The organism is Streptomyces sp. CS113, from assembly GCF_002188365.1.
GTDB classification, from domain to species: Bacteria; Actinomycetota; Actinomycetes; order Streptomycetales; family Streptomycetaceae; genus Streptomyces; species Streptomyces tendae.
In genome coordinates this window covers 7,925,009-7,981,015 of sequence record NZ_KZ195574.1, presented here as the reverse complement: position 1 = coordinate 7,981,015, position 56,007 = coordinate 7,925,009, and the positions used below count along the sequence as shown (strand labels likewise).

Genomic DNA, 56,007 nt, shown 5'->3' with positions numbered 1-56,007 from the left:
GCGGTGATCGGGAGCCCGTTCGTCGATCTCCTGCCCCGGGGGGACGTTCCGACGGTCACCCGCCGGCTGCGGCAGGTCCTCGAGACCGGCGAGGCGCACGTGGCCCGGGTCCAGCGCCTGCGGCGCCGCGACGGCTCGGAGCTGGTCGTCTCGATGAGCATCCTGCCCGCGGCGGCGCCCCAGGAGGGCCTGACCGTCTCCGTCATCGCCATGGCCAGGAGGCTGCACCTGTACGCCGCCGAGACCGCGATCGGCACGTCGCTGGACATCGGCGAGACGGCGCAGTCGCTGGCGGAGTCGCTGCTGGCGTGGGGGGACGTGGCCGCCGTCGATCTCGACTTCGCCGTGTGGACGGGCGAGGGGGTCACCGAGCGGGCGCAGGGCCGCATCCGGCTGCGGCGGGCGGCGCTGGTGCCGGACCGGGCGTGGCCCGAGGGCTATGTGGCTCTGGGTGAGGATCTGCCCAGCGACGCCAGTCGTCTGCTGTCGCAGGCGATACGCCGCGCCGACGCCCCCCAGTCCATCGTCCTGCCCGACCGCGAGGCGATCGAGCGGGTCCTCGGCAGCCCGCGGCTGGTGCGTGCCCTGGTGCCCGGGGACCGGTCGGCGGGGGTGGCGTGCGTCCCGCTGGTCCTGGAGGGCGATCCCCCCGTCGTCCTGGGCGTGGCGGAGGTCTGGCGGCGGGCGGACCGTCCCTTCGCCGACAGCGAGCTGCTCGACCTCCAGGAACTGGTGGCCAGAACCTCCCACCACGTGGACCTGGCGCGCCAGCACCAGCGCGAGCACACCCAGGTGCTGGCCCTCCAGCGCCGGCTGCTGCCGCGCTCCGGCGGGTCAACCGTGCAGACCGCCAGCGTCTACCAGCCCGCCACTCCCGACAGCGCGGGCGTCGGCGGTGACTGGGTGAACAGCTTTCCGCTGCCGGACGGCCGTACCGCGCTGGTCGTCGGCGATGTCGTCGGGCACGGGCTGGGGGCGGCGGCGACCATGGGCCAGCTGAGCATGGAGGCCCGCGCGCTGCTGTCCGCGGGCCTGGCGCCCGACGAGGTGCTGGAGCACCTGGACGAGACGGTGACGCTGCTGGACGACGCGGAGTCCGGACTGGCGGCCGGCTACAGCGCCCTCGGCTCGACCTGCTGCGTCGCCGTCTACGACCCCGTCAGCCACCGAGTGGTGCTGTCCAGCGCGGGCCACCTGCCGCCGATCCTGGTGTCGCCCGACGGACACGCCGGCCCCCTTCCGGTCCGCCCGCACCCCGGTCTGGGCGCCGAGTTCGCGCTGCGGGAGCCGTTCGGCGTGCACACCTTCGTCGCACCCCCGGGGTCCCTGCTCGCCCTCTACACCGACGGCCTGGTCGAGGACCCGGCCGTGCCGATCGACGAGGGCATCGGCAGGCTGGCGGACGCCGTGTCCGCGGTGCACCCCTGGGACACGCTGCAACAGGCCGCGCGGCGGGTGGTCTCCGAGGTGATGCCGACGCGCCAGCGCGACGACGTGACCCTGCTGCTGGCCCGCATGATCGGCTACCGCAAGGGGGACACCGCTACCTGGCGGCTGCCCGCCCGCGACGACGCGGCCGCGCGGGCCCGCGCGCTGGTCGCCGCGCTGCTGCGGCAGTGGCGCACCAGGGACAGCACCCGGGACAGCGTGCTGCTCCTGGTCAGCGAGCTGGTCACCAACGCGGTCCGGTTCGCCGGCGGCCCCATCACGGTCCGGCTGATCAGGGCCGGTCCGGGCCTGCTGTGCGAGGTCGGCGACACCGGCAACGGCAGACCGCGGCTGGGCCGGGGCGGGCCGCTCGACGACGGGGGCCGCGGCCTGCACGTGGTGCACCGGCTCACCAGCCGGTGGGGAGTGCGGTGGACGGACACCGGCAAGGTGGTCTGGGCCGAGGTCGTGCGCTGACGCGACCGCGGGACGGCAGTCGTGCGGCTCGCGCGACGTGCGGGGAACCGGGGCGCGGGGTCGGGCGTCCTTCCCCGACACGAGATCCCCAGCGCGCCCCGAGGAGTTGCCGGATGACCGGCACGGCCACCCGTTACCTCTATCTCGCGCGGCACGGCGAGGCCGCACCGGACGAGAGCGGGCTGACGGACGCCGGTCGACGGCAGGCGACCCTGCTCGGCCGGCGCCTGAGCGACGTACCGCTGACCGCCGTGCACCACGGCCCCCTGCCGCGGGCGGCCGAGACCGCGCGCCTGGTCGCGGACGAACTGGACGGCGTCACCGTGTGCGGGTCGGAGATCGCCGGTGACTACGTGCCGCACCTACCGGAACGGGACGAGCTCCCGGCCGAGTCGGCGGACTTCTACCTGGACTTCCTGGCCGACGCCTCGGACGAGGAGCGCGAACACGGCCCCGCGCTCGCCCGTGAGGCGCTGCGCCGTTTCGCCGGGGTGGTGACGGACGGCGACCGGGACCGGCACGAGCTGGTCGTCACCCACAACTTCCTCATCGCCTGGCTCGTCCGCGACGCCCTGCACGCACCGAAGTGGCGGTGGCTGGGCCTCAACCACGCCAACGCGGCGCTCACCGTCATCCGCTACGCGCCCGGCCGAGCCGCCTCCGTCCTCCTGTCCAACGACATGCGGCACCTGCCCGCCGAGCTGCGCTGGACGGGCTTTCCCCCCGAACTGCACGTCTGAGGGCCGGGGCCGACGAGGAGCTGCCTCCAGGAACCCGAAGGCTCCTGGAGGCAGCTTGGTGAGCGGGCATCGGATTCGCGCCGGGCGGGGGATGACCGGCACGAGTCCCCTGCTTCAGCCGCTCACCGCACCGTGAGGACGGAGTCCTCCGCGGCGGACCGGGTGGGTGCGGCGGGTTTGCGCGGCAGACCCATCGTGATCAGAAGCCCGATCACCATGCCCGCCGCGGTGAGCAGGACGACGACGAACTCCCCGTCGGCGGTGGCATGCCTGAGGGCATCGCCCACCTTGCCGTCGGTGCCCGCGTCGGCGATGGCGGTCAGGACCGCCAGGCCGATGGCGTTGCCGATGTTGAGGGTCGTGGAGGCCATGCCGTTGGCGATGCCCTGCTCGTTGGGGGCGACGCCGGTGGAGGCGGCGATCCACATGGCCGTCCAGACGATGCCCTGGCCGACGCCGGACAGGATCAGACCCGGCAGCGCGGTCGCGTAGGTGGCGTCGGCGTCGAAGCCCAGGGCGAGGACGGCGGTGCCGACGGCGCCGAGGGCGAAGCCCGCGATCAGGGTGGTACGGGTCCCCAGCCGGGTGGTCAGTCGTTCACCGAGCTGTGTTCCGGTGGCGATGGCCACGGAGGGGACGAGGAAGGCCAGCCCGGTCTCCAGGGCGCTGTAGCCGTGGACGTTCTGCATCAGGACGGTCAGGAAGTACGGCAGGGTGCCGAAGGTGGCCATGTAGAGGAAGGTCACCGTGATGCCGACGCTCAGGCTGCGGTTGCGGAAGAGCCGGAACGGCATCAGCGGATCCTTGCTGCGCCCTTCGACCGCGGCGAAGGCGACGAGCAGGATGACGGACACGATGAACGCGGCGATCACGAGCGCGTCGGTCCATCCCCGCTCGGGTCCCTGGACCAGGGCGAAGACCAGGAGGGTGGAGCCGCCGGTGGCGGTCAGTGCGCCGGGCAGGTCGAACCTGCGCTTCTCGGTGCGCTGCGCGTCCCGGGGGATGACGGCGAGCGCGGCCAGGGCCACGGCGCCGGCCAGCGGCACGTTGACGTAGAAGACGGCCGGCCAGCCGAAGGCTTCGGTGAGGACGCCGCCGAGGAGCGCACCGACGGTCAGCCCGCTGGCACCCGCCCCACCCCACACGGCGAGGGCCTTGTTGCGCTTGGGGCCCTCCTCGAACAGCGTGTTGATCAGGGAGAGCGTCGAGGGCAGCAGCAGTGCGCCGCCGATTCCCTGCACGGCGCGTGCGGCGATGATGACGGCCGGGCTCTCGGCCAGCCCGCCGGCCAGCGACGAGACGGCGTAGATGGTCAGGGCCAGGACGAACATCCGGCGTCGGCCGAGGAGGTCGGCCGCGCGGCCGCCCAGCAGCAGGAATCCGCCCGCGAAGACGACGTAGGCACTGACGACCAGTTGCTGGGTCTGCCCGGGGAAGCCGAGGTCGGATCCGATGTCGGGCAGTGCCACGAAGACGATGTTCAGGTCGAGGGAGAAGATCAGCTGCGCCAGGGCCAGCAGCGCCAGACTCCAGCCCAGTCGTTGCGGCCGCGAGGCAGGTGCGCCTGTCGGCAGCGTGGGTGAAGTGGACATGAGTGGTCAGCCCCTCTTCGGTCATGGGCGGGCAGCCCTGCGATTACGACTGTTCGTATCCTTACGTACAGTCGTAGGGTCCGCAATGCGGCCCGCATCCCTCACTGCGACTTTGGCAAGTCGGGGAACTCCCGCTTCCGCCTGCGACCCGGCCACCGTGCCCGGGCCACCGCAGTCGCCCGCATCCGTCCGGAAGGTCATATTCGACGACTGTCGCGGTACAGTTGAACAATGATCTCCCGTCACCCCGATCGCGATCAGATCCGGATCGAGGCCGTCCTCACCGCGCTGGGCCACCCCATGCGTCTGACCGTCGTTCGCGTGCTGAACGACGGGGAGGAGCACAACTGCGGCAGCATCCTGGACGGCGTGTCCAAGTCGACCATGACGCATCACTGGCGCGTCCTGCGTGACAGCGGCGTCATCTGGCAGCGGCCCTCCGGCCGGGAGAACCTGCTGTCCCTGCGCCGCGAGGACCTCGACACCCGCTACCCGGGACTGCTCGACGCCGTCATCGAGGGCGCCCGGCTCGATGACGAGTCGGACAGGGCCTCCGTGACGTCCTAGCCGTGCTCCGGGAGACTGGCCGGCCCATGTCACCAGGCGCGTTCGAGCCCGGCCGGCAGGCCGTCGTGGCGCTGCACGGCCGCCTCGAAGCGGCGGTGCGCACGGCCCTGCGCGAGCGGTGCGCCCTGAGCGTGCACGAGTTCACCGTGCTCCTCGCGCTGCTGCGCCACGAGCACGGCGGCGCCCCACGAATGCAGCAGCTCGTCGATGCCGTGGCCCTCAGCCCCAGCGCTGTCGCACGGCTCGTGGGCCGGCTCGAGGAACGGGAACTGGTGACGCGCACCCACTGCGCGGTGGACCGCCGGGCTGTTTGCCCGGCGCTCACACCGGCCGGGCGTGCCCTGGCCGGGCAACTGCGGGTTCCCGTGTCCGAGGCGATACGCCAGGGCCTGAGCGAAGCGGGATGCCGCCCTGATCTCGTCCCGTTGGCGCGGGCCGTGCGCCGCGTGGGTGTCTCCGTCCCGGCCCTCTGACAGCAGGCAGGCGGGGACCCGTGCGGCGTGCTGTTCACCGGACGGTTCTCTCAGCGGGGTGCGACAGCGGCCCTGTGAACGGCGTCGAGGAGTACTGCCGTGTTCTCGATGTCCGCCGGCGTGGGCGCATCCCATCGGCTCCGGGCCCTGAGGCTGTCGAGGAAGGCCTCGAGTGCCGCGCCCGCACGGATGGGCGGGTGCCGCTCGTGGTGTCCGCGTACGGCACGGCCCGTCACCACCGACAACTCGGTTCCCTGTGCGCCGACCTCCACCGTGGCCTGTTCGCCCTCGACCCGCAGCAGGAAACCGCCCGGACGGGAGGTCCACCCCGCGTGGAGCGAGACCGGCGCGCCTCCCCAGGTCAGGAGTGCCAGGCCGCCGACGTCGAGTCGGCAGCCGTGACGGCGTGTGAGTTCGGCTCCGCGCACCTGGAGGCGCTGGCGGGGAGCGAGCCAGCTCAGCAGGTCGATGAGGTGGATGCCCAGGTCGGCGAAGCCGCCCGTGCCACCGTGCTCAGGAGTGAGCATCCACGCGGCGTCGCCGGCGAAGACGCCGTCGAGGAGTCCCGGATGGGTGAAGCGGGCGTGCACGTGCGCCACCGGCCCCAGTGCGCCCTGCGTCAGGAGGGTACGCACGCGACGCAGGGCCGGAGCGCAGCGCAGGAACATGGCCGTGGTGGACGGGACGGTGGTCGTCGCCAGCAAGGGCGTCAGACGGGCCGCGGCCCGCGCGGTGGTGCCGAGCGGCTTTTCCACGAGCGCGGGCACCCCGGCCGCCGTGGTCAGCTCCAGCAGTCGCCGGTGCTCCGCGGTGGTGGAGGCGATGACCGCCGCGTCGGCGAACTCCAGCGCCTGCTCGGCGGAGGGCGACGGCCGCGCCGCCGAGGGGCGGCTCGCACCGGTGACCGGCGCGCCGTCGTGGACCGCCACGAGCTCGGCTTCCGGATCCCGCTCGATGACGGCGAGGTGGTCGCGCAGGTGGACGTGGCCCGTGCCGAGGATCGCGATGCGGGTCTTCTTCATCAGCCGGCCGGCCGGTGCCGTCCGTCCCGGTGCGGACGGCTGACGGCTGGGGTCAGCGGGCACCGGCCAAGTGGTCGGTGACCGGTCGGGCGAAGGCGCGATCACTGTAGACCAGTGGAACGCGCTCCTCGCCCACGTACGTCGCTTCGGCACGGCCGACGAGGATGCTGTGGTCTCCGCCGTCCAGGACGTCGTGCATGGAGCACGCGACGCGTGCCGCCGCGTCCTCGAGCCCGGGAAGTCCGAACTCGCAGGGCACCATGTCACCGGCTTCGAACCGGTCGACACCGGATCGGGCGAACCGGAGGGCGACGTCGGCCTGTTCCTGGGCGAGCACGTTGATGAGGAAGCGGTCGGCTCGGCTGAAGGCCTCGTGGGTGCTGGCCGTCTTGTCGAGGCATATCAGTACGAGGGGCGGGTCCAGGGAGAGCGAACTGAAGGAGCTTCCGGTGAAGCCCCATCGTCTTCCGGCCGGGTCCGCGGTGGTGGCGATGGTCACGGGTCCGGGCACCCGTGCCATGGCCCGGACGAAGTTGCTGGAGTCGACGGACATGACTGTCCCTTCCCGTCCTGAGGTACTCGTGGATCGGCGGTTCGGTGGGCGGGCCTGTCGGTCGGCCGCGTCAGGCCAGGGCCGACAGGCCCGTCTCGGCGGCATAGCGGCCGAGCCACGCACGGAATTGCGGTCCGAGGTCCTCGCGCTCGCAGGCGAGTTGCACGATGGCGCGGAGGTAGTCGCCGCGGTCGCCGGTGTCGTAGCGACGGCCCTTGAAGACGACGCCGTGCACCGGGCCGCCGAGCGCCTCGCCGGTGGCCAGCCGCTCCAGGGCGTCGGTGAGCTGGATTTCCCCGCCGCGGCCCGGCCGGGTCTCCCGCAGGACGTCGAAGACGGCCGGGTCCAGGACGTAGCGGCCTATGACCGCGTAATTGCTCGGGGCGTCGGCCGGGTCCGGCTTTTCGACCAGGCCCGTCACCCGGACCACGTCGGGATGTGCGGTGCTCTGCACGGCGGCGCAGCCGTAGAGGTGGATCTGTGACGGCTCGACCTCCATCAGCGCCACGACGCTGCCGCCCTCCCGCTGCTGGATGTCCATCATCCGGGTCAGCAGCGGATCACGCGGGTCGATCAGGTCGTCGCCGAGCAGCACCGCGAACGGTTCGTCCCCCACGTGAGGTGCCGCGCACAGCACTGCGTGGCCCAGGCCTCGCGGATCGCCCTGCCGCACGTAGTACAGGGTCGCCAGACCGTTGGACTCCTGGACCTTGGCGAGCCGTTCGCGGTCGCCCTTGCCGACCAGTGCCTGTTCCAGCTCGAAGTTGCGGTCGAAGTGGTCTTCGAGAGGGCGCTTGTTGCGTCCGGTGATCACCAGCATGTCACCGAGTCCGGCCGCCGCGGCTTCCTCGACCACGTACTGGATGGCGGGCTTGTCGACGATGGGCAGCATTTCCTTGGGAGTGGCCTTGGTGGCGGGCAGGAACCGGGTGCCGAGGCCCGCCGCGGGGAGGACCGCCTTGGTCACCGGACGGTGGAAGGGGGACGTTCGAGTCATGTCAGGACCCAATCGGTGTGCCGGGCCGGCTCCTGAGGGGCCGGCGGGCGGCCGGAGGGGTGGCGGGAGGAGGGTGCACTGCTCAGTGCGGTGAGGAAGCTGCGGGCCCAGTGGTCGACGTCGTGTGTGAGGACCTGTTCGCGCAGCGCGCCCATGCGTTGTCTGCCCTCCTGTGCGGGGACGTTCAGCGCACGGAGCAGGGTCGCCTTCACCTCGTCCAGGTGGTGGGGATTGACGAGGAAGGCCCGGGTCAGTTCGGCTGCCGCGCCGGCGAACTCGCTCAGCACGAGCGCACCGCTCAAGTCGGCCCGGCAGGCCACGTACTCCTTGCAGACCAGGTTCATGCCGTCGCGCAACGGTGTGACCAGCATGACGTCGGCGGCGCTGTAGAAAGCGGCGAGCTCCTCGCGTCCCACCGAGGTGTGCAGGTAGTGCACGACGGGAGCGCCGACCCGGCCGAACTCACCGTTGATGCGGCCGACGGTGCGTTCGATGTCCTCACGCATCCGCGTGTAGTGCTCGACCCGCTCACGGCTGGGCGTGGCGATCTGCACCATGGTGACCTCGTGCGGTTCCGTGCGCCGCTCCGTCAGCAGTTCGTGCAGGGCCCGGAGCCGGACGTCGATGCCCTTGGTGTAGTCGAGCCGGTCGACACCCAGGATGATCTTCTTCGGATGTCCGAGGTCCGCCCGGATCTGCTCGGCCCGCCGCCGGACGTCGGGGCGGCGCGCCAGCCGGTCCAGTTCCCCGGCGTCGATCGAGATCGGGAAGGCGCCGACCTTCACGGTCCGGTCACCGACACGGATCTCGCCCCGGTGGAATTCTGCCTGCTGCGGCGGGCGGTCGCTGTGCGCTCCGGCGAGACGGCCCGCGAGCCACTGGAAGTTCTGCGCGCCGCCGGGCCGGTGGAACCCGATGAGGTCGGCGCCCAGCAGCCCCTCCACTATTTCGGTGCGCCAGGGCAGCTGCATGAACAACTCGACCGGCGGAAACGGGATGTGCAGGAAGAAGCCGATCCGCAGATCGGGGCGCAGCTCGCGCAGCATCGCCGGGACGAGCTGGAGTTGGTAGTCCTGGATCCACACCGTGGCCTGCGGGGCACTGACGTCCGCGGCGGCCCGCGCGAACTTCTGGTTGACCTCGACGTAGGTGTCCCACCAGCCGCGGTGGTACTCGGGCGGCATCACGACGTCGTGGTAGAGCGGCCAGAGGGTGCCGTTGGAGAAGCCCTCGTAGAATCCGCCGACCTCGTCGGCGGACAGGGTGACGGGGTACAGGTGCAGATCCCCGTCTTCCAGCGGGGGGACCTCCTGCCCGGTGGTTCCGGGCCAGCCCACCCAGGCGCCCCGCCGGGAGCGCAGGAAGGGCTCCAGTGCGTTGACCAGGCCGCCGGGGCTGTGACGCCAGCGCTGGGTTCCGTCGGAGCGGTTCTCCAGGCTCACGGGCAGCCGGTTGGCGACCACAACGAGCCCGGCCCTGCTCGCCGGCGAGGGACTTGCGTCGTTCTCTTCCATCCGAATGCCTCTTTCCAGGGAGTGCTGCGGCCGGCGCGGGGCCGTGGTCCGCCGGGCGACGGTGGTGCCGGCCGGCGGACCGGCGGCCCCGCGGCACGTCGGCGCTACTTCGCGAGGGTGTCCGGGCCGCGGAAGTCGACGATCGTCTTGAGGTCGGTGGTGAACCGGTAGTTCTCGAAGATGTCGACGAGACCGTCGTAGTCGGCGAACTTGTGGACCGTGGAGAGCAGCGCCTTGCCGTCGACGATTCCGGTGAGCAGCATCTGCATCGCCGAAGCGATGACGTTCGCGCTCTTGTGCATCGGGAAGTGGGTTACGTCGAACGGCGCCGAGATGATGTTGATGCCCTTGGCCAGCATCAGCCAGGTGTCGAACTTCTGCATCTCCTGTGAGGCGCCGTACAGGACGTAGCGGCCGCCGGCCTTCAGCTTGCGCATGGCGACGCGGCGCGGGTCCTTGTTCTCGTCCGCGACCTGGACCGTGGGCAGGGCGTCGAAGACGTAGTCGAAGGTTCCTTCGTCGACGGTGTCGATCAGCTCGTCGGGCAGGTAGGCCTTGTGGGAGAACTGCTGCTCCGCGAAGTCGTTGCGCGCCGGGTTGGTGTCGACGGACACCACCATGTTCGGGGCGAGCAGGCGCCTGATGACGCTGCCGGCGATGACGCCGATCGGCCCGGTGCCGAGGACGAGGACCTTGTCACCGACCTTCGGGGGGTTGGAGAGGACCGAGCGCAGGGCGCCGGTGACGGGCTCGATGAAGGACGCCTCCAGGTCGCTGAGTTCGTCGGGTATCTTCACCGCGGCCGCGCGTTTGTCGTCGTGGAAGTTGCGGTCCGCCTCGAAGATGTCCTCCTTGACCTGGCCGGAGAAGATCGGGCGGACGGTGCGGTACTCCGCGAAGCCGCCGAAGTCGGTCTGGCCCCAGTAGACGATCCGGTCGCCGATCTCGATGTCCACGGCCGAGGCGTCGAACTCCGGGCCGATGTCGACGACCTCGCCGAGATATTCGTGGCCGAGGACGACCGGGTACTCGGAGGGGAAGAGGTGTCCTTCGTAGAAGGAGATGTCGGTGGAGCAGATCGAGACGCAGCGGGTCTTCATGAGCAGACCGTCGGCCGGCGTCTGCGGAACGGGCAGGTCCGTCAGGACCGTCTTGCGCGGGGCCAGGAGCTGTACTGCCTTCATCGTTTGCATGCTTGCCTCGTCTCTGAGTCTGGCTTCGTGCGGCTGCCGAACGAACCGTTCGCGCCTTTTCTTTTCTGCGGGAGTGGTGTCGTGGCGCATTACCGCCGCATCTGGAGTTCTCCGCCGAGGAGGTACTGACCGACCATTTCGAAGTGGGTCGACGAGAGCGTGATGTGCTTGACGGCGGAGTGCACGTCCCGGAAGCAGCGCTCGAGGCGGCTGGTTGCGTAGACGGAGCTGGCTCCGGCCAGGTTGTATGCCGCGTCGACGGTGGCGGCGGCCTTCTCGGCGACCGTCGCCGCGGTGAGACGGACGAGTGCGGTCAGCGATTCGCCGCCCGTTTCTCCCTGTTCGGTGACCTGGCGGGCGGTGTCGTTGAGCAGAAGCCGCGCGGAGTAGAGGTCGAATTCGGCCCGGGCGAGCTTCTCCTGAATGACGTGGCTCTTGGCGAGAGTGCTGGACGCACCGGTAGGTGTCTTCGCCGCGGCCAGTTCCTTGAAGGAGTCGATGGCGTCCTGGGCGATTCCCAGAGCCGTCGACGCCGAGGTGAAGGGCCCGAAGTCGTAGTAGCCGATGGCATAGGCCCGTGAATCCCGCCGGGCCGGCGGCCGCAGCATGTCCGTTCCCTTGACGGTGAATTCCTCGGGAACATGGACGTCGTTCACCGTGAAGTGGTTGCTGCCGGTGCCCCGCAGGCCGACGGTGTACCAGGTGTCGCGAATCTCCGCGTCGGCGCGCGGCACGAAGAGCATGCGCGTCTCGGGGCCCCGGGGGGTCCGGCGCACCTCCCCGTTCTCGGTGACGAACGCGGCGCAGACCAGCCAGTCGGCGTGGGCGGATCCGCTGGCGAAGGCCCATTCGCCGCTGAGCCGGTAGCCGCCCGGGACTTCCTCCGCGTGGCCCGAGGGATTGACCCCGCCCACCACGAGTCCGTCGTGGTCGCGGAACATCCGCTGAGACGTTGCCTCGGGGAGGTAGTCCGAGAGGCGGCCGATGGCGCCCTGCACTCCCATCTGCCAGGCCACCGAGGCGTCGATGGCAGCCAATGCCTGGATGACGGCGGAGCCCGTCTCGATGCTCGCCTGCTCACCTCCGAACGCGGTGGAGACCCACATGCGGGGGATGCCGGCGTCGCGCAGCGCCTCGAAGACGGTGCGGGAGGTGACCCGGCTGTGGTCGGCCTCCTGTCGGGCCTCCTCGATGACCGGCGCCAACTTCTCGACCCGGGTCAGCCATTCCTCCGTTTCGGCGGTCGGAACGAGGGCCGGAAGCCTGTGCTCGGCGTTGATTGCGTTCACGTACGCTCACTCCACATTCGCAAAGTTCGGTCCATGGGCCAGTTCCCTCCCGCAGCCGGAAAGGGGGCGCCGCTCGACCGGCATGAGGCCGCCGGGGCGCAATTGGATCGCATCCACATTGATGCACAGAAGGAAGAGGAGTTCGGTGCCCGTGCGGCGCCGCTCGGATCGCTGCTGCTGTGAGCCATCGTGCGACAGGCCTGGGACTTGCTCCTGTTCGGACAACGAACTTTCGTCCGGTCCGGGAGGGCGCCGTTTCCGGCCGCCCGTCCTCTCTTTTCCCATCTTGATGCAGGAACAGGCGCACTGCAAGCACAACCTGGCCAAGTCGGCAGGGAGTTGCACGGTTTCTCCTGGGACAACAAAAAGCCTGAGGGCCGCGAGACCCTCAGGCAGTTTTGGGCACGCCGCGCGTGCCGCCGATTGTCAGTGGTTGCCGGTCAGGCTGAAGGTCGGGGTGATCGAGAAGCCCGGGGTCTTCGCCGAAGAGGAGGCCTCCATGGCCGCCGCCAGCTCGTCCACGTCGGTGTAGGCGTCGAAACCGGAAACCAGCTCGTCGAGGTTCTTCTCCATGACACTCACCTTTCTCAGGGGATTTCCTTGGATGTCGCACGGCCGCCTTCAGGGGGCCGGTTTCTTTTATAACAAGCGGCAACTCACAGGACCACACCGGTAATTCGGGGTTGCACACGGAGAAGGCTGGATCTCCACGTCAGGTGAGGTTGTCGGCGGGCGCGCTCGCATCGATCCCCGCCTCGATGAACCGCTGGACGACCAGTTCGTGCCGTGGTGGCGCGGGCTCGGGCATCAGGGCGTGTTCGACAAGGGCTCCGGCGAGGACGTGGGCCCGGTGTTCACCGAAGCTCATCCCCCGCATTCCGGGGCGGGTGTCCGCCGGCTCGGATGCGGAGGCGATGCCGGGCGCGTGCCGTCTGGCGAACAGCGACGTGCCTGCCAGCAGAGCCGGATGACGGCGCAGCGCCGCGACCAGACCGCCCACCGCCGTACGGGCTTCCGGGCCCAGGTAGACGACGACGGCGTCCTGCCGGGGGTAGTGACGGGGGACGGTCCCGGCTTTGGCCCGGTAGGGGACGCCGTCCGCTTCCAGCCTGCGCAGCACGTCCCCCAGGAGGCCGGGTGCCGCTTCCGGGCTTCTCACGTGCAGGTACAGGCGCAGGAGGGGTCCCCCGCGCGGACCGCCGCGGGAGCCGGTGACGAAGAAGTACCCGGGTGAGACGGCCGGGTTGGTGGCCGGCCAGGTCAGTGAGACGGTTCCGCCCCGCCGCACCGGGCCGGCGGCGGGGTCGATCAGGTCGGTGGGGACGCTCACCCGGACCCCGCTGATCTCGACCACGATCTCGGGTGAGGTGCCGTCGGTGCGGACGACCGGGGCGTTCAGTGGGGTGTGCCGGTGCGGGACGGCTGCGTGGAAGGCCGCTTCGAGCGGGCCGTCACGCAGCGTCTGGGCGGCCTTCACGGGTGTGGCGAAGCCTGCGTGGAAGCGTTCGTAGATGGCCGACGCGAGTTGTGCCTGCATGTCACGCGGGGTGCGGGCGGTCAGTTCGCGTCCGGGCAGGACGGCTCGTCCGGCATCGCCGGAGACGCCAATGGTGTCGATGGCGTCCTCGACGTGCGGGGCGAGCCGCGAGGCCGGGCTCTTCGCCGTGGTCACGAGGTCCCCTCCAGGCCGATGGCCGCGGTGAAGTGGTCCGCGCGCAGCACGATGTTGCGGCCGATGCCGGCAGCGGCACGACTGAACGCGCCCAGGCGGGCGCTCTGAGAGGCTCCGGCGAGGAGCCTGTCGTACAGGTGCCATCCCGCGAAGGCGGCGGCCCGGGCTGCCAGGCCGGCCTCGGGTTGCCGGTCGTGCGGCGGGGGTGTGTCCGGCACCGGGTGGAAGCCGGCGGATGCGGCGCGGTATCCCTGCCAGAAGGCTTGGATGCGGGGGCGGACGCGTTCGATTTCGGCGGTCATCCGGGCCATGGCCCCGCCGGGGGTCAGCCGCGTCGCGGTGTCCTGCGGTACTGCGGCGAGGACGGCGCGATGGAGCCACTCTCCGACGAAGCTGCCGATGTCCCTGGCCGGGTCGGCCCGGCGGAATTCCTCCCAGTCCGTGAGGTACAACTGCCCACCGCGGATCAGGAACTGGTCGAGCCGTAGATCCGTGTGCGAGGGACGGCGGGGCACGCGTGCCGAAAGGCTGTCCAGCCGGTTGAGTGCGTCGGTGATCTCGTGGTCGTGCTGGAGCAGGGCCCAGGCTTCCAGTTCGGCGCGGCTGGCTTGGGCGAAGGTGTGCAGCGGGAGCGCCTCGAGGTGGGTGAGGGGCAAGAAGGACGTGGTCGGCTCGACCTGTTCGGGCTGGTCCGTGGGCAGGTGATGCGTGGCTGCGGTCATCCGTCCGGCTCGGTCGCACCAGTCGGGGCCGAATCCGTCGTCGCGGTCGGCGCAGTCGCTGCCGGATGTCGCGTCCGGGAGGAGCTCGAAGACCATGAGGCGCGCGGACTCGTCCCAGCCGAGGCAGCGTGGGCTCAGAACGAGCTCGCTTCCGTGCACTGCACGCGTGCGTTCGTAGGCCACGGCCCGTGCCAGCCGCTCCTGACCGTTGCGGCCGTCCAGCTGCTTGACGAAGACCTGGTGTCCGCCGCTGGTCGCACCGGCCCAGTTCTTGTTGCGCCCCGGATAGGAGACGACGCCCGTCGGGGTGAGGCACCCCAGGCCGAGATCGGTCAGCAGTGCGTTGACCTGCGGTGTCTGCGAGAGGTCTGCCGCGAGGAGTTCCGTCCGGGCAGGTGGGATCGCTGGTTCGGCGGTGTTCACGAGACAGGGCGTCCTTCACGTTCGGCGGTCGAGTCGTTTGCTGAACTCCGCCCAGAGCTGTGCGCATTCGCGGGCTGCGGCAGAGAGGTTGCCCAGGCTGTGTTGCGGGAGGGCGGCGATGAGTTCGTCCCCGTGCGCTTGCGACAGAAGCCGGTTGTCCAGCAGGCGCAGGAGCAGCCGTCCGGCTTCGCTGTGACGGATCGAGGGGTCGCGACGCAGTGCAGACAGGGGAGCGTGCGGCGGAGACGGCCGGCTGGTCGCGGGGACTTCCACGGGCTCCCGGCAGCCGGCTTGTTCGGGCGGTGCGTTGACGGCGGCGGGCCGCCGGCCCGTCCGATCGGCCGGGACGGCGCGGGTGGGGGACGGCCCGCCGGCCTTGGGGCGGCGTTGTCCGGCGGGTACGGGGTCCTGGTTCTGGCGCAGGCGTTCGCGGACGTCGCGGACGGTTCCGGGGGACAGCCCCGAAGCGGTGGCGACTTCTCTCAGGGAGGCCTGCGGGTGGTCGGTGATGTACTGGGCCGCCCGTATTCGGCCGTCGGCGCTGCTCACGGGCCGGACTCGGCCGTCCCGGCCCACTCGGTCGTGCGACTGCGCGTTTCGGGCACTTGCACGGCTGCGGATACGGCGGACGGTGTCGGCCGCGAGACCGGTGACCGCGGCGACGGCCCGGTCGGACCACTGCGGGTGGGAGGTGATGACGCGTTCGGCGGCGTCGGTGCGTTCCCTGCGCGTCAGTGGGAGCCCGTGCTGGACGTTGGCAGCGACGGCCAGGGCGAAGGCGTCACGGTCGGAACCCTCGTAGAAGCGGGCGGCGATCTCGGTGTCGCCGCGGATCAGGGCGGCCCTGACGCGGTGGGCGCCGTCGATGAGGCGCATGGTCGACGCGTGCACGATCACTGGCGGGAGTTCGGCGTCCGCATCGGCCAGCATGCGTGCGTGTTCGGCGCTTTCGCTTTCGCTGCGTGGTGAGTCGGCGACCACCAGGTCGCTGATCCGCACCATGTGGACGGTCGGGTCGAGTGCGCGCAGATGTGCCGGCCCGCCGCCGCTGACGGCGGCTTCCGACGGACTGCCGACTGCGGTGTGGTGCTCCTTCACGTGCTTGCCCCCGTTCGCGTGTGGTGGTGGACCGCTGGTCAGGAGGTCAGCCGTACGGGCGGCAAGGACGCCCGCTCCAGGGTGCCGGGAGCGCGGTGGGGCCGGCCGCGCCTGTGCGGATGCAGACGGGTGTAGGCGTACGCGGCCGAGGCCATGGTCATGTGGTGGTGCCACCCGGGGAAGGAACGCCCCTCGAAGTCGAGGATGCCGAAATCCGTTGCCAGTTCGGTCATGGCGGTGTCGGCCGCCCGGGTGTGCCGGGTGAGGGACACGACGTCCTCGACACTGCGGTCGACCAGGTTGGTGATCCAGTACCGGGCCGCCTTGTGGGTGCGGGACGCGGGGCGGACGATGAGCCTGTAGACGGGCAGTGCGTCGGTCGCCTCGGCGTTCCCCTGCTCCGGAAGCTGTACCGGTCCCGAGTGCAGGAGCACCGGCTCCCTGGTTCCGGCAGGGGTGGGCGTGGGCACCAGTTGAGCCTGAAGGGCGTGCCCGCGCGCCACGTACTCGGCGGCGATCACCGGCTGTGTGCCGGCACGGGCGGCGACGACGGGCTGGGTCGGGAGCACTTCGGCGACGAAGGTCTGGCGGTGGCGGCTCAGGTCGCCGGTGATACGGGTGTGGTCCGGCACCCGGCGCAGGTCGAGGACCCAGGGGATGTGCCGCAGTCGCGGTGCGTGTGCGGCGCGCACCGCGAAGCGCAGCACGTGCTGCCATGCGGATTCGACGGTCGCCGAGTCGGGGATGCGCGCCCGGCGCCGCCGGTCCGCGTCGTGGCTCCACGTGTTGTCCAGCACGATGTGCCAGTCCACCGGTGCGCTGTAGGCGTCGGCGACGGTGAAGAGGGCCAGGGCTCGCTGGCCGTTGACTACGCGTCCGGCGTCGGGGTCGAAGCGCCGGTGCACTCCGACCGAGTGGTCGCCCCTCTTCGGGATGGTCACCTCGGCGATGCTCCAGGCACGCGGCCGGGCGTGGGACGCCAGTGCGCCGGCCAGGGCGTGCCGGACGGTGGACCAGTCCCACGGGCTCGAGTTGATGAACTGCTGGAGTCCGTGCGCCGAGTCCGCCGAGTGCGCCCCCGCCCGCGCGAGGCGTTGCAGTGTCTTCCTGCCCGGTGTGTTCAGCAGCCCGTTGAGGTACGTCCGGGCCCAGCGGCGCTGGTCCGCGCGTCGCAGGGACGCGAAGACGTCCTCCACGAACTCCGGCACGGTGTCCGGACGCGTTGTCGTCGTCGGCTGGTACGTGCGGTCTGCCAGCATGCTGGTCACTCCCCCTGTGTGCCGCTCGCCGCGGATGCGGTCGTTACGATCAACCCCCGATAAAATACCTTCTCGAAGGTCAGTTTTTCTGCACGGACGGACTACTTTCACAACTCGGCGCCTGACCGGGGGCTTTGCCGTCGTCGTGAGCGGATCAGGTGGACGCGCGGGGCTCGTTGGCGCTCTCGTAGGCATCGATGATGGCGTCCAGATCGTGCAGGGCCGCCCGCGCGCCCTCGGTCAGCAGCACGCCCGACACGTTGACGATGATTTCGTCCACGCCGTGCTCGTGGTACCGCCGCAGGTGGCCGGCGATCTCGTCGGGGGTGCCGGTGACGTACACGCCGCTGTCCACCAGTGCCGCCGCCCCTGCCTCCGGCCGGCCCGGATCGACGGCGACTCCCGCGCGTCGCAGCATGTCGCAGTAGTGGGCCGAGCGCAGGTGCGGTCCGACGGCGGCCAGGGCCGCCTCGTTCACCCGGCGGCCGGGTCTGCGCACGGCGGCGTGCACGACACTCGCGATCCGGGGCACGGCTCGGCCCCGTTCGCCCGCCCCGCGGCGCAGCGCCGGAAGCAGAACCTGCCGCGTGTACCAGTACGGTGCGAGCCAGGTGATCGCGACGTCGGCCACCTGGCCGGCGGTGCGGGCCATACCGGGCCGCAGCACACCCAGTCCCACTTCCACGTGCGGGGCGTCGGGCATCGGAGGGAGCCGGTACCGCGTGGTGTGATGGCTGCCGCGGTGCTCGACCGTCTCGCCGTCCAGCAGGCGCCGCATCACGTCGGCGTACTCACTCATGGCGCGCAGCGGACGGTCGTAGGGCGCTGCCAGCAGCCGCCGCTGGAAGTCCTGGGCGCCGGGACCGTAGCCCGCCACGTACGGCACGCCTGTCATCACGCTGAGGCTGCGCGCCTCGACCGCTGCCTGATACGGGTGGCGCAGGGGGGCCAGGGCCACCGCCGTTCCCAGGGCCAGTCCGGGCAGGCGGGCGGCCAGGCCGGCCAGCGCCAACTGGGATTCGATGTGCAGGGATTGCCCGATCCACAGACGTCGTACGCCGCGTTGGCGGGCGAACGTGCCGAAGGCCGTCATCGCTTCGACGGAGTGGGGAGGAGCGGGTTGGAAGACTGACAGCGGCTGCCGCGACGGCGCCATGGGAGTGCCTCCTTCGGGGTGGCCCGCGGACAGCGAGAGGACGCGGACGCGGGATGGTCTGGTGGCGACGTCATGCCGCTCGGGGGCTGCGGCGGGCCGGGCCGCCGGAGTGTGCGGTGATCACGGCCTCGGGCTCCCGACGGGCCGGCGGATGTCGTCGAACGCCTCGGCGAGCACGGTGAGCAGGACCGTCACTCCTGCCGGCCCGGGTACGCGGATGTCGCGGCCGGTGGCGAGTTCCGGTACCTGCTCGGTCGCGTCGGTCGGGGCGCTGTGGACGAGTACGGGGTCGGCCGTGCCGTTGCGGCGCCGCTCGGCCGGCATCCGGAAAGCCGGGGGATGCCGCCGGGCCGCAGTTCGGTCACCAGTCGGCCGACCTCCACGGCGAGCCGGTGCCGGGCGGCCAGAGCGGACAGGAAGGCATGCAGGTTGTACTGGGTCCCTCGGGGGCCGGCGGCCTCGCGACTGTGGACGGCGACGGAGTGGCCCTTGTCCTCGAGCCGTACTCCGGTGGGGAGTCGACCGTCGGCCGGCGCGGACGCCGGCTCCGCCCCGGCCGGTGCGACGCCGGGGTGCCGGTGAGCCGGAGGGCGGCGTGACGGCCATGACGTGGGTGTTCCTCTCGCGTTTGGTTGCGGCGTGCGGGCCGTGCTCCCCACTCCCACGACGCTGCCCGCACGACGAGTCGTCCTCGCCCGGACGGTAACGGGCGCCGTGCCGCTGCGACCGCGAACCGCCCGTTCTCCGTGCGACTTTGGAACGTCCGTGGCTGCTGGGCGCCATGTCCGGCGCGGCCGCGGTGAAGATGGCCAAATAGGCCAACTCTTCCGCTCCGCGCTTGTGGGCCGACGGGCCACGGGAAAAGATTCGCGAAGGACGGTTTTTGTTGGCCGAAGACCTCGAAGGGACATCGTGGTCAAGCAGGACAGAGCACGCCGTACACACGAGTCGCTGCTGGACGCGGCGGCGAAGGAGTTCGTGCGGCACGGGTACACGGGCGCCAATCTGCAACGGGTCGCAGATCTGGTCGGCACGACCAAGGGGGCGCTCTACGCGCACTTCTCCTCCAAGGAGGCGTTGGCGTGCGCGCTGACCGGACCGTTCGAGCAGGCCTGGCACGAACTGCTGCGAGAGGCGGAGGCGACGGGCCCGGTGAGCACGGAGGCCCTGTCCGATCTCGTGCAGGTACTCGTCCGCCGTCTCCGGGCCGACCTGCGCTTCAGGGCCGGCTTTCACCTGACGGCGGAGCATGCGCGTGCCCGGCGGCAACTGCCCCCGGCCGTCCGGGACCTGGGCCGGGTACTGCCCCCTCTGATCCGCCAGGCGCAGGAGCGCGGCGACGTCAGCCCCACTCGCGAACCGGAGATGCTCAGCCGGCTGCTCATCACGCACATCTGCGGCATCCACTTCACCACCACGGAGTGCCAGGCGGACGCCTGCCCCGAGCAGGTGTCCGCCCTCTGGCAGCTCGTGCCGCGGCCGACGGCCGCCAGGACCGACCGCGAGACCCGTCATGCGCGGGACGCCGGGAGTGCCGAGTGCGCCGAGCCCGCGGCTCACGGCACCGGGATGACCCGCACCCCGGGGAGAGCGGTGAGGAGTTGCGGGTCCTCGCCCACCACCGTGGGGTGCCCCACCGCCGTCAGCATCGGCAGATCGGACACGTGATCCCCGTACGCATGGCAGTCGGCCGGTCGGATGTGCGGGTAGCGCGCGAGGAGGCTGTGCACCGCTCTCCGCTTGCCCTCGGCGATGACGGGACCGTCCTCGAGCCGGCCGGTGAAGACGCCCTCGTGTACTTCAGGGCGGGAGCACAGCAGGTGTGCGGCCCCGATGTCGGCGGCGATCGGGTCCAGCACGGCGGGGAACGACCCCGACACCAGCACGATGCCGGTGCCGTCCGCCCGGTGCCGGAGCACCTCGGCCCGGGTCCGCTCGACGTAGAAGCCTCCCTCCTGCTGCCGGACGGCCAGCCAGCGGACGCCCCACTGCGCCACCTCCGCCGCCTGCTGGCCCTTCCACGCCTCGTAGTAGGCGCGGTTCGCCTCCGCCCGGTCCGCACCGGCCGAGAGCAGGCCGGCCAGTCGCCGACAGGTGCCCTCGGCGTGCCGGGTGCCCCGTCCGCCGTGTCGCCCGGCGAAGTAGAACCGCAGGAAGCCCAGCATGCTCTTGTCCCTGATCAGGGTTTCGTCGACGTCGCAGAAGACGAGGCTGCGCAGGGTGGCCGTCATCGGCGGGCCCGCGCCGTCTCCGGTGCGCCGGCCGTGTCCTCGGCGCCGGGATCGCCCACGCTGCGCGCATAGGCGGCGGCAGCCGGCTCCGGACGCAGAACCGCGTGCGAGGCGATGGTCAGCACGTCCCGCCAGCGCCGTTGCAGGGCACTGTCCGCGTCTCCCACGTGTGCTCCGCCGGCGCGGAAGAGCCGGTCGACCGCGTCGGACAGGCGGTCCGCGCCGAAGGCGGCATCGCGCCGGTTGGCCGCCACCAGGGCAGCGTCCGGCTCCTCCGTGTCGGCACGCCCTGCCGCCTGCCTCAACAGCAGTTCGGCGGAGTCGATGTCCACGGAGGCGCGCGACAGGCGCTCCGGCACACCCGGTTGGTCCAGCGGCCGCAGGGCCCCGGCCCCGCGTCGAGCGGCCCACGCCGTCCAGGAGTCCCGTACGGCGCGTGCCGCTCCCAGCGCGGGGGCGGCGAACATGAGCCCGCCGGCGAGGTGAGCGGGTGCCGTGTGACAGCGCGCGCGGCTCGCGGGGCCCTCCCCCGCGAGCACGGGGTCGAGACCCACGGCGCGGTGCTCGGGGACGAACAGGTCGCGAACCGTCACGGTGTGGCTCCCCGTGCCGCGCAGGCCTGTGCTGTTCCAGGTGTCCCGGACCGTCACGGATGCGGCGGGAACGGCGAAGAGGACGGTCCGGGAGGGACCGGCGCCGTGCGTCGGAGCAACCAGCAGTACCCAGTCGGCGTGCCGGATGCCGCTGACCGGTGCCCAGTCCCCCTCCAGGTCCCATCCTCCTTCCACCGCCCGTGCACGGCTGACCGCCGGGGCGAGGGCGGCAGCGATGCGGGTGTCGGGTGAGGTCGCCCAGATCTCCTCCTGCGCCGCGCCGGGCAGGAATGAGGCGAACCTGCCGTGCGCCGCCCACAGGGCCGCGCACCAGGCCGCCGACGTACACCCTTCCGCGACGGCGGCGGCCGCGGTGACCACGTCGCTGAACGTCCCCTCCCGGCCACCCCACCGGCGGGGCACGAAATGGCGGGCGAAACCGGCCCCGTCCAGGGCGGCCACGGTCGCGGCGGACAGGCGGCGCGCCCTGTCGGCCTCGGGTGCGTCGCGGCCCGCGACAGCGGCCGCGTGCAGGAGCGCCTGCCGTGCGAAGCCGGCGGGATCCGGCGCGCGGAGCTCTGCGGCAGGGGGCGGGACGGTGGGGGCCGGCATCTGCTTTTCCTTCGGGTGAGGGCGGTGAGGCCCGTCGGACACGGACGAACGGGGACGCGCCTCGGAGGGGCGACTGGACGAGCCCGGCCCCGTGCCGGGCCACCAGATGCCTCAAGTGGCAAGTGCGCGTACAAGAACATTGTTTAAATACCTTCACTCAGGTATTTATTGGGGGCGCACTGTCAACCGTTCAACAAGTTCGACACATCGAGGAGGGTCCGTGGCCTTCGTCACCGGCTGCCGACCATCTCTTCCCCGTCCCCGGGCCTCGGTGCGTCGGCCGCCGCAGGCCGGCCCGGCCCGACGGGCTCGCCACCCGGAAGACTCCAGGTGCTCTCCGTGACGGCGACCGGCCTGCCGCCCTGCACGGCCTGGATGCGCAGCCGACGCCTGCACGGGCCCTGTGGCGGCGACTGGTCCGCCGGTGACGGCGTTGCGGCCGCCCGGTCGGCGCCCGCCTCCCGCACGTCCTCCAGGACGAGCAGATGAACCGGCTCGTCCAGTTCCGCGAAGGCCAGGCAGTCGATGGCCAAGGACGAGAGGACCGGCGACGTCCGCCGGTCGTCGAGCGCCTCGCCCTGGGGCCCGGCCAGCACATACCCCAACTGCCGGATCCCTTCGAGTATCACCATCAGCGGGACGTGGTCCGTGGGGTGGTCGAAGAGAATGGCGTGGTCGAGATCCAGTCTGAGCTGCCACTGACCCGGCGACGTCCCGGCGACGATGACACTGTCCTTGGCGCGCAGCCGCCCCACCAGAAGCGGATCCAGACTGCCCGGTTCCGGGTGAGCGGCCCCCCGGACGGGCGGGGCAGCGGCGGGGGCCGAGGCAGCGGAACGCCACCGCAGCAGTTCGTACCGTCGCTCGTCGACGGCGATGACCTGAAGGCTGCCCCGGCCGCACTCCTTGCCGCCAACGCTCAGCACCACCTCCAGGCACATCCCGAACCGCTGCGTCGGCCTGCTGTCCACCCAGCGCCATCGCCCGTCCAGGACCACCGAGAGCGGCTGGGAGCCGACGCGCAGCGCGTCGGCGTCCGTGATCTCGAAGTCCATGGTGCGGCCCACGAAACGGTGGGTCAGCGGCACTCCGTAGTGCCAGTGCCCGAGGTACACCAGGGCCTGCCGGATGGTCTCCGCCACCAGCAGGGGGTCGCTGCGACCCTCCTCGTCCGGGTGGTAGAGCGCGTGGTCGCGAGGCCATTGCGCACCGACCAGGAAGCGGTCGTCGCCCAGCGACACGGCATCGGTCACGAATACCTCGGCCACGGCGGCACGGTGCACCATCCGCCGCGGGATGGTCTGCTGAAAGGTCAAGTCCTGCGGCGTTGTGGCACTGCGTCCCGTCGGTCCGGCGTGGGCCCGGCACTCCTGCATACCCATCTCCCCCTGCGAGCATCCGAGGGCGCCCGGTCCTGGCCCCCTGCGTCGAATCTACCTTCGAGAAGGTTTCTTTCAGGGACAAGTCCTTTTAGGTGCGACACAGATCACCGTGAAGTTTGGAGAGCATCGATGAACGACCCCTCGGGCCGGCCGGCCTCTGCCGCGGGCAAGGAACTCAAGCAGGAACGAGCCCTGCGGACGCGGGAAGGCATCCTCGATGCCGCCGCCCGGCTCTTCGCCGACAAGGGGTACCCGGCTGTCACGATCCTGGACGTGGCGCAGCAGACGAACATCACCAAGGGCGCCGTGTACTTCCACTACGCCAACAAGGAAGCCCTCGCCGCTGCCGTCACCCACGAGTTCTACCGGCGGCTGCCCGCCCTCGCGCAGAACGTCGACGAGCTCGGCCTCTCCCCCCTCGCTTCCGTCGCCGAGCTGCTGACCCGCACGGCGCTGGCCCTGCGGGACGACACGGTGATGCAGGCGGGAGCCCGGCTCCAGATCGAACGGGCCTTGATCGGCACCGACTTGCCGGTTCCCTTCCAGGACTACACGAGCCTGGTGAGTACGTGGCTCGAACAGGCCGTGGAACTGGGCGAACTGCGGCACACGACGCCGCCGGGCGCGATGGCGCGTGTCATCGTCGCCGCGTTCTTCGGCACCCAGCACATTTCCTGGGTCCTGCACGACCGCAGGGACATCGCCGAACGCACCCTGGAGCTGGTGGAAGCAGTGCTGCCGTCGTGTCACGACGCCTTGAAAACCTGTCCCTCCGCACGTGCGGTACGAACGCCGGTCGGCGGGACCGTTCATGAGGGCACGTCGGCGCCCTGACCGGCCGTGGACCGCTGCGCGTCCGGGCCGTCGCCCGGCGAGGCGGCGACCGGGCCCGGGTCAGGAGGAGGCGGGCTTGCCCGCGGACCCGGCCGTCGCGCTCCCCTCGTCCGCGTCAGCGGGTTCGCGGACCGTGCCGGAGGCCGTGACGACCTTCGAGCCGCGCCCGTCCCGGTCGAGGTAGCCGCCGGTGACGGCCAGGCCGAGTCCGACGAGGGCCAGGGCGGCGCCGACCAGTGCGGGCGAGGACCAGCCCCAGCCCGCCGCGATGACCAGCCCGCCCAGCCAGGCGCCGCCCGCGTTGGCCAGGTTGAAGGCCGAGTGGTTCGAGGCCGCCGCCATCGTCGGCGCCTCGTGCGCCTTCGTCATCAGCAGCATCTGCACGGGAGTGGTGATCAGTGAGCTGAGGGCGCCGACGACCGTGATGACGACGAGCGCGGGCACCACCTGACCGATCGTGAAGTACAGCGCCACCAGCGACGCGGCCAGCAGCGCGAATCCCGCGTAGAGCGTCGGCCGCAGCGCCCGGTCGGTGAGCGGGCCCGCGACGAGGGTGCCCACCGTCATGCCCACCCCGAACAGTGCGAGCACCAGGGTGGTGGAGGCGTCCGAGATGCCCGTCAGATGGGTCAGCATCGGCACGAGGTAGCTGTACACGGCGAAGTAGCCGCCGAATCCGACGACCGCCGTGACCAGGCCGAGCACCACCTGCTTGTTCTTCATCGCGCGCAGCTCGTGCATGACGCCGGACTGTGCGCCACGGGGCTGATGCGGGATCAGCCGCGCCAGGGCGACGAGGGCCACGACGCCGATGGCGGACACCGCGGCGAACGCGTAACGCCAGCCGAGTTGCTGGCCGAGGGCGGTTCCGACGGGGACACCGACGATGTTGGCGACGGTGAGGCCGAGGAACATGGTCGAGACGGCGCGGGCCGCCCGGTCGGGCGCGACCAGCTTGGCGGCGACGACGGCACCCACGCCGAAGAGCGCGCCGTGCGGCAGCCCCGCCAGGACGCGCGCGGCGAACAGCAGGGCGAAGTTCGGGGCGAGTGCGGAGGCGGTGTTCCCGACGACGAACACGCCCGAGAGGATCAGCAGCAGTCGCTTGTGCGGCACACGGGCGCCGATCCCGGTGAGCAGCGGCGCGCCGACGACGACGCCGAGCGCGTAGGCGGAGACGAGGTTGCCCGCGTGCGGCACGGACACGCCGACGCCGTCGGCGATCTGGGGCAGGAGCCCCATCGTGACGAACTCGGTCGTGCCGATGCCGAACGCGACGACGGCCAGGGCCAGCAGAGCCAAGGGCATGGCGAGGGAAAGCCTTCCGAGGGGGAACGGGTGGGTGAGGGCGCACCACCGCGCCTGTCCTCGTCGACCGGGTGCGTGGCCGCCGGACCAGCATCTCAGGCGCTCCGATCGCGCAGGGCGCGCGGTCCCCGTACGGGACGCCACCCCCTCCGCAGACCCCTCATATGGACGCAGCGTTCATTTCGTGGTTATATGAACGTGTCGTTCATTTGAGTCGGACATCGAGGAGACCCCCATGAGCACCCCCGACACCAACCGCGTCGCCCTGGTCACCGGCGGTTCCGGCGGCATCGGCCGCGCCGTGGCCGAGCGGCTGGCCCGGGACGGATTCGCCGTCGCCGTCCAGTACGCCGGCAACCGGGCGAAGGCCGAGGAGACCGTCGCCGCGATCACCACCGCCGGCGGCCGGGCCCTCGCCACGGGCGGCGACGTCGCCGACGAGGAGGCGATGAGCACCGCCTTCGACACCGTGCGCTCCGCCTTCGGCGGCGTCGACGTCGTGGTCAACACCGCCGGCATCATGATCCTGTCGCCGGTCGCGAGCCTCGACCTCTCCGACCTGGACCGGATGCACCGCACCAACATCCGCGGCACCTTCGTCGTCGGCCGGCAGGCCGCCCGCACCCTGCGCTCCGGCGGCGCGATCATCAACTTCTCCACCTCCGTGGTCCGCACCCAGCTGCCCACGTACGGCGCCTACGTCGCCAGCAAGGCCGCCGTCGAGGCCATGACCCTCGTCCTCGCCCGCGAACTGCGCGGCCGCGACATCACGGTCAACGCCGTCGCCCCCGGCCCCACCGCCACGCCGCTCTTCCTCGACGGCAAGGACGAGGCGACCATCGACAGGTTCGCCAAGGCGACTCCCCTGGAGCGCCTCGGCCGCCCCGAGGACATCGCCGAAACCGTCGCCTTCCTCGCCGGACCCGCCCGCTGGATCAACGGCCAGGTCCTCTACGCCAACGGCGGCCTCGCGTGACCGCCGCCTCTCGCGGTCCGTCCCCCCGCGTCGTTCCCTCCACCGAAAGGATCCGCTCCATGTCCCCCACCGGCACCGTCGTCGTCATCACCGGCGCCTCCAGCGGCTTCGGCGCCCTCACGGCCCGTGCGCTGGCCGACGCCGGACACACCGTCCACGCCGGAATGCGGCACACGGCCGGCCGCAACGCACCGCAGGCGCAGGCGGCCGTCGACTACTCGCGCGAGCACGGTGTCGACCTGCGCCCGGTCGAGCTCGACGTGAACTCCCCGTCCTCCGTCGACGCCGCCATCGCCGGCATCGAGGCCGCGCACGGCCGCATCGACGTGCTCATCCACAATGCCGGGCACATGTCGACCGGCCCCGCCGAGGCGTTCACGCCGGAACAGCTGGCCGCGCTCTACGACGTGAACGTGCTGTCCACCCAGCGCGTCAACCGCGCCGCCCTGCCCGGCATGCGCCGCCGCGGGCAGGGGCTGGTGCTCTGGGTGTCCAGCAGCAGCGTCAAGGGCGGCACCCCGCCCTACCTGGCCCCGTACTTCGCCGCGAAGGCCGCGATGGACTCGCTCGCCGTGTCCTACGCCGCCGAGCTCGCCCGCTGGGGCGTGGAGACCTCGATCGTCGTGCCCGGCTCGTTCACCAGCGGCACCAACCACTTCGCCCACTCCGGCCACCCCGACGACACCGCCGTCGAGGCCGAGTACGAGACCCGGTACGCCGGCCTGATGGAACAGGTCGCGGGCAAGCTCGCCGCACTGTCGCCGGACGGCGCGAGCGCGTCGCTGGTCTCCGACGAGATCGCCCGCATCGTCGCGCTGCCCGCCGGAGAGCGTCCCTTCCGCGTCCACATCGACCCCGCGGACGACGGCTCCCAGGAGGTGTCGGACACCGCCGACCGGGTCCGCGCCACCTTCCTCGACCGGATCGGGCTCGCCGACCTGCTCACCGTCCGACGCTGACACGGACCGTCCTGACACCCCCGACGGTGGGCCCGGTCGAACCGTCCGCCGATTGGACCGCCCACCGCATCCCCCGGAACACTGTCCCCCGTCCCCGACCGAACAGGAGCACAGCGTGGCGGACTCGGCCAACGACCCGGCGGCCCCGACGAGCAGGGGCCGCGGACGCCGCCCCGCCGGCGAGGTGCGGGCCGACGTCCTGCGCACCGTGGGCGAACTGCTGCTGACCGAAGGCACGGCCCGCCTCACCTTCGAACGCGTCGCCAGGGCCTCCGGCGCCAGCAAGACCACCCTGTACAAGTGGTGGCCCTCCATCGGTGCGCTCGCCCTGGACGCCTACTTCCACGCCGTCGAGGACACCCTCGCCTTTCCCGACACCGGCGACGTCCACGCGGACCTCCTCAGCCAACTGCGCGCCTTCGCCCACCTGATGACCCGGACACCGGCCGGACGGATCCTGACCGAGCTGATCGGCGCCGCGCAGACCGACGCCGACCTCGCCACCGCCTACCGCCGGCTGTACTCCGCACAGCGCCGCCGGCTGGCCGGCGAACGCCTCCGGCGGGCGCAGGAACTCGGCCAGATCCGTGACGGCGTCGACGTGCGGGTCCTCGTCGACCAGCTGTGGGGCGCCGTCTACCACCGGCTCCTCATCCCCGACGAACCCGTCACCGAGGACTTCGTCACCGCGCTCGTGGACAACCTCCTGGACGGGGTGCGGGGACGGCCGTGAACCGCCGTCGCAGCCCGCGGGTGAGCCACCCGGGCGCGGGGTCGTGGCGGCAGGCGACGCCGGAGCGGCTCAGGTGAGGCCGGCCGCCGTGACGGCCAGGGCGGTGCGCAGGGTCTCCGCGAGGTCGGCGCGGGCGGACGCGGCGTCGGTGCCCGGCTCGGTCGTCCGGTAGGCGTGGTGTTCGACGGCCGCGCGGAGGGCGGCGTTGAGCATGGCGGCCCAGATGGCCGGCCGTACGTCGTCGGCGGGCAGTCCGGCCCGCTCGGCGAGGGCGCGAGCGAAGGCCGGTTCCGCCTCGTCGTGGGTCTGGAGCCAGACCGCGCGCAGGCCCGGTTCGGTCCGGGTCAGCCGCAGCAGGGCGCCGACGTCCGGCCCGGGCAGGACCTCGGCGGTGGTCCACAGGTGATCGAAGGCCTCCTGGAGCGGGTCGCCGGGGCGCCACTGCCGCAGCGCGGCGGCGATCGTGTCGATGCCGGTCGAGAACAGCGGCCGTACGCAGCTCTCCTTGGTCGGGAAGTAGCGCCACACCGTGCGTGCCGAGACGCCGACCGCCTGTCCGATCTGCTCCCCCGTCGTCGCGGCGACGCCCTGGGCGACGAACAGGTCGACCGCGGCGCGGGCGATCTCCAGCCTGATGGCGGCCTTGCGCTCCTCCGTCAGGGGTGGACGCCCCGTCCGTCCGCGAACTGCGCTCATCTGCCCCTCCGGCGCCGGTGGTCCATGCCCTGCGCATTCTCCCCCACCGCGACTTTATGTCACTGAGCGACATAAAGAGGTAGGGTGCTGGCGCGGTGCGACACGAGTCGATCGCGTCGGCACCTCTCGGACGGAGCACTTCATGACCGGCGACAGCGACGGACGCAGCGTGATCGTCACCGGAGCGGGATCGGGCATCGGGCGCGCGGCGGCCCTCGCCTTCGCCGCCCAGGGTGACCGCGTCGTGGTGGCGGACCTCAACGCCGACGGAGCCGGTGCGACCGTCGAGGAGATCGAGCGGGCCGGCGGCGTCGCGGTGGCCGTCACGGGCGACCTGAGCGAGCAGGCCGTCGTGGACCGGGTGACGAAGACGGCGGTGGAGCGGTTCGGCGGCGTGGACGTCCTGGTGAACAACGCCGGGATCATGGACAGCATGTCGGCCCTGGCCGACGTGAGCGACGCCGAGTGGGAGCGCGTCATCCGGGTGAACCTGACCGCGCCGTTCCTGCTCGCCCGCGCCGTGCTGCCGCACATGCTGGCCGCGGGCCGCGGCGCCATCGTGAACACCGCCTCCGAAGCCTCCCTGCGCGGCAGCGCGGCCGGCGCCTCCTACACGGCGTCCAAGCACGGCGTGGTGGGACTGACGAAGTCGCTGGCGGTGACGTACCGCAAGAACGGCATCAGGGCCAACGCCGTCTGCCCCGGCGGCACCGCCACCGCCATCTCGGTGGCGGCCGACCGCACGGCGCACGGCCCGACCGCCCTCGGCCCGCACTTCGTCAACCTCGGCCGGGTGTCTCGGCCCGAGGAGCAGGCCGCCGCGATCCTGTTCCTCGCCTCGGACGCCGCGAGCAACATCAACGGCGCGATCCTGCCCGTCGACGACGGCTGGTCCGCCGTCTGACCCGCACGCCCCGCCGGAGGCCGGCCGCACGGCGGTCGGCCGCACGGCGATCGGCCGCACGGCGATCGGCCCTCCCCGGTCCACTCCGCGTCGCCGGCGGTGCGGCCGGCTCAGGAAGCCCGGCGGGCCTTGAGCACGTCGTCCATGGACCCTTCGCGCCAGCGCTCCAGAAGGCCGTGGAAGGCAACGGCGCCGTGCGGGTAGGCGTGGGGCCCGTTCGGCCGCCCGCGCCCCTCACCGTTGTAGTACCCGGGGGTGCACTCGGCGTGGAACCACTCGTGGTCGGGTGCGTCCTCGGCCATGACGGCGAGCCAGGCGTCCTCGGCCTCGCGGGAGGGTTCGATGACGGCGTCCCCGGCTTCGGCAGCCGCGACAAGTGCCGCCGCGTGCACGGCGTGTTCGTCGAGTACGTGCGTGAAGTTGACGCTGCTGGCGCTCTGCCCGGCTCCCAACTGGAGCAGGTTCGGGAATCCGTTGCGGGTGAAGCCGTGCAGGGAACGCGGTCCCCGCTGCCGCAGCGCCGCCAGCAGTTCGACGCCGTCCCGGCCGCGGACGGGCAGCTTCCCCGAGTGGACGCCGGAGACTCCGACGGAGAACCCGGTGGCGAAGATCAGGCAGTCGAGTTCGTACTCGGTGTCGCCGACCACGACACCGTGCTCGGTCATGCGCTCGATGCCGTGGGTGTCCGCGGTGTCGACCAGGGTGACGTTGGCGCGGTTGAACGCCTGGAGGTAGGTGTCCGAGAAGGTGGGACGTTTGCAGGCGTACCGGTACCAGGGTTTGAGCTTCTCGGCCGTGTCCGCGTCGGCGACGATCCGCTCGACGCGGGCGCGGACCTCGTTCATCTTCGCGGCGTCCGCGGCCTCGTAGGCCGCTTCGAATGCCCGGCGGTCCTCCGGACGGCGAAAGCTCGGCAGGAGCTTCTCCAGGAGACCGGCCGAGGCGGTCCACCGGTCCGCCACCAGGTCCTCTTCGACGGGCTCGCCGGACACGATGCGCAGGAAGTTGTCGCGCCGCTCGCGCGCCCAGCCCTCGCGGTCGGCTCCCACGTCCTGCGCGGTGGTGCGGCGGTTGGCACGCACGTCCACGCTGGAGGGGGTGCGCTGGAAGACGTAGAGGTGTCCCGCGTCCTCGGCCAGCTTCGGGACGACCTGGACGCCGGTGGCGCCGGTGCCGACGACGCCCACGCGCTTGCCCGCGAGCCCGGTGAGGCCGCCGTCCGGGGTGCCGCCGGTGTAGCCGTAGTCCCAGCGCGAGGTGTGGAAGGTGTGCCCCTTGAACCGCTCGATGCCGGGGATGCCGGGCAGCTTGAGCTCGGTGAGGGTTCCGGTCGCCGTCATGACGTACGTGGCGTGGAACCTGTCGCCCCGGTTGGTCGTGACGATCCACGCCTGTGCTGTCTCCTCCCAGGTCAGGGAGGTGACCGAGGTGGAGAACAGAGCGTCCGCGCGGAGGTCGAACTTCTCCGCGACCCGCACCGCGTGGCGGCGGATCTCCTCTCCCGGGGAGTACTTCCACTCCGGGACGTAGCCGGTCTCGTCGAGCAGCGGCAGGTAGACGTGCGACTCGACGTCGCAGTGGATGCCCGGGTACCGGTTCCAGTACCAGGTGCCTCCGAAGTCTCCGCCCTTCTCCACGATTCGGACCCGCCCGACGCCCTGCTGACGCAACCGCGCGCCCGCCAGGATGCCGCCGAAGCCGCCGCCGACGACCGCCACGTCCACCCGGTCCCGCAGAGGGTGGCGCTCCCGCGGTGTCTCGGCGTACGGGTCCTCGGCGTAGTAGCCGAATGCGGCGTCGGCGGCGAGGTACTGCCGGGCGCCGTCGGGGCGCACGCGGCGTTCTCTTTCCGCCCGGTAGCGCCGCCTCAACTCGGCCAGTTCCTCGGGAGAAGTTGCATCCGAGTACGTCATGTGGGGGGACCTCTGTCCTTCCGGTTCGGGGCGAGGACGCCACTCCGTCCGAGGAAATGCGCAGGGGAGCAGCGGACTTGAGCTGGCATGCACTACCGTAGCAACAACCGGACAACACTGTCCGGTTGCATTGCGGACAGCTTCCGCAAACTTTCGGACAGGAAGAGTGACCCCCATGCGACGACTCCCGCTCCGATCCCTCACCGGGCTGGCCGCGACCGGTCTTCTGGTCCTCACCGGCTGCGGTACGGCCACACGCGGCGACGGCCCGCAGGACACGGCCGCCGCCGGCACGGACCGGACCATCCGCGCCCAAAAACTGATGCGACTGACCGAGGTGCACCCCGAGACGGGCATGACCCTGCTCGAGGGCCCGGCCTTCGACGCGAACGGCGATCTGCTCGTCGTCGATGTCACCGCACCGGCCGGCGAGCCGAAGGTGCTGCGGGTCGATGTGCGGAAGAAGACGTCGGGCCGGGTCCACACCGACAACCGCGGCACCTACACCTCGGCCCAGTTCAGCCCCCACGACGGGCGGATCTATCTGACCGACTTCTCCCACGGCGAGATCATCAGCCTGGCTCCCGACGGGAGCGACCCGCGGACCTTCTTCTCCGGCGAGGTCGACGGGGCGGCGATGAACCCCGACGACCTCGCCTTCGACCAGGACGGCAACCTGTACGTCAGCGACTCGCGGGGCATGTCCGAGGGCAGGGCGGAGGGGCGCGTGGTGCGGATCGACCGCGCGGGGAAGAACGCCACCGTCCTGGCGGACGGCATGGCGGCACCGAACGGGATCTCGTTCGACTCGGAATACCGCGGGCTGTGGGTCAGTGAACTCACCCAGAACCGCGTCTCCTACCTGCTGCTCGACGGCAAGGGCGGGGTCACGTCCCGCCACACGGCCATCAGGGTGGACGGCGGAATCGCCCAGACCGACTCGATCGCCGTGGACGCGGACGGCAACCTCTACCAGGCACTGCACGGCCGCCCCGCCATGGCGGTGTACGACCGGCACGGTGAGCGCCTGGCGACCGTCGAGGTCCCCGCCCGCGCCGCCGGGGGACTCCGGTCGGCGACCAACGTGGCCATCACGCCCGGCGGGACCAAGGCGTACATGACCGTCAGCGGGCCCGCCGGAGGGTACCTGTACACCTTCGACGCACTGGCGCGAGGTGTCCGTCAGTCCAACGGCGGCTGACCGCGCTGTTCGTCGTCGAAGGGGCGCACGGGTCCCACCTCGACGTCGAGCAGTCGCCACGCCGCCATGGCCCGCTGTTCCCGCTGCTCACGGGTGGGTCCGGTGACGGCTCCCGAGACCATGGCGACAGCGATCATGAGATCGTCGCTCGCCGTGGCCAGCCGATGGCCGTCCGGCAGGTGCGCCCGCAGGGCCCGCTCGACCCGCCCGGACAGGGCCGCGGCGTACTCGGGGATGCCGGAACGGCCTGCCGCCCCGTCGATGTGCAGCACACTGATGAAGGCCGCCGACTGGGTCTGGTGCCAGGTCAAGACACCGAGAACCCCGGCGATGTCGGCGGCCGGGGCCGCCGCCGCCTGCTCGATCTGGCGGACGTTCTCGTCCAGGACCGCGGTGGCGACGGCCGCCCGGTCGGGAAAGTGCCGGTACAGAACGCCCTGTCCCACACCGGCTCGCCGCGCGATGGCGGACAGCGGGGCGTCCAGGCCCTGCTCCGCGTAGATCTCCCGCGCGGCGGCGACGAGTGCGGCCCGGTTGCGAGCGGCGACCCTGCGCCCGTCGTTCGCGGGCCGTCGCTCGTCGGGTGTCGATTGCCGGGTCACCCGCAGAGCGTATCGCCCGGGCGCAGTACGTCCGGTGTCCGGCAGAGCCCGGGCCCCCGGCCGTGTCCGTCAGATCGGCACTCCCCCGGTCTCTCCAGACGTTGCCGCACGCGACCCGCACGAACGTGTAGCCGCCCCTGCCCATGAGTGCCATCGATGACGGCGCCGAAACGCGACCTGTGTCGTGGCACGCCTTCCGCGACCAGCCGGTCCGACCTCAGGACGAGGCGTTCGACAGTTCCCGAGCCGCAGAGTCGCCTCCCCGCCGTCGGCGATCGAGGACGCCAAAACGGCCGCCACACGGGCGTAGTTCCACCGCCCGGCACCGAGCAAGCGACGGAAGCTGCGCCGAGGCGATTTCAACGATGCCTCACCACGTAGGACACAGTCCTACGGTGTCCGTAAGAGCCGTCCCTCCCAGCGACGCTCTAATACTGGTCTCAGGTTGATCGGGGACGATCAGCGGCAAAAACATCGACTGGGAGGGGGGCGGGCCGGCGTGCGAATCATGATCGCGGATGATGACGCGGCCATCCGTGGGTCGTTGGAGCGAGTGCTCCAGGTCGAGGGCTACGACACCAGCACCGTCGCCAACGGTTTCGCCGTGCTCGACGAGGTCGTCGGGGCCGGCGGTGACACGCTGGATCTGCTGCTCCTCGACGTGATGATGCCCCGCCTCGGCGGGTTGGAGACCTGTCGGCGATTGCGAGCCGCGGGCCGGGATCTGCCGGTGCTGATGCTGACCGCCCGTGACCAGGTCTCCGACCGGGTCACCGGGCTGGACGCGGGCGCCGACGACTACCTGCCCAAGCCGTTCGCCACCGAGGAGTTGCTGGCCCGGGTGCGGGCCCTGCTGCGCCGGCGCACACCGGCCGACGAGGAATCGCACGTCCTGTCGTTCGCCGACGTCCGGCTCGACCCCGACAGGTTCGAGGCGTGGCGGGCCGGGCGGCCACTGCGCCTGACCCGGACCGAGTTCTCCCTCCTGGAGGTCCTCTTGTGCAACGCGACCCGGGTCGTGACCCGCGACGCGCTGTTCGAGGCGATCTGGGGCTTCGGCATGAGCTCCACCGCCAACAATCTGCAGGTCTACGTGAGCTATCTGCGCCGCAAGATGGAGGCGGAGGGTGAACCCCGATTGATCTACACGGTGCGTGGCCTGGGATACACGTTGCGGGAGACCCCTCCGTGAGCAGGACCGCCGGCCGGGGGCCGCGCCGGCTGATTCGATGGTGGCGTCGCCGGTCCCTGCGGGCGAGGCTGACGGTGATCGCGGCGACGGCCATCGCGGTCAGTGTGTTCGTGGCCTTCCAGGTGGCCAGCGAGCTGTTGGCCTGGCAGCTGCGGGACACCGTCGAGGAACAGCTGCGCGCCGATGCCCGCGTCCTGGCGACGAACGCGGAGCGCGCGGGTCTGGCGCAGGTTGAGCTGCCGCCGTATCCCGGATCCGGCCGGCTGGTGCGGGCCATTCTGCCCGACGGCTCGATCCGGACGCCGGACGGGCAGCCCGCGCTGCCTCCGGTCAGCGAGAACGCCGGGCGCGTGGCGCGGGGCATGTCGGCCGACCTGTTGGAGTCGAACGGCGGCGACGAAGAAGGCTATGCCATCTACACACTGCGGGCGGGCGGCGGCGCGGTCCAGGTGGCCCGTGTCGTCGACGACGGCCCGATCAACCAGTTCGGGTTCGGCATGCTGCTGATCGGTCTGCTCTGCGTGGCCGGCGGCGCCCTTGTCGGGCGGACCGTGGCGCGGACCGGGCTGGCACCGATCGACCGGCTGACCTCCGCCGCGGTACGTGTCGCGCACACCAGGGAACTCGACGCCGACATCCCGGACGAGGGCGGTGGGGAGATCCGGCGGCTGATCCAGTCGATCAACGACATGCTCGCCGCGCTCCGGGACTCCCGGCAGGCCCAGCGGCTGCTCGCCGAGGACGCCGCCCACGAGCTCAAGACCCCGCTCACCAGCCTGCGCCTCAACGTCGAGCTGCTCATTCGGCTCGATCGGCGCGGCACCCTGGACAGCGCACTGCCGGCGGAGAGCCGCACCCGGCTGCTCAACGACGTCGGCGCCCAGGTAGCCGAGTTGAGCACCCTGGTCGCCGAGCTGACCGACCTGGCGCGCGGTGACGTCAGCGACGAGAGCACCGAGGTGCTCGACCTCGCCGACGTGGTGGTGGCCGCCGCGACCCGGGCGGAATCCCGCATGCCCGACATCGAGGTCGCGCTCGACGTGACCTCCGTGTGGGTGAACGGGCGCCCCGCCGCGCTCGAGCGAGCGGTGCTCAACCTCATCGACAACGCCGGCAAGTGGTCCCCCGCCGACCAGCCGGTCCAGGTCCGGCTTCGTGCCGAGGAGAAGTCGGTGGTGCTTGAGGTCGACGACGCCGGGCCGGGCATCGACGCCGCCGACATACCGCGGCTGTTCGACCGGTTCTACCGTGCCGACAGTGCCCGGGGGCTGCCGGGATCCGGTTTGGGGCTGTCGATCGTGCAGCGGGTCGTCGACGCCCACGCCGGCCGGGTCACCGTCGCCCGCTCCGCACGCGGTGGCGCGCTGCTCCGGGTGGACCTTCCGGCCGCGGCCCCGCCCGCAGGGGAGGACACCGCGGCGTCCTGACCCGCCCCGGCGCGTGGCGCAGGACCGGAGGGCGGCGACCGTCGGGCCCACGAAAAGGATCCGGGACGGGGCCTGGAGCCCCGTCCCGGATCTCGTCCGTGCCGCCCGCTCACCGTTGCAGCGCGGACTCCTCCTTGCCTGCGAGCGGCTGTCGGCCGTCCGGCAGCTCCGTCGCTGGACGGGACAACCGGCTCGGCCACCACATCCGCCGGCCGATCAGCAAGGTGAGGGCGGGCACCAGGACCGACCGCACCAGCAGGGCGTCGAGCAACACGCCGAAGGCCACCAGGAAACCGACCTCGACCAGCATCACCAGCGGAAGTGTGACGAGGACCCCGAAGGTGGCCGCCAGGACCAGGCCTGCCGAGGTGATGACGCCACCGGTGGCCGAGAGGGCTTTGAGCATGCCCTCTCTGGTGCCGAGGCGCGGGGTCTCCTCCCGGGCCCTGCTGGCCAGGAAGATGTTGTAGTCGACGCCGAGCGCCACCAGGAACAGGAACGCCAGCAGCGGCACCGAATAGTCGACACCCTTGAACCCGAGGATCGTGTCGAAGACGAACACGCTGCCGCCGAAGGCCGCGGCGAACGAGACGACCACGGTGGCCATCAGGACCAGCGGGGCCAGGACCGCGCGCAGCAGCAGCCCGAGGATGATCAGGACGACGACGAGCACCAGCGGTATCACCAGTTTCTCGTCACGCCTGGTGGTCACCTCGGTGTCGAGGTTCTCCGCGCTCGGCCCGCCGACAATCGCCTCCGCCCCGCTCACCGTGTGCACGGCGGTGCGCACCCGCTTGATCGTGTCGTACTCCGCGGCGGTGTCCGGCGCGTCCTTCGGAAACACGGAGATGTTGGCCCAGCCACCGACGGTCTCCTCCGGGACGGCCAGGGCCACGCCTCGGGTGCCCTCGACGACGTCGAGCACCTTCTCCTGCTGCGCCGGACGCGTGAACACCGTCAGCGGCTGGCCGCCGAGCTCCGGGAAGTGCTCGCGCAGAACGGTGAAGCCGGTGACCGACTCCGGCGCGGACAGGAACTGGTCCTGCTCCCGCAAGGCGCCGCTGTTGCCCGCCAGCCCCAGGGCGAGCACGCCGAGGACTCCGAACGAGCCGAGCGTCGCCACCCACCGGCGACGGTTGATGGCGGTGCCGAGCCGTCCCCACAGCCCCCGCTTCTCCTCCACGACCGTGCTGAACCGCGGGATGGCCGGCCAGAAGATCCGCCTGCCGAGCACCACCAGCACCGCCGGGAACAGCGTCAGCATGGCCACCAGCGCGCACAGGATGCCGGCCGCACCAATCGGACCCAACCCACTGGTGCTGTTCAGGTCCGCGACGAGCAGACACAGCAGGCCCGACACCACGGTGGCCGCGGACGCGACGATGGCCGGCGCCGCGCCGCGCAGCGCGTGAGCCATCGCGACCCGGACGTTCTCATGGTGGTGCAGTGCCTCCCGGTACCGGGCGATGAGCAACAGCGCGTAGTCCGTTCCCACCCCGAACACCAGAATCGTCAGCAGTGCCGAGTTCTGGTCGTTGACCACGATGCCGAAGCCTCTGACGAGCAGGTAGACGGTCCCCATCGAGGTCAGTGCGGCCGCCCCGACGGCCACCAGCGGGATGATCCACAACACCGGGCTGCGATAGGTGAGGATCAGCAGGAGCGTGACGACGGCGATGGTGGTGAGAAGGACCTGCTCGTCGATGCCGTCGAAGACGGCATCCATGTCACCGTCGATCGCGCCCGGTCCGGTCACGTCCAGTTCCAGCCCGGAGGGGCGGTCCTTCGCGGTGTCACGCAACGGGCCGACGAGCTCCTCCGGTGGGCCGTAGGCCGTGCTCACATCGAGGGTGAACGTCATCGCCTTGCGGTCGGCGGACAGGCTCGTCGGTGAGCCCCCGTCGTCCTCGTCGCCCGCCTCCGTCGTCTTCGGCGGGTACCGCTTGGCAAGGGTGTCGTAGTGACCCTGGACCGCCGCCTGGTCGGCGGCGGTGATGCCCTCGGCCCGGTGGTACACGAAGACGAACGTGCTGTCCTCACCACCGGGGAGAGTGTCGTCCAGCGCCGCCACCTTGGTGGACTCGGCACCGGCCGGCAGGGTGTCCACGGCGCTGTCGGTGGTGACCGAACTCAACTTCCCGCTCAGCGGCACCATGCCCGCGGCCAGCACCAACCACAGGCCAATCACCAACCACGGCACCCACCGGCCTGCCAACCGACCTGCCGGCGCCTTCCCGGACGGCGCTCCGTTGACTGCCATCACTGGCCTCCTCCATGCGAGTTGCATCGCTTATCTGGATGCGCACTTCCTACGGAGCGAACCTGAGACGACCGTTAATCCGCTGCTCAGGCCGGTTGGCAGAACCATGTGCCCAGCGCACGCGCCGGTGTGATGGCGTGGGACTGCTACACGGACAGGTGATGCCTGACCTGGTTTGTCGAGAGGCGGCGTCTCGCCAGAACAGATCGCCGCCGACTACGGCGTCCACCCGATCACGCTGTCCTGGTGCGCGCCGTGCGCGTTGTGCAACAACTCGATGAGCACCCGGCCCTCGTACTCAGACCGCACGGCGGTGATCTCCCGGTACGAGAAGACCGGGAAACTGTTCAACATCGAACGGCCCACCGCGGCAGTCCACGGCCGTGACCTCGTCGTCAAGGCGTTCCCCGGAGCCGACTACGTCCAGCACTACGCCCTGATCATCGCCACATACCTGGCCATGACCGGCCGCCCCGCTGACACCGTCACCTATCAGCCGTCCGATCAAGAGAAGTGCCGCACAGCGCTCAACACACTCGACCTGCAGCTGGACGGCGACCTGGTGATCGTCGGCTGGGGCCTTCAGTACCTCGCGCCCGCAAACGGAGTGTGGACCCGCGGATCCGGCTACGCCTGGCAGCGCGCCGAAGTCTCCGGCCGTCGCGTGGTCTACCTCGGGTTCCTCCACAGCATCTGGGGAGACGTGGCCGGACGGGTCGTCGCGCGCCTTGCCGAACTCGGCGCACGCGATGTCGTCTACGTCGGCAAGGTCGGCTCGCTGACCCCCGGCATCGAACCGAACACCTGGCTGGCGACCGGCAATACCAGCCTGGTACGCGGGGCGATGGTGAGCTGGGACGACTTCTTCGGCAACTATGCCGCGGCCCACGACGGGGTGCGCAGCGGCCTACACGTCTCCTCCCAGTCGATCCTGCTGGAGAACCGCGACTGGCTGGACCAGCACACCGCCTCGTACGCCTTCGTCGACCCGGAGATCGGCCCCATGGGGGCGGCGCGCCAGGCGGGGATCAGATTCGGTTACCTCCACGTCATTTCCAACAACCTCGCCACCCACTATCCCGCCGACTTGTCCAATGAGCGTCACAGCGAAGTCCTGCGCCAACGTGCCGTCCTGGTGAACCGCATCCGCACCATCATCACCGGCCGCCTGACCACCAGCCCGACCCACACCCTGGGAGAATCCCGATGACGGCGAACGCGCCGAATACCACCGCAGCCGGGAAGCTGATCACCTTCGTCGGCGGTGACGGGGCCGGCAAGTCCACCCTCGCTGCCCGCCTGCACCAGGCCCTCAACGACGCCGGCCACACGGCAGTCCTCATCGGCAAGCACAGCACCGCCGTCCCCCAGGACCCGGAACTGTCCGCCTACCTCGACCGCCTCAACGAGCTGGTCTACCGGCGCTACGCCCGCGTCGCTCAGGCATGCGGCCACCACTACTGGCTGCTGGCCCTGGCCTCCTGGTACACCCTGCAGGACCGGCTCGTCACCCAGCCGGCCCTCGCTGCGGGAACCCACGTGGTCCTAGACAACGCGCACCACAAGATCCTCGCCCGGTACGCCGTCAACCCCCAGGTCTGCCCCCGCATGTGCGAGCAGGTCTTCGCGCATCTGACGAAGCCGGACCTTGTGCTATTTCTGAACATCGGTGCCCGCGAGGCCCTCGCCCGAAAGGGCTCGTTCACTTCCCTGGAAGCCGGCCACGTCGGCGGCGGTGACGCGGACTTCATCCGCTACCAGAACACCGTCCTGGACCAGATGCGCGAGCAGGCCCAGCGAGGCGCCTGGCTGACGCTGGACGTCGCCCAGTTGGACCGCGACCAGGTCTTCAAGGCCGCGTGCGCTGCCCTGGCCGACCGACTGCACCTGACCGTCTGATCCGGCCCTCTCTCCCTCCGATCGACAAGGAACACGCCATGGACCAGGACCTGCCCGCCAGCGGGACTCTCGTCTGTCACGGCATCACCTGGGCAAGCGGAGACCCCCGTCTTCTGCTCGCCCCCGTGACCGGCGGACCGCTTGTCTACACCCCGGTCATGGGCAGGCGCCTGGGTTACCAGGTGAGCGACACGGGCCGGTGGTGCACCGGCCGGTACCGGTTCGCCGACCGCGTCCGCGTCGAGGCCCTTGCCTGTCCTGACCGGGCCCCGGCCGAGGCTGGTGGCCAGTGCGCGGCCTGCGCCGGCCGGGACGACTTCCGCTTTGCCCACCGGTTCCACTCGGGCGGGCACGTTCCTGACGCCCTGGCCGTGTACATGGCCCAGCCGCACTGGCTGTACCTGGCGACGTTCGCCGACGGCACCACTAAAGTCGGCACCGCGGCCGAACCCCGTAAGCGGTCCCGTCTCGACGAACAGGGTGCCTTGATCGCTACCTACCTCGCCCGGAGTGCTGACGGCCGCGCCGTGCGGTTTCTGGAGGATGCCCTCACCCGCCACCTCGGCCTGACACAGACCGTGCGGGCCGCGGCCAAGCTGACAGCTCTGGCCGAGCTGCGCGACCTCGTCCCAGCCCGCGTCGCCCACCAGCAGCACCTCGACCGCGCTACCGAGGCCCTGAGCGGCCTGAACGTCCCGGCCACGCCGGAGCCGTGGACGCCGCCCGGCGAAGGCGACCTGCTGCGGGCGTCGGGGACTGGTCGCGCCTTGTACCCGCATGATCCACGCGCGGGTGAGCACGGGTGGACGGTGCTCTCCTGCCTTGGCTCCCAGGTCCTCGTCGCCCTGGCCGACGAGGGTGAACAACTGGCCTACCTGCTCGACCTCAACGCCCTCAAGGGCCGACGCATCATCCTGGGCGCACAGTTCTGCTCACCGCCCGCCGCTGTACAGTCTGCGCTCTTTTGACCTGCCCGAACGCCCGGCATGCGCTACCGAGCCGCCCTGAGAAGCGAGGCCAAGAAGCATGGCACCCCAGGACGCGATCCTCGGATGGGACGAGGACACCAACGCCGAGGCGTACTTCGCCTTCACCCAGGCTCATCCCATGTACGACGCGACCAGCCGCGACCTCGCCGGACGGGCCCCTCTGGCCAACGCCAGCCTGGTGGTCGACCTGTGCGGCGGAGCGGGCGCGACCGCCCGTGCGATTCTCGACCTGATCCCGTCCCGAGCCCGTCTCGTCTCCGTCGACAACGCCGCCGCGATGCAGCGAGTCGGCCGTCACGCCCTCACCGACGGCCGCCTGACCTGGATCACTGCTCCGGCCGAGCGGCTCGCCGACCACTTCCACGCCGCCAGCGTCGATGCCGTGGTGTGCAACTCCGCTGTCTGGAAGACAGATACCAGCGCCGTGTTCGCCGCCGTCTCCCAGATCCTGCGCCCAGGCGGGCACTTCGTCTTCAACATCGGCGGCGGCTTCGCCGGCGTGCGGCACCCCGATGAACTGTCCGCCCGCAGCGGGCCTTCCCTCAACGCCCTCATCCGCCAAGTCGCCGCTGATGCTCACGGATACACCCCGTCGCCGAAGGAGGCGGGCAGACCGCCGAAGCTGCCGCTGGCGACAGTCACCAAGCAGCTGACAGCAGCCGGACTGAAGGTCGTCGACACAGAGGTCACCGCCCAGCACGGCACCATGGCCGAGAAGAGGGCGTGGCTGGCCGTCCCCCTCTTCTCGCAGCCCGAAGGCGACTTCACTTACGCGCAGCGGATGCAGATCCTCGACACCGCGTACGCCACGACCGCCCCCGACGCCCCGACCGTGACGAGCTGGCTCGTGGTCGTCGCGCGACGACCGGACGCCGCCGCATGACCCGGGGCGCCCCCGCACCCAGCAGCAGAAATCTCCGCTGTGACCATGCAAGCGTCGGGGTACTGATCACCTCCCCGAGCGGCCTCCTGGTGTTCGAGCGGGTGAACCCTCCGGCCGGAATCGCCCCGGTCGCCGGCCACATCGACCAGCATGGTGGCATTGAGCAAACCGCGCGCGACGAGGTCAGCGAGGAAGTCGGTCTCACCGTCACCGACTTGCACCTGCTGCTGGACCAGTGGCGGCCCAACCACTGTTGCCGCGCGACCAGCGGTCTGATTGGCCACCACTGGTGGATCTTCCAGGCCGAGGTTCGAGGATCACTGTCCCCCTCGCTCCGTGAGGTCCGTGCCCTTCGGTGGGTCCGCCCCGACCAGTTGCAGCAGCACGCGCTGAGGACCGCCGCGTACGCCAAGGGATGCCTGGACCGTGCCCAGTTCGAGCGCGAGCCCGGCCTCGAGCCGCTGTGGTGCCGCTTCCTTCACGACCTTGAGCTTGTCACCCTGTCCTCGGCCGACCTCGATCGGATCGAGGACGTGCTGTGAACGTCGACCACGGGCCTACGTCAGCGGAAGCTCTCCGCCCGGCCGGATGCCAGGCGGCGAGCGTGCGCGCGGATCCGCTCGCCATCCTCGGGGAAGACGCTGTCCCAGCCGGCGTCCAGGCGGAACCACGCCGTCGGCTGGTTCTGCTCCCCGGCAAGCGGCACGTCGCGTCCGACGATCGCGGCATAAGACAAGCTCAGCGTCGCAGACCAGTCGGCTCGGTAGGAGCGCACCGCGACGGCTGCGGGCTCGGGAAGCAGCTTCGTGCGCAGGCCGGTCTCCTCCAGCAGCTCCCGGGCCGCCGCCGCACGCGGCGCCTCGCCCGGTTCCACCTTGCCGCCAGGAGGCACCCATCCGCGTACGCGGTGCTTGACCAGCAGGACGTGCTCAAGATCAGGGTCGGTGACCCACACCTCAGCCGCCAGCGGCTCCATCGGATGCCGACGGGCTTCCTCCAGCCAGGCCCGTGCGCCATCGAACTCCCATACAGCGAGGCGGGCATCCGCGACAACCTCGTCCAAGATCACCTGACCGACTACACCATGACTCACCCGTCCCACCCTAGGCCGACGAATCGGCTGGGCGTCGCAGCGACGAGCAGGCAGCCATCCGGCCAACCCGGCGGCCTTGTTTGGACTGCGGGCCGATCATCCTGGGCGCCCGCTTCACACGAAGGAGTCCAGCGTGCACGGTGAGCAGCCCTCGAACCGGGAAGCCTGGGTCGCCCTCGGTGGTGTCCACCTCCTCAACCGCACCGCGCCACGCCGACCAGGTGAGGCGATCGCGCTCATAGGGGTGCCACGGCAGGAGGTGTGCCAGCCCGCCACCACGGTGATCGTCCGCTGGAGCGCGCTAGGGCCCTGCCCGGCCGAAGCGCTCCTCCCCGGGGGCACTCGGCTAGGCGCGGCCAGGATCGACGGCGGCAAACTGTTCCCCGACGGCATCGCCGGCCCCGGCCTGCGCGACCTGGTCGGCGCCGAGGCCGCTCCCGGCCTGGTGCCGCTGTGCTACCTGGCCGCAGATCCAGGCGGCGGCTACCACGCGTACGCGCAGGTCCGCTTCCATCCCGAGGACGCCTGCTTCGTCCGCACCACCCGAGAGCCAGTCGGCCACGGCCCCGTCAGGGAACTGCGCTGGCTCGGGCCCGTGCTGACAGCGCACGCAGAGTCGAGCACGGCGCTCAACAACCACCTGCGGTACTTCCGCAAGCACTTCTCCGGCACCGAGCTGGAATACAAGTACACCCTGGCCCCGGCACCGGACATCTGGGCCGCATCCATGGAACTGCTCAAGGCACTGCGCGACGGCAAGCTGGACGGCTGCCGTCCGGAGTACCGGGACGAATTCCAGATCCACCACACCGAGAACCATCTGTTCGACGTGACCGGCCCGGAGCCCGAGATCGGTTACGCATCCTTCATCCCCACCGTCACCGCCGGGCACGTCCTCAAGCGGAAGTGGTTTACCGAGGAGTCTTCGCCCGTCGCGAGGAACTCACCCTTGGCCTCGACATCACCCCCGACCGCTTCGAGACGTTCCTGCGCGAAGACCTGGGCCTCCACGTCCAGGCCATGCCACCCTTCCAACGCGTCCGCTACGACATCCAGTGCGAGTCGATGCGCACCGGACACGTCTACGGCATCTTCCTCGACCGCTGCTCTCTCCTGGCGGCCCCCGACGTGGTGCTTTCCCAGTGCGAACTGGAGTACCTCCGCTCGCGCAGCATCCTCGATCACAACCGGGACGAGGTCCTCATCGAGATGGAGCGCATCGACCTCTGGCTCTGCGATTACCTCGCCCGTCACGGCTGGGCGACCGAGCACACCTTCTACTCCAAGCGCAGCTTCCTTCGCGACGCCATCGCTCTCCACCCCGACCTCACTGCGTCATGACGACCAGGCGGCCCCGCGGCAATCCCCCGCAGGAGGTACCGCAACCCACATGAGTGATCGAACGCAGCATCACAGCCCGCCCCACCCGACCGCACAAGGAGAAGGCCAGGTAATCGAAATCGAGTTCTAGATTTCGCCTACCCCTACCCGTTACGGCGGTATCGGAACCCCGTTAACCGATCATTCGTCCGCATCAAGCCCCGAGGAATCCGCATGCATCCCGTACGTCGCCCTGCATCTGTTCATCCTGCGTTCGAAAACACCGCTGTCTCCTCGGGCACCAGGCTCCGTCTTACCTCTGACCCTGCAGCCCTGCCGGCCGAAGGCTCACGGCCGGAAACGAGGTACCTGGCATGACGCAGCACACGAAAAGCCCGTCCTGGGCAGAGAGCGTCCCGGGAGGCACCCAGTGAAAAGGTTTTTCGGTCCGGTCACGATGGCCGACCCACAGGTGTCCGACGCCGAGCACGAGTTGTTCGGCGGTCCCCTGCGCTACGACATGGGCTGGTCACAACACGAGCACGCGACGTTGGACCTGACCATGATGTCGGCGCTGCGCTCCATGCCCGGCCTCGTCGGGGCCACGTTGCGCATGGCCTGGCAGGCCGACCGGCGTGCCCTGCTGTCGGTCGGGGTCAGCGAGATCGGCCAGGGCATTGCCGCAGCCGCCGGTCTGCTGGCGGTCAACGCGGTCATGCACGCCCTGCTCGCTGGCAACGGCACCGCCGCCGAACGGCTGCACGCCCTGTTACCCGGCCTGCTGGCTGCAGCGATCATTGGCGTCATCAACTCCGCCCTGTCGGCCTGGTCCACCTCTCGCGCCGGACGGCTGGAACCCAAGGTCGAGCGGATCGCCACCACCCAGTACCTGGCCGCCGCAGCCCACGTCGAGCTGGAGGCTATCGACGACCCCGACTTCCGGCGGCTCGTGGACATCGCCCAGCACGGCCCCGGCTCCGCACGCCGCATGATCAGCTCCTGCGTCGCCGCACTGAACGGCCTCATCTCCCTGATCACCACCGCCGGCGTCCTCGCCGTGCTCCACCCCGCGCTGCTGCCCATGGTGGTCCTCATCGCCGCGCCGCGCGGCTGGGGCGCCATGCGGGTCGCCCAGGAACGGTACGTGTCGGTGATGAGCTGGATCGAACACGTGCGGGCCAGCCGCCTGATCGGCAACCTGCTCACCGAACGCACCGCCGCCCAGGAAGTCCGCCTCCACGCCGTCGGCCCCTTCCTCCTCAACCGCTACGAGCGCATGGCCGAAAGCGCCGAAGCCGAACAGGAGCGCCTCGCCTCCAGCAAGGCCCTCACCGAATGGGTCGCCTCCGCACTGTCCGGCCTGGCGATGGCCGCGACCTACGGGACCATGTTCTGGCTGATCATGGCCGGGCACATGAGCCTCGCCGTCGCCGGAACCGCTGTCATCGCCGTACGTACCGGCTCGGCGAGCCTGGGCGCGCTGGTCATGAACATCAACCAGCTCCACGAGGAAAGCCTCTACGTCCGCGACCACGGCCGATTCCTCTCCGAGGCCGACCAGCGGACCCTGCCCACCGGCGGAGCACCCGTACCGGAACGCGTCAAGGAGATCGTTCTGGACCAGGTCACCTACCTCTACCCCGACCGGGACACGCCCGCCTTGGACGGGGTGACCCTGACCCTGCCGATGGGGTCGGTGACCGCTGTGGTGGGCGAGAACGGCTCCGGCAAGAGCACCCTGATGAAGATTCTCTCCGGCATGCTGCTGCCTGAGAGCGGCACGCTGCGCTGGGGCGAGGCGGACGTCACCGACCTCGACCGGGCCCAGGTCTTCGAGCGCGTCTCCCTGCTCACTCAGGACTTCCAGCGATGGCCCGTGACCGCCGCGATGAACATCCGCCTCGGCCGCCCCGACCACCCGGCGACCGACGATGACCTGAAGCCTTCCGTCGACTACGCCGTCGCCGGCCCCGTCATCGCCAAACTCCCCGACGGCCTGCGCACCCTGCTGGCCCGCATGTTCCGCGGCGCCATCGAACTGTCCGGCGGTGAATGGCAGAAAGTCGGCCTGGCCCGCACTCACTGGCGTAGCTCAACATCACAGGCAGACGGCGTCCTCATCGTGGACGAGCCGACCTCCGCCCTCGACCCCGAAGCCGAGATCAAAGCCTTCGACCGCATCCGCCGCCTCGCCGCCCCGAACCGGGCCGTCGTCCTGGTCACCCACCGCATGTCCGGCGTCCGCCAAGCCGACCACATCTACGTCCTCAACAACGGGCACCTCGCCGAGCACGGCACCCACGAGGAACTCATCGCCGCTCGCAGCGGATACGCCGCCATGTTCGAAGCTCAAGCCGCCCAGTACGCCCCGACCATGGCCATTCCCCACCCAGCCGCGCCCACCGTCCCGGACCAGGTATGACCCGCTCGCCCGAAAGGCCCAACGTGGCCACACTCCCCCCCTCGCGTCAGGCACCTGGCCGTGATTCTGCGGACACGAGCCATGAGCCGCACGTGTTCACCAAGAAGCACATGCGCATCACCGTGGCCCGGCCGGTCGTCTCCGGGGAGGAGCCGCAGCAGCGGATGACCAACGGTGCCCTCTGAGCACCCTCGCCGACTCGCTGAGCACCCGCTCGTCCATCGTCTCGGAAGGCAAAGCTGCGTGACTTCTCCCGTGTCCTCTTCGGATCACGTCTCAGCGGGTGCAGGTGTGCCGTCAGATCAGTACGCCTCGACCCGGCATGCCGCGTGGCTCGGTGCCGCCGCGATCACCACCAACGAGGTGGGCCAGGTCCTGCTGGTCCACCCCACCTACCGTGAGGACGGCTCGTGGGTGCTGCCCGGCGGTGTCGTCGAACACGGTGAACACCCGCACACCACCTGCCGGCGCGAGATCACTGAGGAACTGGGCCTGGACCTGCCGCTGTCGGCCGTGCTCGCCGTCCACTCCTTCTCCGCGCACCATCCCGACCTTCAGCCCGGCACGCACTGCCCCGGAGAGATCCGGTTCGTCTTCGACGGGGGAACCCTCACCCCCGACCAGGTGGAGGCGATCCGCCTACCGCACCAAGAGCTGTCCGAGTACGCCTTCCTGGACACCCGGGACGCGGTCCAGCGGCTGCGCCCCGTGGACGGGCAGATCATGCTCGCCGCCTACCGTGCCCGGCTCGGCAACACCGCCACCGCGCACCTCGCCGACGGCCAGCACATCCTTGACGTCCCGGCCCTGGACCGGCACGACGTCCACGTCCGCTACCGGCCCTTGTGGGACAGCCCTCTCCACCGCGGACCCGTGCCCGAGCGGCTGCCCGTGCGGCAAGCCTGGGCGTGGTGCTTCATCCCCGACGGCCGGGTCGTCATCGTGGCCGACCCCGGCCCGCAGGGCGCGCTGCCGATGCTGCCCGGCGGCACCGTGGAGAGCACCGACACGACGCCCGAGGACACCGTGCATCGCGAAGCCGCCGAGGAAGCCCAGCTCACCCTGACCGACCCGGAGCGACTGGGCTGGGTGCTGGACCAGACCGGCGAGGTCTACGGAGGCGTGGGACCCAACGCCCGGCTCCGCCTGGCCGCCCAGGTCACCGCCATCGGGCCGGCGGCCGTCGACCACGCCACCGGGCGCCCCTTCGCCAGACTGCTCGCCACCCCCGCCCAGACTGCCGCCCTGCTGGGCTGGGGCCCGCCCGGAGCCCGGCAGGCCCAGCTCGCCGCGGAGACGGCACGTGAGCGGTGGGGTCTGCCCACCGCTCACGCCACCGCCGTCGAGGAGATCCCGGCGGAGGGGATGCGGCTCAGCTGACCCCGACTCCGCCCACCACGTCCCCTTCCCGCCCCTCGTCCCGCTGAGGTAGTCCCCATGTCGTTGTCGCACCACCACATCCGCACCACCGTAGATACCTACCTCGCCCGTCACCCTCACGAGCGGGAACAGCTCAGCGTCCTCTTGGACGCCCTCGACCCGCCTGGCGAGGACATCGCCAGCCGCTCGACCTTCACCGGGCACGTGACCTGCGGCGCGATCGTCGTCGACCAGCTCGGCCGCGTCCTGCATGTGCTGCACCTGGCCAGTGGGAAGGTCCTCGCCCCCGGCGGACACACAGAGCCCAGCGACGACTCCCTGGCAGCGGCGGCTCTGCGTGAACTGCATGAGGAGACCGGGATCCCGGCTCGGGTCGTCACGCCGTGGCCGGGCTTCGAGACCGTGCCGCTGGACATCGACATCCACGACATCGACGCCCGTCCGGGCAAGGGCGAGCCCGGACACCAGCACTTCGACCTGCGGTTCCTCTTCCGTCTGCAGACGACCGAGGTGTCGGTCGTGCCGCAGGAAGAGGAGGTCGGCGGCATCGAGTGGCGTCCCGTGGACCGGGTGACCTCCCCGGCGCTGCGCGAGAAGCTACTCAAACTGCCGCTCCAGGCCGAACCGGAGACGGCCAACGCCTCGGCCCTGATCTACAACGACCGCGGCGAGTACCTGCTCCATCTCCGCGACTACTTCCCCGGTCAGATCTGGGAGCCGGGCATGTGGTCCCTGCTCGGCGGCGGCCGAGAGCCCCAGGACGCCGCCCTGGAACACACCGTGCGGCGCGAACTGGCCGAGGAAGCCGGCCTCGATCTCGCCGACCTGTCCCCGTTCGCCACCGAATACGCCTCCCACGACGACGGCACGACCGTTCCCATCGCCATCTACGCCGGCCGCTGGAACGGCGACCCGCGCGAACTCCACCTGACCGAGGGGGTGATGCTCGCCTGGTTCGCCCCCGAAGACCTTCACCGCCTGCGCATCGCGGACACGACCAGCTCCCTCGTACGGCGCCACGCCGCCGGCCTCCCGCCGATGCAGAGCGAACCGGCGCCCGAGGAACAGCGTCCGGCGTCACCGCACGGCACGGTCCCCAACATCATCGGCGTCCACCTCTACCTGGAACGCCCCGACGGGACGGTGCTGCTCGGGCTGCGCCACCCCGACTCCGCGTTCGCGCCATCCACCTGGCACGCCCTCGCCGGACACTGCGAGCAGGAGAACGCCATCGACTGCCTGATCAGGGAGGCGATGGAGGAAGCCGGACTGCACATCGAGCGCCAGGACGTCGAACTCGTCCACGTCGTCCACCACATCGGCCAGCCCAGGAACCCGCCCCGCATGGCCCTGTTCTTCCGCGCCCGTACCTGGAGCGGCGAGCCGGTGCTGCGCGAGCCGGACAAGTGCACCCAGTGGAGATTCTGGGATCCCACCGCCCTTCCCGACGACCTCGTCCCCTACACCCGACTGGCCATCGAGAAGATCCAGAACGACGAGCTGTACAGCGAGACGGGCTGGCCCGCATGACCAGCCCAGCCAGTCGCGTGCCCACTGCGACAGCGACCGGGCGTCCAGACACCCGCCTCGTAGTAATCCGCGGCAACTCGGCGTCCGGCAAGTCGAGCGTGGCCCAGGGCCTGCGAGATCACTACGGCCGCGGTATCGCGATCGTGGGCCAGGACGTGATCCGCCGGAACGTACTCAGGGAACACGACACCCCGCGCGGCGCCAACATCGCCCTGCTGGGCACGATCGCCCGCGCAGCCCTCGACGCCGGCCTCCACGCCGTCCTCGAAGGGATCCTGTACGCAGACCGCTACGGCCACATGATCACGTCTCTGGTACGGGACCACCGCGGCGTCTCCAGGTGCTACTACCTGGACGTTCCGCTGGAAGCGACGTTGGTACGGCACGCGTCAAAGGCGGATGCCGCCGACCTGGCGCACGTCACCGACGCCCACCTCACCTCCTGGTACCGCGAGCTGGATCTGCTGCCCGGCGGTCTGGAAACCGTGGTCCCGGCCGACAGCACACTGCGGGACACCGTCGCCCGGATCGTGCGCGAGACCGATCTGACCGCTGCCGCCCCCGCCTCGCCACCTCAGCGCAATCCGTCACAGGGAGACTCGATGATTCCTCCGGTGCTGATGTCCGATCCGCAGGTCGCGGCGATCCCCGTGCGTGAGTGCGGAGAGCCACTCGTCGACGTACGCGACCACAACTTCCGCGTCGACCCCCGCAAGCAAGACCCTCTAGGTGCGTTCGCCCACGTCCGTGAAGGCGTCCTGGCCCGGTTGAAGCATGCCCGCTCGCTCCTGCCCGCCGGCACCGACCTGCTGTTCATCGAGGGCTACCGGCCGCCGGCCCTCCAGCAACGCTACTTCACTGACTACCGGAACGAGCTGGCCGCCGCCCACCCTGACTGGACACCTGAGCAGCTGCACCGGGCCGCCAGCCAGTACGTGTCGCCGCCAGAGATCGCGCCGCACTCCGCTGGCGCGGCCGTGGACGTGACCCTCATCGACCAGGACGGCCACGAACTCGACCTCGGCACCCGCGTCAACGCCTCTCCCGAGGAGAGCGACGACGCTTGCTTCACACACGCCCCGAACCTCAGCGACCACGCGCGTCACCACCGCGCATTGCTGCTCAACGCCATGGAAGGCGCGGGATTCACGAACTACGGGACCGAGTTCTGGCACTTCTCGGCAGCAGACCGGTACGACGCCCTGATGCGGCAGGAGCCGCACGCGCGTTACGGACCGGTCGAACTGCCGTAGCTCGCCAATGGACTCGTCCACGTCGCGCCCACGACCGAGCGGGCGGAAAGCATCGAACGGAGGCACGTATGCCTGACGACACCCAGCAAGCGATCCCAGCCATCCCGAGCCCGGCGGCCGGAGACGAACCGCCCGAGCATCACATGCACCTGCTCGGGCGGTACTACCGGCAGGTGGAAGCAGGGCGCAAGACGATCGAAGTGAGGGTGGCCACCCCGAGCAGGCGCGCCGTCGCCGTGGGCGACACGCTCGTCTTCCACGACCGGGACACCGGGCGGGAACTCGACGTCATCGCGCAGCGGATCACCCTGTACCCCTCCTTCGATGACCTGCTCCGCTCGGAGGACACCTCACGTATCAACCCGGACGGGTCGCCCGGCGAGCTGCTCGCCGACCTCCGCGGCAGCTACCCGCCGGCCAAGGAAGCCCTCGGCGTTCTCGCCCTCGCCTTCGACCACCGTCCTGCCCGGCCCGGCCGCACCCTGCCGATGCCAGCCGAGGAGTACGCGCAGACCGTCCCCCACCACACGGTGTACGGCTGCCTGTACATCCGCGACGAACACGACCGTCCCATCCAACTCCGCTCGGTCTACGGCTCGAGGCTCTGGCAGTTTCCGGGCGGCAACCTGGACGCACCGGGCGAGGATCCGCTGCAGACCGCGCGACGGGAGGCGGTCGAGGAGACCGGCCTGGAGCTCGCCCTCAACACGCCGCCCCTGCTCCTGACGCACTTCCTCCACGCTGGACCGCGCCAGCCGCTGAACAAGGTGGGGCTCATCTTCGACGGAGGCCGGCTGACCGCCGGCCAGCTCGACCGGATCCGCCTCGACCCCGCTGAACACGACATGTGGGCCGTCCACGACCTCGCGACCTGGCAGGAGCTGATGGCCCCGCGCGCCTTCGCGCGCCTCGACGCCATCGAACGAGCCCGACGCGGCGAGGGCCCCGCCTACCTGATCACACACACCTGACCCCCAGAACACTCGCCCACCAGGAGGCAACCGTGCCCGCCGAGGACACCAACACCCGGGCCTGGCAGATCTACGGCCAGCGCCAACTCGCCCGCGCCTACACTCCGCCCGTCCCCGAGCGGCTCGGCTGGACGCCCTGGGAAGGCATCGGGCCGGGAGCAGAAGTCCTCGGCGACGTCACCGGCCGCCGCGTCCTGGACATCGGCTCCGGGGCCGGCCACCACGCCGTCCACCTCGCCCAGGCACACGGAGCGCGGGTCACCGGCATCGAGCTGTCCCCGACCCAGCACGAGCGCGCCGTCTCCACCCACGCGGGCGGGGACGGCGTGGAGTTCGTCCGGGCAGACGTGGCCGAGTACCTGGGCGGGGCCGAGCCGTTCGACGCCGCGTACGCGATCGGGACGCTCGCCTTCATCGACCCGCACCGCTCGCTGCCTGCGCTGCGCGATGGTCTGCGTCCCGATGCCCCGCTGATCCTTTCGCTCCTGCACACCGATCTGCACGGCCACGGTCCGTCCACGGCAGTGGAGCCGCGCGAGCAGATGATCCTGCTGCGCAACGACCCGCCGTTGCCGACGCAGATGTGGGTCCTGGCACCGCAGCTGTGGGAGGGCCTGCTCACCGAGTACGGCTTTCGCGTCGAAGCCATCGACCTGTTCCCGCACCCTGGCGAGAACGCCAAGGTAATCCAGCAGCTCATCCGCGCCCGGCGCCTTCCCGACCGGCCGACACGCGCCTCCAGCCGACCCCGCAGCACCCGAGGCCCGGCCGCCCATGCGGCAGTCGGCGTCGGAGCGATCCTGCTCAGCGAGCATGGCGTCCTGCTGGGCCGACATCGCCGCGGCACCCTCGAACTACCCGGCGGCAGTGTGGAGGCCACCGGTGAATCCTTCGAGGAGGCGGTCGTCCGAGAACTCGCCGAGGAGACTGGCCTGATCGCTCGGACCGGCGACGTGGATCTGCTGGGCACGCTCGTCGATCACGCCGAGGGGATCCTGCGGGTCACCGTCGGCGCTCTCGTCCACGCCTGGCAAGGGCAGCCACTGACGCAGCCGGACGAGAGCGTCGGCGACTGGGCGTGGTACCCCCTCGACCAGCTCCCCAACGGCCTGTTCGTATGCAGCGCCCAAATCCTCACGTGCTGGCGGCCCGACCTGGCCGTCGACCACCCGCCTGCTCACTTCAGTGCCTTCGCCCCAGCCAAGTAGGCCGCGCTGACTGCCGCCTCCCATGCTCTCCCGCCACACGAGCCGGCGTACTCCAGCTGTTCGCTGACTTCGTCGGTGAAGGAACCCGTCTCGGGATCAAGGAGGGTCTGCGCGGTCTCGTACAGTTCCTCCGACTCCTCCTCCATGGCCCAGTAGGCGTTGCGGCCCCGGTCGAAGTGCACCCGGTAGAACGTCATGGAGCCGACGGCTACGCCCTTTACCGTGCACGAGACCACGACAAATACCGCCGCCTGCTCTGGCAACGAGGCATGCGCCCCGTGATCGCCAGACGGGGCGAGCCCCACGGCACCGGCCTGGGCATCTTCCGCTACGTCGTCGAGTGCACCATCGCCTGGCTCCACGGCTTCCGCCGCCTGCGCATCCGCTGGGAACGACGCGACGACATCCACGAAGCCTTCCTCGGACTCGCCACCTGCCTGATCGCCCACCGCCACGTCCAACGCCTTTGTTAGGACCTCTTAGGGCGTCCGCCAGTAGGCCATCGAATACGTGAGCTTCGGGGAGGGTGTTCCAGCGGTGGAGGGTCCAGGCGCGTCGGATCAGGCAGCGGACTGTGATGATGGTGCCGGCCAGGGCGAGGAACTACTCAACGGCCGTTCTCCGGCGTTCGGTGCAGCGACAAAGCTTGCCGAAAATGTTCACTGTGACCGTCTCGACCGGCCGCGCGTCTGACTAGAGTTGGGCTACATGCGCATCGCTAGAACTCTCCTGGGCATAGCCATGATCGCTCTCGTCACCGCAGGCTGCGGCGGGTCAGGATCGCATGACAACGCCTCCCGCCCTGCGGACACTGCGCTGCCGAAGAGTGGCGGGGAACTACCCATCGCGATCACCTCGGCTGAGCCTGGACTCCTGACAGTGAAGACACTGCTCGACGCTCTGCCGCCGGAACCCACCGACGACGCCGCGTTCACCGAACGGGTGCTGTGGACGATGCGTAAACATACCGTGGCCATGGCCGGGATACCGGGGAAAACCAGCGCCAGGTGTGAGGGCGACAAGGTGAGTGAGGAGCCGGGTGTGACCACACGGTGCACGGTCACCTTCAACGGCGTGAAGGTCCCCTGGTCCATCCGTTTCGACGTGCCGGCCGGTGACTTGAAACCGTACGAAATCAAAAATGCGGGCCAGGCCGCGCTGACGGCGAAGTCTGTCTACGGCGAGTTCTGGAAGAAGTACAACGGGGTCAGCAAGCACCTACGCTGTGGAAAGGTGCCGGACCTCGAACTCGTCGCATACGGCCAAGACACCGGATACCGCTGCCAGTACGCCTCGTCCGTCGACGGCAAGGCCCAGTGGGTCAATGTCCCGGTGAGCGTGGGCGAGCACGGGGTCATCTTCGACAACGGCCGCTCGCCGGAGTCTCCTTGAGGTTGTTGACATGAAGGGCCAGGAGCGGGACGGAAACAAGGGACGGTGCGACGTCACAGCCTCGAACCTGACGTCACGTCCGGCCTCGATGCGGTGCGGCAGCGGCGTCCGCCATCGAGAAGTTCCAGGTCGAAGGCGCTGAGCGATTGATCGCCGTACGCGTGCGAGGCCGGCTGACCACGACAGACTCAGGGCCGACTACCCGCCCCATCCAGGCGACGGGCTGTCGGCCCGAGACGCTCCAGTAGGCTGCGCTGGCCATGGATACGAACGCCGAACCCGAGCAGACCCGGCACACTACGAACGCCGCTGATCCGCCGATCCGGCAGCTGTTCCGGGACGTCATCGCCGACCGCATGCAGGGCCCCCGGCCGCCCCAGGCCGTGATGCTGTTCGGCTCCGAGATCGACCCTTGCTGGGACGACCGGAGCTTCCTCGGTGACTTCTACAGCGAGATCCTTCACCAGGACACCTGCCAGCCGGCCACCGCTGACGGCCTCGCCCTGGTCACGGCCCTCGCAGTCGACGGCCGCGTTCCCGCCCGGCACCGGTTCCGAGCCGTCGACCTGCTGTTCAGGGCTGCCACTGTCGCCGAGCGCCATCTCGCCGAGACCTGGCCGGCCACCCCACAGCGTGCCGATCCCGACAGCGAGTCCCGGGCCCGCAGCGCGGTCCAGGCTCACGTTCCAGCTCTGCTGGCCCGTTGGTCGGCCGAATGCCCAGCAGTTCGCCTCGCCCTCGCCGGACTCGCCGTGGTCTTCCCGACGGACCGCACCCTGCCCGCCTTGACCCCGCGCCTGCGGGCCTTCACTCACCAGCACCCCCAAGGAACCGACATCGGCGATTACGTGCGGTTCGTCCTCGTCCTGGCCACCCAGAACGAGGACCAGATCCTCACGGCGACGGAGAAGCTCACTGACGCTTACTGGACGGGAACAGTACGCGGAGTGCCAGCCCAGACACGAGCCCTCCACCTCCTCGGCCAGATGCTGACCAAGGTCGGAATCGGACTCACCCGAGCCCGCTGGCGCCGGGCTCGTCAGCTCGAGGACTTTCTATGACGGGGCAGCTCCATGCAGCAGGCACCGGGGACGTCATGGCAGATCCCCCGGGACGCCGTGGTGTGGAGAAGACAGATCCGTGCAGACTTCAGGGGATCATCACGCAGTGGTTCTCGATGACCCGGCCACCGCGGTCGAGTCCGCCACAGATGGCCAGCCTCGGGTACGCCCTGATCTCCCGGTTGACGACGAACCGCCACCGCGAGGCATTCGCCTTGCTCCCCCGGTAGTCACCGACGAACGCACGCAGCGTCCCCGGCAGACCGTCCCTCGTGGTGATGGTGATGTCCTGGACGTAATCGCGGCCCTGGTACGCCGTGGCGACACAGATGTAGGTGCCGCAGGTGGACTTCACCTCGGCACTCGCCGGCGCCGCCGTCACCAACAGCAGCCCCACGGCGGCCGTGAGCGCAGCCGTGACCGTGGTGATCCCCCGTTGTGTCCTTCGTGCTGTGGTCATGATCCTCCCCTTGTTCGCGCGCCGCTATCCCGTGGTTATGGGGTCGGCTCGTACGTCACGGTCTGCTCCGGGCAGCCGTCCGCCCCCTCGCGCAGCGCCGCCACCTCAGTTTGGTCAGTCGGCAGCGCGTAGCGGAGCTTCATGTCCT

General features: G+C 70.6%; 54 protein-coding genes and 1 pseudogene (1 of these 55 running past the window's edge). 29 read left to right on the top strand and 26 right to left on the bottom strand.

Annotated features, from left to right (window positions below):
* Both B9W62_RS36015 and B9W62_RS36010 read left to right on the top strand, forming a co-directional pair.
* A protein-coding gene (locus B9W62_RS36015) for a SpoIIE family protein phosphatase (protein WP_087811098.1) crosses the window boundary here: on the top strand, positions 1-1,905 show its 3' portion. Its footprint begins 255 nt before the window's first position; only the last 1,905 of its 2,160 coding nucleotides appear in the window; its start codon lies off the left edge, out of view; its stop codon occupies positions 1,903-1,905.
* A 113-nt stretch (positions 1,906-2,018) separates the two neighbouring features.
* Positions 2,019-2,645 (top strand): histidine phosphatase family protein, encoded by a 627-nt coding sequence (locus B9W62_RS36010; protein ID WP_087811097.1) that lies wholly within the window; start codon positions 2,019-2,021, stop codon positions 2,643-2,645.
* 122 nt (positions 2,646-2,767) lie between these two features.
* Here B9W62_RS36010 and B9W62_RS36005 read toward each other — a convergent pair whose 3' ends face one another.
* Positions 2,768-4,237 carry an MFS transporter gene (locus tag B9W62_RS36005; protein ID WP_179235838.1) on the bottom strand — a complete coding sequence of 490 codons (1,470 nt, stop codon included), beginning with the start codon at positions 4,235-4,237 and terminating at the stop codon, positions 2,768-2,770.
* A 231-nt stretch (positions 4,238-4,468) separates the two neighbouring features.
* Between B9W62_RS36005 and B9W62_RS36000 the strand changes: the two genes are divergently transcribed.
* Both B9W62_RS36000 and B9W62_RS35995 read left to right on the top strand, forming a co-directional pair.
* Positions 4,469-4,804: an ArsR/SmtB family transcription factor gene (locus B9W62_RS36000; RefSeq protein ID WP_087811096.1), complete on the top strand. Its 336-nt coding sequence runs from the start codon at positions 4,469-4,471 to the stop codon at positions 4,802-4,804.
* 26 nt (positions 4,805-4,830) lie between these two features.
* Positions 4,831-5,277, top strand: a complete 447-nt coding sequence (locus tag B9W62_RS35995; RefSeq protein ID WP_143665495.1) for a MarR family winged helix-turn-helix transcriptional regulator — start codon at positions 4,831-4,833, stop codon at positions 5,275-5,277.
* A 50-nt stretch (positions 5,278-5,327) separates the two neighbouring features.
* Here B9W62_RS35995 and B9W62_RS35990 read toward each other — a convergent pair whose 3' ends face one another.
* From B9W62_RS35990 to B9W62_RS35965, 6 genes are all read right to left on the bottom strand, one after another.
* Positions 5,328-6,362, bottom strand: coding sequence for a Gfo/Idh/MocA family protein (locus B9W62_RS35990; protein ID WP_143665494.1), 1,035 nt, complete (start codon positions 6,360-6,362; stop codon positions 5,328-5,330).
* Positions 6,352-6,852, bottom strand: coding sequence for a flavin reductase family protein (locus B9W62_RS35985; RefSeq protein WP_087811093.1), 501 nt, complete (start codon positions 6,850-6,852; stop codon positions 6,352-6,354). Before B9W62_RS35985 ends, B9W62_RS35990 begins: the two co-directional genes overlap by 11 nt.
* Before the next feature lie 70 nt (positions 6,853-6,922).
* A complete protein-coding gene (gene galU, locus B9W62_RS35980; RefSeq protein ID WP_087811092.1) occupies positions 6,923-7,849 on the bottom strand; it encodes a UTP--glucose-1-phosphate uridylyltransferase GalU in 927 nt (308 codons plus the stop codon).
* Positions 7,846-9,363: an alpha,alpha-trehalose-phosphate synthase (UDP-forming) gene (locus B9W62_RS35975; RefSeq protein WP_087811091.1), complete on the bottom strand. Its 1,518-nt coding sequence runs from the start codon at positions 9,361-9,363 to the stop codon at positions 7,846-7,848. Before B9W62_RS35975 ends, galU begins: the two co-directional genes overlap by 4 nt.
* 104 nt (positions 9,364-9,467) lie before the next feature.
* The gene (locus tag B9W62_RS35970) at positions 9,468-10,547 is read right to left on the bottom strand and encodes a zinc-dependent alcohol dehydrogenase (RefSeq protein ID WP_256976706.1); all 1,080 of its coding nucleotides are present in this window, start codon (positions 10,545-10,547) and stop codon (positions 9,468-9,470) included.
* Positions 10,548-10,645: 98 nt separating this feature from the next.
* Complete coding sequence (locus B9W62_RS35965) at positions 10,646-11,845, bottom strand: acyl-CoA dehydrogenase family protein (protein WP_087811089.1); 1,200 nt, start codon at positions 11,843-11,845, stop codon at positions 10,646-10,648.
* 33 nt (positions 11,846-11,878) lie between these two features.
* On the opposite strand from B9W62_RS35965, the gene B9W62_RS40415 reads away from it, so the two are divergent.
* Positions 11,879-12,028 (top strand): hypothetical protein, encoded by a 150-nt coding sequence (locus tag B9W62_RS40415; RefSeq protein ID WP_179235837.1) that lies wholly within the window; start codon positions 11,879-11,881, stop codon positions 12,026-12,028.
* Between the two features lie 243 nt (positions 12,029-12,271).
* Here the strand turns inward: B9W62_RS40415 and B9W62_RS40410 are convergent, their stop codons facing one another.
* The 7 genes from B9W62_RS40410 to B9W62_RS35935 form a co-directional block, all read right to left on the bottom strand.
* A complete protein-coding gene (locus B9W62_RS40410; protein ID WP_179235836.1) occupies positions 12,272-12,418 on the bottom strand; it encodes an LxmA leader domain family RiPP in 147 nt (48 codons plus the stop codon).
* A gap of 139 nt (positions 12,419-12,557) precedes the next feature.
* Positions 12,558-13,517: a T3SS effector HopA1 family protein gene (locus B9W62_RS35960; protein ID WP_087811088.1), complete on the bottom strand. Its 960-nt coding sequence runs from the start codon at positions 13,515-13,517 to the stop codon at positions 12,558-12,560.
* Positions 13,514-14,662, bottom strand: a complete 1,149-nt coding sequence (gene lxmK, locus B9W62_RS35955; RefSeq protein WP_256976705.1) for a class V lanthionine synthetase subunit LxmK — start codon at positions 14,660-14,662, stop codon at positions 13,514-13,516. The genes B9W62_RS35960 and lxmK overlap by 4 nt, the downstream gene beginning before the upstream one ends.
* Positions 14,663-14,677: 15 nt before the next feature.
* The gene (locus B9W62_RS35950; protein ID WP_256976704.1) at positions 14,678-15,760 is read right to left on the bottom strand and encodes a ParB/RepB/Spo0J family partition protein; all 1,083 of its coding nucleotides are present in this window, start codon (positions 15,758-15,760) and stop codon (positions 14,678-14,680) included.
* 38 nt (positions 15,761-15,798) lie between these two features.
* The gene (locus B9W62_RS35945) at positions 15,799-17,019 is read right to left on the bottom strand and encodes an IS701 family transposase (protein WP_179235835.1); all 1,221 of its coding nucleotides are present in this window, start codon (positions 17,017-17,019) and stop codon (positions 15,799-15,801) included.
* Between the two features lie 154 nt (positions 17,020-17,173).
* The gene (locus B9W62_RS35940) at positions 17,174-18,175 is read right to left on the bottom strand and encodes an LLM class flavin-dependent oxidoreductase (protein ID WP_087811086.1); all 1,002 of its coding nucleotides are present in this window, start codon (positions 18,173-18,175) and stop codon (positions 17,174-17,176) included.
* Between the two features lie 120 nt (positions 18,176-18,295).
* Positions 18,296-18,499: a hypothetical protein gene (locus tag B9W62_RS35935; protein ID WP_087811085.1), complete on the bottom strand. Its 204-nt coding sequence runs from the start codon at positions 18,497-18,499 to the stop codon at positions 18,296-18,298.
* A gap of 588 nt (positions 18,500-19,087) precedes the next feature.
* Here B9W62_RS35935 and B9W62_RS41015 point away from each other — a divergent pair.
* A complete protein-coding gene (locus tag B9W62_RS41015) occupies positions 19,088-19,843 on the top strand; it encodes a TetR/AcrR family transcriptional regulator (protein WP_256976702.1) in 756 nt (251 codons plus the stop codon).
* On the opposite strand, the gene B9W62_RS35925 is transcribed toward B9W62_RS41015, so the two are convergent.
* From B9W62_RS35925 to B9W62_RS35915, 3 genes are all read right to left on the bottom strand, one after another.
* Entirely contained in the window at positions 19,732-20,406 is a 675-nt protein-coding gene (locus B9W62_RS35925) for an HAD family hydrolase (RefSeq protein WP_087811084.1), read from the bottom strand. The genes B9W62_RS41015 and B9W62_RS35925 overlap by 112 nt on opposite strands.
* Positions 20,403-21,611, bottom strand: coding sequence for an acyl-CoA dehydrogenase family protein (locus B9W62_RS35920; RefSeq protein WP_087811083.1), 1,209 nt, complete (start codon positions 21,609-21,611; stop codon positions 20,403-20,405). The genes B9W62_RS35925 and B9W62_RS35920 overlap by 4 nt, the downstream gene beginning before the upstream one ends.
* Positions 21,612-21,841: 230 nt before the next feature.
* Entirely contained in the window at positions 21,842-22,879 is a 1,038-nt protein-coding gene (locus B9W62_RS35915; RefSeq protein WP_373433725.1) for a ScbA/BarX family gamma-butyrolactone biosynthesis protein, read from the bottom strand.
* Positions 22,880-23,122: 243 nt separating this feature from the next.
* On the opposite strand from B9W62_RS35915, the gene B9W62_RS35910 reads away from it, so the two are divergent.
* Positions 23,123-23,827: a ScbR family autoregulator-binding transcription factor gene (locus B9W62_RS35910; RefSeq protein ID WP_087811082.1), complete on the top strand. Its 705-nt coding sequence runs from the start codon at positions 23,123-23,125 to the stop codon at positions 23,825-23,827.
* Positions 23,828-23,887: 60 nt separating this feature from the next.
* Here B9W62_RS35910 and B9W62_RS35905 read toward each other — a convergent pair whose 3' ends face one another.
* The gene (locus tag B9W62_RS35905; RefSeq protein WP_256976701.1) at positions 23,888-25,135 is read right to left on the bottom strand and encodes an MFS transporter; all 1,248 of its coding nucleotides are present in this window, start codon (positions 25,133-25,135) and stop codon (positions 23,888-23,890) included.
* 235 nt (positions 25,136-25,370) lie between these two features.
* On the opposite strand from B9W62_RS35905, the gene B9W62_RS35900 reads away from it, so the two are divergent.
* From B9W62_RS35900 to B9W62_RS35890, 3 genes are all read left to right on the top strand, one after another.
* A complete protein-coding gene (locus tag B9W62_RS35900; protein ID WP_087811081.1) occupies positions 25,371-26,111 on the top strand; it encodes an SDR family oxidoreductase in 741 nt (246 codons plus the stop codon).
* Positions 26,112-26,170: 59 nt separating this feature from the next.
* A complete protein-coding gene (locus B9W62_RS35895) occupies positions 26,171-27,070 on the top strand; it encodes an SDR family oxidoreductase (protein ID WP_087811080.1) in 900 nt (299 codons plus the stop codon).
* Positions 27,071-27,185: 115 nt separating this feature from the next.
* A complete protein-coding gene (locus tag B9W62_RS35890; protein ID WP_087811079.1) occupies positions 27,186-27,803 on the top strand; it encodes a TetR-like C-terminal domain-containing protein in 618 nt (205 codons plus the stop codon).
* A gap of 69 nt (positions 27,804-27,872) precedes the next feature.
* On the opposite strand, the gene B9W62_RS35885 is transcribed toward B9W62_RS35890, so the two are convergent.
* Positions 27,873-28,499 carry a TetR/AcrR family transcriptional regulator gene (locus B9W62_RS35885; RefSeq protein WP_087811078.1) on the bottom strand — a complete coding sequence of 209 codons (627 nt, stop codon included), beginning with the start codon at positions 28,497-28,499 and terminating at the stop codon, positions 27,873-27,875.
* Between the two features lie 142 nt (positions 28,500-28,641).
* On the opposite strand from B9W62_RS35885, the gene B9W62_RS35880 reads away from it, so the two are divergent.
* Positions 28,642-29,403, top strand: a complete 762-nt coding sequence (locus tag B9W62_RS35880) for an SDR family NAD(P)-dependent oxidoreductase (protein ID WP_087811077.1) — start codon at positions 28,642-28,644, stop codon at positions 29,401-29,403.
* Between the two features lie 110 nt (positions 29,404-29,513).
* Here the strand turns inward: B9W62_RS35880 and B9W62_RS35875 are convergent, their stop codons facing one another.
* Positions 29,514-31,316, bottom strand: a complete 1,803-nt coding sequence (locus tag B9W62_RS35875; RefSeq protein WP_087811076.1) for a flavin-containing monooxygenase — start codon at positions 31,314-31,316, stop codon at positions 29,514-29,516.
* A 175-nt stretch (positions 31,317-31,491) separates the two neighbouring features.
* Here B9W62_RS35875 and B9W62_RS35870 point away from each other — a divergent pair, with 175 nt between their 5' ends.
* Positions 31,492-32,517, top strand: a complete 1,026-nt coding sequence (locus B9W62_RS35870; protein ID WP_087811075.1) for an SMP-30/gluconolactonase/LRE family protein — start codon at positions 31,492-31,494, stop codon at positions 32,515-32,517.
* Here B9W62_RS35870 and B9W62_RS35865 read toward each other — a convergent pair.
* Positions 32,499-33,119, bottom strand: coding sequence for a TetR/AcrR family transcriptional regulator (locus tag B9W62_RS35865; protein ID WP_087811074.1), 621 nt, complete (start codon positions 33,117-33,119; stop codon positions 32,499-32,501). The two genes, B9W62_RS35870 and B9W62_RS35865, sit on opposite strands and share 19 nt — an antisense overlap.
* Positions 33,120-33,618: 499 nt before the next feature.
* On the opposite strand from B9W62_RS35865, the gene B9W62_RS35860 reads away from it, so the two are divergent.
* Positions 33,619-34,311, top strand: coding sequence for a response regulator transcription factor (locus B9W62_RS35860; protein ID WP_087811073.1), 693 nt, complete (start codon positions 33,619-33,621; stop codon positions 34,309-34,311).
* Entirely contained in the window at positions 34,308-35,738 is a 1,431-nt protein-coding gene (locus B9W62_RS35855; RefSeq protein WP_087811072.1) for a HAMP domain-containing sensor histidine kinase, read from the top strand. Before B9W62_RS35860 ends, B9W62_RS35855 begins: the two co-directional genes overlap by 4 nt.
* 109 nt (positions 35,739-35,847) lie before the next feature.
* Here B9W62_RS35855 and B9W62_RS35850 read toward each other — a convergent pair whose 3' ends face one another.
* The gene (locus B9W62_RS35850; protein ID WP_087811071.1) at positions 35,848-37,998 is read right to left on the bottom strand and encodes an MMPL family transporter; all 2,151 of its coding nucleotides are present in this window, start codon (positions 37,996-37,998) and stop codon (positions 35,848-35,850) included.
* A 313-nt stretch (positions 37,999-38,311) separates the two neighbouring features.
* Between B9W62_RS35850 and B9W62_RS35845 the strand changes: the two genes are divergently transcribed.
* From B9W62_RS35845 to B9W62_RS35825, 5 genes are read left to right on the top strand one after another with little or no spacing between them, the layout of a single operon-like run.
* Complete coding sequence (locus B9W62_RS35845) at positions 38,312-39,208, top strand: nucleoside phosphorylase-I family protein (protein ID WP_256976700.1); 897 nt, start codon at positions 38,312-38,314, stop codon at positions 39,206-39,208.
* On the top strand, positions 39,205-39,897 hold the full coding sequence (locus B9W62_RS35840; protein WP_087811070.1) for a dTMP kinase: 693 nt from the start codon (positions 39,205-39,207) through the stop codon (positions 39,895-39,897). Before B9W62_RS35845 ends, B9W62_RS35840 begins: the two co-directional genes overlap by 4 nt.
* Before the next feature lie 38 nt (positions 39,898-39,935).
* A complete protein-coding gene (locus B9W62_RS35835; protein ID WP_087811069.1) occupies positions 39,936-40,865 on the top strand; it encodes a DUF2797 domain-containing protein in 930 nt (309 codons plus the stop codon).
* Positions 40,866-40,923: 58 nt separating this feature from the next.
* Complete coding sequence (locus B9W62_RS35830) at positions 40,924-41,769, top strand: class I SAM-dependent methyltransferase (protein WP_087811068.1); 846 nt, start codon at positions 40,924-40,926, stop codon at positions 41,767-41,769.
* A complete protein-coding gene (locus tag B9W62_RS35825) occupies positions 41,766-42,311 on the top strand; it encodes an NUDIX hydrolase (RefSeq protein ID WP_087811067.1) in 546 nt (181 codons plus the stop codon). The genes B9W62_RS35830 and B9W62_RS35825 overlap by 4 nt, the downstream gene beginning before the upstream one ends.
* Positions 42,312-42,331: 20 nt before the next feature.
* Here B9W62_RS35825 and B9W62_RS35820 read toward each other — a convergent pair whose 3' ends face one another.
* Together B9W62_RS35820 and B9W62_RS41010 are read right to left on the bottom strand one after the other, a co-directional pair.
* Positions 42,332-42,838, bottom strand: a complete 507-nt coding sequence (locus tag B9W62_RS35820; RefSeq protein ID WP_256976699.1) for an NUDIX domain-containing protein — start codon at positions 42,836-42,838, stop codon at positions 42,332-42,334.
* Positions 42,839-43,208: 370 nt separating this feature from the next.
* Positions 43,209-43,424 carry a hypothetical protein gene (locus B9W62_RS41010; RefSeq protein WP_256976698.1) on the bottom strand — a complete coding sequence of 72 codons (216 nt, stop codon included), beginning with the start codon at positions 43,422-43,424 and terminating at the stop codon, positions 43,209-43,211.
* 344 nt (positions 43,425-43,768) lie between these two features.
* On the opposite strand from B9W62_RS41010, the gene B9W62_RS41005 reads away from it, so the two are divergent.
* From B9W62_RS41005 to B9W62_RS35780, 7 genes are all read left to right on the top strand, one after another.
* Positions 43,769-44,203, top strand: coding sequence for a hypothetical protein (locus B9W62_RS41005; RefSeq protein ID WP_256976697.1), 435 nt, complete (start codon positions 43,769-43,771; stop codon positions 44,201-44,203).
* A gap of 436 nt (positions 44,204-44,639) precedes the next feature.
* The gene (locus B9W62_RS35810) at positions 44,640-46,604 is read left to right on the top strand and encodes an ABC transporter ATP-binding protein (RefSeq protein ID WP_179235833.1); all 1,965 of its coding nucleotides are present in this window, start codon (positions 44,640-44,642) and stop codon (positions 46,602-46,604) included.
* Between the two features lie 291 nt (positions 46,605-46,895).
* On the top strand, positions 46,896-47,984 hold the full coding sequence (locus B9W62_RS35805; RefSeq protein ID WP_256976696.1) for an NUDIX hydrolase: 1,089 nt from the start codon (positions 46,896-46,898) through the stop codon (positions 47,982-47,984).
* Between the two features lie 57 nt (positions 47,985-48,041).
* On the top strand, positions 48,042-49,514 hold the full coding sequence (locus B9W62_RS35800) for an NUDIX domain-containing protein (RefSeq protein WP_087811064.1): 1,473 nt from the start codon (positions 48,042-48,044) through the stop codon (positions 49,512-49,514).
* 17 nt (positions 49,515-49,531) lie between these two features.
* Complete coding sequence (locus B9W62_RS41000; RefSeq protein WP_256976695.1) at positions 49,532-50,767, top strand: M15 family metallopeptidase; 1,236 nt, start codon at positions 49,532-49,534, stop codon at positions 50,765-50,767.
* 68 nt (positions 50,768-50,835) lie between these two features.
* The gene (locus tag B9W62_RS35785; RefSeq protein ID WP_087811063.1) at positions 50,836-51,738 is read left to right on the top strand and encodes an NUDIX domain-containing protein; all 903 of its coding nucleotides are present in this window, start codon (positions 50,836-50,838) and stop codon (positions 51,736-51,738) included.
* A gap of 32 nt (positions 51,739-51,770) precedes the next feature.
* Positions 51,771-52,946, top strand: coding sequence for a bifunctional class I SAM-dependent methyltransferase/NUDIX hydrolase (locus B9W62_RS35780; RefSeq protein WP_087811062.1), 1,176 nt, complete (start codon positions 51,771-51,773; stop codon positions 52,944-52,946).
* Here the strand turns inward: B9W62_RS35780 and B9W62_RS40405 are convergent.
* Positions 52,916-53,143 carry a hypothetical protein gene (locus tag B9W62_RS40405; protein ID WP_179235832.1) on the bottom strand — a complete coding sequence of 76 codons (228 nt, stop codon included), beginning with the start codon at positions 53,141-53,143 and terminating at the stop codon, positions 52,916-52,918. The two genes, B9W62_RS35780 and B9W62_RS40405, sit on opposite strands and share 31 nt — an antisense overlap.
* 57 nt (positions 53,144-53,200) lie before the next feature.
* Here B9W62_RS40405 and B9W62_RS40400 point away from each other — a divergent pair.
* The 3 genes and pseudogenes from B9W62_RS40400 to B9W62_RS35760 all read left to right on the top strand — a co-directional run.
* Positions 53,201-53,419, top strand: a pseudogene (locus B9W62_RS40400) (transposase); the annotation flags it as partial.
* A 406-nt stretch (positions 53,420-53,825) separates the two neighbouring features.
* Positions 53,826-54,338, top strand: coding sequence for a hypothetical protein (locus tag B9W62_RS35765; protein ID WP_087811060.1), 513 nt, complete (start codon positions 53,826-53,828; stop codon positions 54,336-54,338).
* Between the two features lie 260 nt (positions 54,339-54,598).
* Entirely contained in the window at positions 54,599-55,399 is an 801-nt protein-coding gene (locus tag B9W62_RS35760; protein ID WP_087811059.1) for a hypothetical protein, read from the top strand.
* 88 nt (positions 55,400-55,487) lie between these two features.
* Here B9W62_RS35760 and B9W62_RS35755 read toward each other — a convergent pair whose 3' ends face one another.
* Entirely contained in the window at positions 55,488-55,859 is a 372-nt protein-coding gene (locus tag B9W62_RS35755) for a hypothetical protein (RefSeq protein WP_087811058.1), read from the bottom strand.
* Positions 55,860-56,007: the final 148 nt, after the last annotated feature.

What these genes read in the sequence shown, in the direction of transcription:
- B9W62_RS36010 (WP_087811097.1), top strand. Translation starts at nt 2,019, where the DNA reads ATGACCGGCACGGCCACCCGTTACCTCTATCTCGCGCGGCACGGCGAG.
- B9W62_RS36005 (WP_179235838.1), bottom strand. Translation starts at nt 4,237, where the DNA reads ATGTCCACTTCACCCACGCTGCCGACAGGCGCACCTGCCTCGCGGCCG.
- B9W62_RS36000 (WP_087811096.1), top strand. Translation starts at nt 4,469, where the DNA reads ATGATCTCCCGTCACCCCGATCGCGATCAGATCCGGATCGAGGCCGTC.
- B9W62_RS35995 (WP_143665495.1), top strand. Translation starts at nt 4,831, where the DNA reads ATGTCACCAGGCGCGTTCGAGCCCGGCCGGCAGGCCGTCGTGGCGCTG.
- B9W62_RS35985 (WP_087811093.1), bottom strand. Translation starts at nt 6,852, where the DNA reads ATGTCCGTCGACTCCAGCAACTTCGTCCGGGCCATGGCACGGGTGCCC.
- galU (WP_087811092.1), bottom strand. Translation starts at nt 7,849, where the DNA reads ATGACTCGAACGTCCCCCTTCCACCGTCCGGTGACCAAGGCGGTCCTC.
- B9W62_RS35975 (WP_087811091.1), bottom strand. Translation starts at nt 9,363, where the DNA reads ATGGAAGAGAACGACGCAAGTCCCTCGCCGGCGAGCAGGGCCGGGCTC.
- B9W62_RS35970 (WP_256976706.1), bottom strand. Translation starts at nt 10,547, where the DNA reads ATGAAGGCAGTACAGCTCCTGGCCCCGCGCAAGACGGTCCTGACGGAC.
- B9W62_RS40415 (WP_179235837.1), top strand. Translation starts at nt 11,879, where the DNA reads ATGGGCCAGTTCCCTCCCGCAGCCGGAAAGGGGGCGCCGCTCGACCGG.
- B9W62_RS40410 (WP_179235836.1), bottom strand. Translation starts at nt 12,418, where the DNA reads ATGGAGAAGAACCTCGACGAGCTGGTTTCCGGTTTCGACGCCTACACC.
- B9W62_RS35945 (WP_179235835.1), bottom strand. Translation starts at nt 17,019, where the DNA reads ATGCTGGCAGACCGCACGTACCAGCCGACGACGACAACGCGTCCGGAC.
- B9W62_RS35940 (WP_087811086.1), bottom strand. Translation starts at nt 18,175, where the DNA reads ATGGCGCCGTCGCGGCAGCCGCTGTCAGTCTTCCAACCCGCTCCTCCC.
- B9W62_RS35935 (WP_087811085.1), bottom strand. Translation starts at nt 18,499, where the DNA reads ATGCCGGCCGAGCGGCGCCGCAACGGCACGGCCGACCCCGTACTCGTC.
- B9W62_RS35925 (WP_087811084.1), bottom strand. Translation starts at nt 20,406, where the DNA reads ATGACGGCCACCCTGCGCAGCCTCGTCTTCTGCGACGTCGACGAAACC.
- B9W62_RS35920 (WP_087811083.1), bottom strand. Translation starts at nt 21,611, where the DNA reads ATGCCGGCCCCCACCGTCCCGCCCCCTGCCGCAGAGCTCCGCGCGCCG.
- B9W62_RS35910 (WP_087811082.1), top strand. Translation starts at nt 23,123, where the DNA reads ATGAACGACCCCTCGGGCCGGCCGGCCTCTGCCGCGGGCAAGGAACTC.
- B9W62_RS35905 (WP_256976701.1), bottom strand. Translation starts at nt 25,135, where the DNA reads ATGCCCTTGGCTCTGCTGGCCCTGGCCGTCGTCGCGTTCGGCATCGGC.
- B9W62_RS35900 (WP_087811081.1), top strand. Translation starts at nt 25,371, where the DNA reads ATGAGCACCCCCGACACCAACCGCGTCGCCCTGGTCACCGGCGGTTCC.
- B9W62_RS35895 (WP_087811080.1), top strand. Translation starts at nt 26,171, where the DNA reads ATGTCCCCCACCGGCACCGTCGTCGTCATCACCGGCGCCTCCAGCGGC.
- B9W62_RS35885 (WP_087811078.1), bottom strand. Translation starts at nt 28,499, where the DNA reads ATGAGCGCAGTTCGCGGACGGACGGGGCGTCCACCCCTGACGGAGGAG.
- B9W62_RS35880 (WP_087811077.1), top strand. Translation starts at nt 28,642, where the DNA reads ATGACCGGCGACAGCGACGGACGCAGCGTGATCGTCACCGGAGCGGGA.
- B9W62_RS35875 (WP_087811076.1), bottom strand. Translation starts at nt 31,316, where the DNA reads ATGACGTACTCGGATGCAACTTCTCCCGAGGAACTGGCCGAGTTGAGG.
- B9W62_RS35870 (WP_087811075.1), top strand. Translation starts at nt 31,492, where the DNA reads ATGCGACGACTCCCGCTCCGATCCCTCACCGGGCTGGCCGCGACCGGT.
- B9W62_RS35850 (WP_087811071.1), bottom strand. Translation starts at nt 37,998, where the DNA reads ATGGCAGTCAACGGAGCGCCGTCCGGGAAGGCGCCGGCAGGTCGGTTG.
- B9W62_RS35840 (WP_087811070.1), top strand. Translation starts at nt 39,205, where the DNA reads ATGACGGCGAACGCGCCGAATACCACCGCAGCCGGGAAGCTGATCACC.
- B9W62_RS35835 (WP_087811069.1), top strand. Translation starts at nt 39,936, where the DNA reads ATGGACCAGGACCTGCCCGCCAGCGGGACTCTCGTCTGTCACGGCATC.
- B9W62_RS35830 (WP_087811068.1), top strand. Translation starts at nt 40,924, where the DNA reads ATGGCACCCCAGGACGCGATCCTCGGATGGGACGAGGACACCAACGCC.
- B9W62_RS35825 (WP_087811067.1), top strand. Translation starts at nt 41,766, where the DNA reads ATGACCCGGGGCGCCCCCGCACCCAGCAGCAGAAATCTCCGCTGTGAC.
- B9W62_RS35810 (WP_179235833.1), top strand. Translation starts at nt 44,640, where the DNA reads ATGGCCGACCCACAGGTGTCCGACGCCGAGCACGAGTTGTTCGGCGGT.
- B9W62_RS35800 (WP_087811064.1), top strand. Translation starts at nt 48,042, where the DNA reads ATGTCGTTGTCGCACCACCACATCCGCACCACCGTAGATACCTACCTC.
- B9W62_RS35785 (WP_087811063.1), top strand. Translation starts at nt 50,836, where the DNA reads ATGCCTGACGACACCCAGCAAGCGATCCCAGCCATCCCGAGCCCGGCG.
- B9W62_RS40405 (WP_179235832.1), bottom strand. Translation starts at nt 53,143, where the DNA reads ATGACGTTCTACCGGGTGCACTTCGACCGGGGCCGCAACGCCTACTGG.
- B9W62_RS35760 (WP_087811059.1), top strand. Translation starts at nt 54,599, where the DNA reads ATGGATACGAACGCCGAACCCGAGCAGACCCGGCACACTACGAACGCC.
- B9W62_RS35755 (WP_087811058.1), bottom strand. Translation starts at nt 55,859, where the DNA reads ATGACCACAGCACGAAGGACACAACGGGGGATCACCACGGTCACGGCT.